This is a genomic window from Caballeronia sp. ATUFL_F1_KS39, from assembly GCF_023630985.1.
Taxonomy (GTDB): domain Bacteria; phylum Pseudomonadota; class Gammaproteobacteria; order Burkholderiales; family Burkholderiaceae; genus Caballeronia; species Caballeronia zhejiangensis.
Genome location: NZ_JALQDZ010000005.1, coordinates 57672 through 115342, shown reverse-complemented (window position 1 = coordinate 115342; position 57671 = coordinate 57672). Strand labels below are relative to the sequence as shown.

Genomic DNA, 57671 nt, shown 5'->3' with positions numbered 1-57671 from the left:
CGGCCGCGCGCCGTTGCATCTGACGTCGGTCGGAAAGCTGTTTCTCGCCGCCGACGAAGCCGCGCGCGTACGCGCGTATGCGATGCGAACCGGTCTCTCCGGCCACACGCAGAACAGCATCACCGATCTCTCGAAACTCGAGCGCGAACTGTCGCTGGTGCGCCAGCAGGCGTGCGCGCGCGACAACGAGGAACTCGAACTCGGCGTGCGCTGTATCGCGGCGGGCATTTACGACGATACGGGACGCCTCGTCGCCGGTTTGTCGCTGTCCGCGCCCGCCGATCGTCTGCAGGACGCCTGGCTGAAACAATTGAGCCACACGGCGCTCGAGATCTCGCAATCGCTGGGATATCACCCGGAAGAGGCAGCTTCCGACGCGCAACAACACGCGCATCGCTGATTTCTTCGCCGCATGTCAAAACGGGATTCGTCTTTCGACGAATCCCGTTTGCTTTTGCATCAGCGAAGATCAGGCGCTCAAGGATTTGCGCCGCTGCCCATGTCCGCGCTCATGATATGCGGCTCGCCGAGCGTGTCGAGATACGAACGCAGACGGCCCGCGTCGGCGAAGCGCGAATACTTGCCGTACGAATCGAGCAGCACGATGACGACCGGACGGCCGTTGACGGTTGCCTGCATCACGAGGCACTCGCCCGCTTCGTTGATGAAGCCCGTCTTCTGCAAGCCGATGTCCCACGACGCATTGCGGATCAGCGCGTTCGTGCTGTTGTAGGCGAGATTGCGCTTGCCGGTGAAGACGTCGTAGCTGCGGTCGGTCGAGAACTTGCGGATCAGCGGATATTGATACGCCGCGTTGACCATCTTCACGAGGTCGCGCGCGCTCGACACGTTCTGGCTCGTGAGTCCCGTGGAATTTTCGAAGTGCGTGTCGACCATGCCGAGCGACTTGGCCTTCGCGTTCATCGCGGCGATGAACGCCGGACGGCCGCCCGGGTAATAGCGCGAGAGTGCCGCCGCCGCGCGATTTTCCGACGCCATCAGCGCGATGTGCAGCATGTCTTCGCGATTCAGTTGCGATCCGACCGCGAGGCGCGAGCCCGTGAACTTCTCGTAGTCGCGGTCTTCGTCGGTGACGGTGATTTCATCGGTCAGCGGCATGTGCGAATCGAGCACGACCATCGCGGTCATCAGCTTCGTGATCGATGCGATCGGCACGACGGCGCGCGAGTTCTTGTCGAAGAGCGTCTCGGACGTGTTCTGGTCGACGACGTAAGCCACGCTCGAACGCAGCGCGAGGCTGTCGGGGGTATCGTGCAGCCCGAACGCCTGACCAACCGACGTCGCGCGCGGCTGGAACGCAACCGCGTGCACCGCGGCGCGTCGCGAATGCGCTTCCATGCGATACGACGCGCGACGCTTGCGCGATGCGCGCGGCGCGTCATCGTCGTCATCGGCCGCGGCGACTTTCGCCGCTTTCGCGGGCTTCGGCGCTTTCAGCGTGGTCTTGGCGACGCGCGCGGGCTTTTCAGCCTTGGCGGTGGATTTCTTTGCGGTTTTGGTTTGGGTGGCGGTCTTCGCGAGGGCTTCAGCCGGAGCCGCTGCGAAGGACGTCGCTACTGCGATGGAGACGGCGATGGACAATGCCGAGCGCACTGCCACGCCATGCACCACCTTCAACGACGAAAACATTTCGGTTTTCATTAGTGTTCTGTTGGGCGGCTGGAGGGTACCGCCAAGTGTAGTGAAGCTACGAAATTTAAGCAATATTAAGCACTTATCGGCACTCGTTAAACCGAGTTGTAAGCCGTGATTGCGTATTGCTGAACAAAAAACCGCCTCGATCGGAAAAAACGATCGGCCCGGCGAAATAGTGCTGCCCAAAATGCGCTTTGCTACACCGCAACAAACGCACTATCGGCAAAACTTTCCACGACTTTAGTGAAACGTGAGGATCGGATCAGACAAAACGCAGAGATACGAACGGGAGTCAGCACCAACGGAGGGCACAGACGATCACGAGACAGCTCGGACAGCCGAAATGTTAACGTTTCTTCAACAATTTGGTGTACGGCGACATCCTAAAAATAAGACGACCTTCAGAAATATCTCGCTTCCGCATCGCCGCAGAAGCCGCGCTGTCCGCGTCGCCGGAACATCAAAGTTTCATCGAGCCGTGCTTTGATCGTGTCGAACATGCGGCCCGATGCGTGTCGGAAGCCATGCCCAGCTTGAGTGCATAGGGTTTCCACGGACGCTTATTTCGACCACGCAATCGGCATGTAAGTTGTTGTTTAACATACGGTTTCTGCCTATTGTGCGGCGCACAAAAAGTGCTTGACATCCATCGGAATATCTCTAAAATGGGTCTCATGTTGCGACGCACCAATCGCAGTTGCACCTAGCCGGCAGGTATATCGCGCCGGATCTACCCAAACCACGACCCGCGTTGATGGGTCTGCCATCAGGAGCCTGAGATGACGCTGTTGACCCCCGAGCAAATCGCCGCTGCACAGAAAGCCAACTTCGACACGCTGTTCGGCCTCACGAACAAGGCGTTCGAAGGCGTTGAGAAGCTCGTCGAACTGAACCTGCAAGTTGTGAAGTCCACGCTGGCCGAAAGCCAGGAAAACGCACAGCGCGCGCTGTCGGTGAAGGACGCGCAGGAACTGCTCGCCCTGCAAGCCAGCCTGACCCAGCCGGTCGCGGAAAAGGTGCTGTCGTACGGCCGTCACCTGTATGAAATCGCGTCGGCCACGCAAGCCGAATTCGCCCGCGTCGCGGAAGCGCAGTACGAAGAGCAGAACCGCAAGGTCCAAACGCTCGTCGACAACGTCGCGAAGAACGCACCGGCCGGTTCGGAAACCGCCGTCGCCGTCATGAAGTCGGCCATCACCGCCGCCAACACGACGTACGAAACGGTTCACAAGGCAACGAAGCAAGCTGTCGAAATTGCTGAAAGCAACTTCAACGCTGCCGCTACGGCTGCGACGAAGGCCGCTACGCAAGCGACCGAGCAAGCTGCCCGCGCCACCAAGAAGTCGGTTGCGTAAGTTTGCCGCCGGGCCCCTGCCCGGCCGATGCAGCAAGAATCACGAGGAACCCGGCCATCGCGCCGGGTTTTTTGTCGTCTATTGCTCGTGAATCCCACAAACAAAAAGGCGCGCTCCGGTCAAGGAGCGCGCCTTTCTTCTGTAACCGCGGACGCTTACTTCTTGCGCTGCGGCGGCAAGTCCGTGCACACGCCTTCGTACAACTCGGCGGCCATGCCGACCGATTCGCCGAGCGTCGGGTGCGGGTGGATCGTCTTGCCGATGTCGGTCGCATCCGCGCCCATCTCGATCGCGAGACACACTTCGCTGATGAGATCGCCCGCATTCAGACCGACGATGCCGCCGCCGATCACCCGATGCGTCTCTTCATCGAAGATGAGCTTGGTGAAACCTTCGTCGCGGCCGTTGGCGATCGCGCGGCCCGACGCGGCCCACGGGAACACCGCCTTGCCGAACTTGATGCCTTCGGCCTTGCACTGCTCTTCCGTCTTGCCGGCCCACGCCACTTCCGGATCCGTATAAGCGACGGACGGAATCTGCAGCGCGTCGAAATACGCCTTCTCGCCGTGCGCCGCTTCCGCCGCGACGTGGCCTTCGTGCACGGCCTTGTGCGCGAGCATCGGCTGGCCGACGAGATCGCCGATCGCGAAGATGTGCGGCACGTTGGTACGCATCTGCTTGTCGACGTTGATGAAGCCGCGATCCGTCACCGCGACGCCCGCCTTGTCCGCGCCGATCTTGCCGCCGTTCGGGCTGCGGCCGACCGCGAGCAGCACGAGGTCGTAGCGCTGCGGCTCGGCCGGCGCCTTCTCGCCTTCGAACGTCACATAGATGCCGTCTTCCTTGGCTTCCGCCTTGGTCGTCTTGGTCTTGAGCATCACGTTCGTGAAGCGCTTGGAATTGAACTTCTCCCAGACTTTCACGAGATCGCGGTCCGCGCCGAGCATCAGGCCGTCGAGCATTTCGACGACGTCGATGTCCGCGCCGAGCGTCGAATACACCGTCGCCATTTCCAGCCCGATGATGCCGCCGCCCACCACCAGCATGCGCTTCGGAAGCTGGCGCAGTTCGAGCGCGCCGGTCGAATCGACGACACGCGGATCGTCCGGGAAGAACGGCAGCTTCACCGCCTGCGAACCCGCCGCGATGATCGCCTGCTTGAACTTGACGACCTTCTTGCCGTCCGCGCCGTTCACTTCCATGTGATTCGGATCGACGAACGCGCCGACGCCCGTCACGACCTGGACCTTGCGCGCCTTCGCCATGCCCGCGAGACCGCCGGTCAGCTTCTTGACGACGCCTTCCTTGAAGCCGCGAAGTTTGTCGAGATCGACCTTCGGCTCGCCGAAGCTGATGCCGTGCGCCGCGAGCTCGGCCGCTTCGTCGATGACGAGCGCCGTGTGCAGCAACGCCTTCGACGGAATGCAGCCGACGTTCAGACACACGCCGCCGAGCGTCGAATAACGCTCGACGAGCACGGTCTTCATGCCGAGATCGGCGGAACGGAATGCCGCCGAATAACCGCCGGGACCGGCGCCGAGCACGAGCATGTCGCATTCGACATCGGCCGCGCCGGCGTAGCTGCCTGCTTGCGGCGCGGGCGTCGGCGCGGCTGCCGGCGCCGCTTTCTGGGGCGCGGGAGCAGGCGCCGCAGCGGACGCGCCGCCTTCGAGCGTCAGAACCAGCGTGCCTTCCGACACGTTGTCGCCGACCTTCACCTTCACTTCCTTGACCGTGCCGGCGGCAGGCGACGGCACGTCCATCGTCGCCTTGTCGGATTCGAGCGTGATGAGCGACTGCTCCTTTTCGACTGTATCGCCCGGCTTCACATGCACATCGATGACGGGAATGTCCTTGAAGTCGCCGATATCCGGCACCTTCACGTCCTGCACGCCGCCGCCCGAAGCCGCAGCCGATGCGGGCGCAGCGGCGGGAGCCGGAGCCGGCGATGGCGCGGCCGCAGCGCCGGCGGTTTCGATCATCGCGATGACCGAGCCCTGGCTCACCTTGTCGCCCTGCTTGACCTTCACTTCCTTGATGGTCCCCGCGACATCCGCGGGCACTTCCATCGTGGCCTTGTCGGTTTCGAGCGTGATGACGCCCTGTTCCTTTTCGATGACGTCGCCGGCTTTGATATTGACTTCGATGACATCGACATCGGAGAAGTCGCCGATGTCGGGTACTTTTAGTTCGACGAGACTCATGTTGTCCCCTAAGAGATATGCGGATGGAACCTCGGACGAACGTCCGAGGTTCCGCCGTCGGCCAGATCAGCAGATCAGAGAATGACGCGACGGAAATCGCCCAGAATCGCCGACAGATAAGCGTTGAAGCGCGCCGCGGCCGCGCCGTCGATGACGCGATGGTCATACGACAGCGACATCGGCAGCGTGAGGCGCGGCACGAACTGCTTGCCGTCCCACACGGGCTTCTGATAGCCGCGCGACAGACCGAGGATCGCGACTTCGGGCGCGTTGATGATCGGCGTGAAGTGCGTCCCGCCGATGCCGCCCAGCGACGAGATCGAGAAGCAGCCGCCCTGCATCTGATCGGGCTTCAGCTTGCCGTCGCGCGCGAGCTTCGACAGTTCCGCCATTTCCTTGGCGATATCGACGAGGCCCTTCTTGTCCGCGTCGCGGATCACCGGAACGACGAGGCCGTTCGGCGTATCGGCCGCGAAACCGATGTGGTAGTACTGCTTGAAGACGAGGTTGTCGCCGTCGAGGCTCGCGTTGAAGTCCGGGAACTTCTTCAGCGCCGAGACCACGGCCTTGATGACGAACGCGAGCATCGTGAACTTCACGCCCGCTTTCTCGTGCTCCTTGTTGAGCTTCACGCGCAATTCTTCGAGCTCGGTGATGTCGGCTTCGTCGTTGTTCGTGACGTGCGGGATCATCACCCAGTTGCGATGCAGGTTCGCGCCCGAAATCTTCTTGATGCGCGAGAGCGGCTTCGGCTCGACCGGACCGAACTTCGTGAAGTCGATCTTCGGCCACGGCAAGAGGCCGAGTTCGCCGCCGCCACCGCCGGCCGGCGCCGCAGCCGCAGGCGCCGCGCCCTGTCCCGACATCACGCCCTTCACGAACGCGGTGATGTCCTGCTGCGTGATGCGGTTCTTCGGCCCGGTGCCGCGCACGCGCGACACATCGACGCCCAGTTCGCGCGCGAACTTGCGCACCGACGGCGACGCGTGGCTCGACGTGCGCGAGCCGTCGCCGGCAGGAATGACAGGCGCCTGCGCGAGCGCGGACGGCGCTTCCTTCGGCGCGGGCGCGGGCTTCGCGGGCGCATCCGAGGGCACTTCCTTCGGTGCCGCCGGCGCGGGCGTGGGCGCCGGTGCGGCCGCGCCGCCTGCGCCGCCTTCCAGCACGAGGATCAGCGTGCCTTCGGAGACCGTATCCCCGATCTTGACCTTCAGTTCCTTGACCGTGCCCGACGCCGGGCTCGGCACGTCCATCGTGGCCTTGTCGGATTCGAGCGTGACGAGCGACTGCTCCTTCTCGACCTTGTCGCCGACTTTCACCGCGATCTCGATGACCGGGATGTCCTTGAAGTCGCCGATGTCCGGCACTTTCACTTCGACGGAACCGCCGCCGCTTGCAGCGGGCGCGGCAGCCGGCGCGGGCGCGGGCGCCGCAGCCGGCGCCGGAGCCGGCGCAGCGGCCGCACCGCCGCCTTCCAGCACGACGATGAGCGAGCCTTCCGACACGTTATCGCCGACCTTGACCTTCACTTCCTTCACGACGCCCGCCGCCGAGCTCGGCACGTCCATCGTGGCCTTGTCGGATTCGAGCGTGACGAGCGACTGCTCGGGTTCGACCGTATCACCCACCTTGACCAGCACCTCGATCACGGGGATGTCCTTGAAATCGCCGATGTCCGGCACTTTGACTTCGATCGCTTGACTCATTATTAGTGTCTCCTGGGTCGCACGCGGGCCTCCTTCCGCTTCGGAAAGAGGCCGCGTCACAACGCACGGGGGCGATGCCTTTAGACGGTCATCGGGTTGGGTTTGGACGGGTCGAGGTTGTACTTCTTGATCGCCTCGGCGACGACCTTGCGCTCGATCGTGCCTTCGTCGGCCAGCGCGTTGAGCGCAGCCAGCGTCACCCAGTAGCGGTCGACTTCGAAGAAGTGGCGCAGCGCTTCGCGCGTATCCGAGCGGCCATAGCCGTCGGTGCCGAGCACCACGAACTTCTGCGGGACATAGCCGCGAATCTGGTCGACGAGCGCGCGGATGTAATCCGTCGATGCGATCACCGGGCCCTTCGCGTCCTTCAGCAGCGCCGTGACGTGCGGCAGCTTCTTCTCTTCGGTCGGATGCAGCAGATTCCAGCGCTCGCACGCCTGACCGTCGCGGGCCAGTTCGGTGAAGCTCGGCACGCTCCACAGATCGGCGCTGACGCCCCAGTCGTCCTTCAACAGTTGAGCCGCGGCGATGACTTCGTTGAAGATCGTGCCCGCGCCCATCAACTGAACGTGCGCCTTGGCCGGCGCATCGGCCTTCTTGAAGGCGTACATGCCCTTGATGATGTCCGAAGCCACGGCATCGCCTTGCGGGATCGCCGGATGCTCGTAGTTCTCGTTCATCACGGTGATGTAGTAGTACACGTCTTCCTGGTCCGCGACCATGCGGCGCAGGCCGTCCTGCATGATGACGGCGAGTTCGTAACCGAACGTCGGGTCATAGCTCACGCAGTTCGGAATCGATGCCGCCCACAGCAGCGAGTGGCCGTCTTCGTGCTGCAGCCCTTCGCCGTTCAGCGTCGTGCGGCCAGCGGTGCCGCCCAGCAGGAATCCGCGCGAACGCATGTCGCCCGCGGCCCACGCCAGATCGCCGATGCGCTGGAAGCCGAACATCGAGTAGAAGATGTAGAACGGGATCATGATCTCGCCGTGCGTCGAGTACGACGTCGCGGCCGCGATCCAGTCACACATGCCACCCGCTTCGTTGATGCCTTCCTGCAGGATCTGCCCCGTCTCCGATTCCTTGTAGAACATCAGCTGGTCGGAGTCTTCCGGGATGTACTTCTGGCCGTCCTGATTCCAGATGCCGATCTGGCGGAAGAGGCCTTCCATGCCGAACGTGCGCGACTCGTCCGGGACGATCGGCACGATGCGCTTGCCGAGCGCCTTGTCCTTCAGCAGGATGTTGAGGATCCGCACGAACGCCATCGTCGTGGAGATTTCACGGCCTTCGCCCGTGCCCTTCAAGAGCGGCTCGAACGCGGACAGCGCCGGCACCGGCAGCGATTCGGCCTTCTCGCGGCGCGTCGGCAGATAGCCGCCCAGGTCCATGCGCTTCTGGCGCATGTATTCGAGTTCCTTCGAGCCTTCCTCGAACGTGAGATACGGCACGTCGGCGATCTGCTCGTCGGTAAGCGGCAGACGGAATTGGTCGCGGAATTTCTTCAGCGTGTCGATCGGCAGCTTCTTCTGCTGGTGCGTGATGTTCATCGCCTGACCATGCTCGCCCATGCCATAGCCCTTGATGGTCTTGGCGAGGATGACGGTCGGCGCGCCCTTCGTCTTGGTCGCTGCGTCGAAGGCCGCGTAGATCTTGTGCGGATCGTGGCCGCCGCGGTTCAGGTTCCAGATGTCGTCATCGGACCAGTCGGCGACGAGCGCCTTAAGTTCCGGCGTGTTGAAGAAGTGCTCGCGCACGAACGCGCCCGACTCCGACTTGTACGTCTGATATTCGCCGTCGACGACTTCCATCATGCGGCGCATCAGCGCGCCGGTCTTGTCGCGTGCGAAGAGCGCGTCCCAGCGGCTGCCCCAGATGACCTTGATGACGTTCCAGCCGGCGCCGCGGAATTCGCTTTCGAGTTCCTGAATGATCTTGCCGTTGCCGCGCACCGGGCCGTCCAGTCGCTGCAGATTGCAGTTGATGACGAACACGAGGTTGTCCAGACGCTCGCGGCCGGCCATGCCGATCGCGCCGAGCGATTCCGGCTCGTCCGTTTCGCCGTCGCCGAGGAACGCCCAGACCTTGCGGCCTTCGGTCTTCGCCATGCCGCGCGCGGCCATGTACTTCATGAAGCGCGCCTGATAGATCGCCATGATCGGGCCGAGGCCCATCGACACGGTCGGGAATTGCCAGAAATCCGGCATCAGCCACGGATGCGGATACGACGAGATGCCCTCGCCGCCCACTTCCTGGCGGAAGTTGTTCAGTTGCTTTTCGGTCAGGCGGCCGAGCAGGAACGCGCGCGAATAGACGCCCGGCGACGAGTGGCCCTGCACGAAGACGAGGTCGCCGCCGTGATCTTTCGAAGGCGCGTGCCAGAAGTGATTGAAGCCGACGTCGTAGAGCGTCGCGGCCGATGCGAACGAAGCGATGTGACCGCCGACGTTCGTGTCCTTGCCCGCGCGCAGCACCATCGCGATGGCGTTCCAGCGGGTGTACGAGCGGATGCGGTGTTCGATGTCCTGATCGCCCGGAATCTTCGCCTGCGAAGCGACGGGGATCGTGTTGATGTACGGCGTGTTCGCCGAAAACGGCAGGTGCTCGCCATGCACGCGAGCGAATTCGATCTGTTTCTCGATCAGGTAGTGCGCGCGATCAGGACCGACCGCGGAAATCACGCCGTCGAGCGCATCGAGCCACTCGGCGGTTTCCTGAGGATCGTCGTCCTTGGCGTTGGCGACATATTTGAGAACTTCGTCGGGTACAGCGGACATGCTCGTCTCCTGATGTGAGGAACACTCGATGAGAACCGCCGGCGCACGCCCGCGAACACACGCGGAAAAGCGGGCACTGGCCGCGTGCCGGCAATTCTAAAGAGGGTCCAGACCATGACGCAAGGAATTTTTCAAATCATGAGAGCTAATCTCACCATGCGAAAAATTGCTGCAACGCACCGTCCGATAAGACTTTTTTGTTCAGATGTTTCTCCTCCTTTTCCTGCAACTGAGCACGCTTTACCGTCTTTTTACGCCATTTAACAATCAGGTGGTGCGTTACAATCGCTCCATGTTGACCGAACGGCTGATCAAACGCTCGGCGAGGTCCGCGCGCAAGCCGACCGACGCCTCGCCCTCCCGCTGGCACCACGGACCGTGGTGGTCGAACTCCTATTTACTCACGCCGCTCATTTCGATCCTGGTGTTTCTGATCGTGATGAGTCTGATTCTCTGGAGCCTGAACCGGCGCGAGCAACAGCAGCAGGAAGACACGCTTTATCGCAACGTCGCGTGGGCTCAGCAACAAATTCGCCTGTCGATGACCGGTGCGCAGGAGCAGATCCAGGCGCTCGCGCGCGACATCGCGACCGGGCACGGCGATCCGCAAACCTTCCAGACATCGTCCACCGACATCATGCAGGGGCATCCCGAGATCCTCTACATGAACTGGTACACGAGCGAGCATAAGCCGCGCTGGCCGAATACGCCGCTGCCCGTGCTCGGATCGCGCCTCGCCAAACCGAACGACACGCAGATGGACGAGGCCGTGCAGGCCGCCTTCGACGAAGCGCGCACCACCCGCCGCCAAGTCTACTCGCCGTTGCTGTACGACGATCTCGGCAACGGCTACATCACGCTGCAGACGCCGGTTTTCCGCGACCGCGAATTCCTCGGCTCGATCGCGGCCGTGTTTTCGATCGAAGGCATACTGAAGCACGACATTCCGAGCGAATTGTCGGCGAAATACAAGATTTCCATCACCGATCTGAACAACCGCGAGCTCGCGACCACATCGAGCCGCCCGCGCCTGCCGCGCGACATGTTCTACGACCTGCCGCTCGACCCGCCCGGACAAGGCCTGTCGGTGCGCGTGTACTCGTATCCGCAGCTCACGAACTTCACCAACAACACGCTCGTCTGGCTCGTCGCCGGTTTGTCGTGCTTCGTGCTGTGGAGTCTCTGGAGTCTGTGGAAGCACACGCGCCAGCGCTTCGAGGCGCAGCAGGCGCTCTACGCCGAGGCGTTCTTCCGTCGCGCGATGGAAAACTCCGTGCTGATCGGCATGCGCGTGCTCGACATGCACGGCCGCATCACGCACGTGAATCCGGCGTTCTGCCGGATGACGGGCTGGGACGAAAGCGATCTCGTCGGCAAGAACGCGCCGTTCCCGTACTGGCCGCGCGACGCGTATCCGGAGATGCAGCGCCAGCTCGACATGACGCTGCGCGGCAAAGCGCCCTCTTCCGGTTTCGAACTGCGTGTGCGCCGAAAAGACGGGTCATTTTTCCACGCGCGACTCTATGTCTCGCCGCTCATCGACAGTTCCGGCCGTCAGACGGGCTGGATGTCGTCGATGACGGACATCACCGAACCGAAACGCGCGCGTGAGGAACTCGCCGCCGCGCACGAGCGCTTCACCACCGTCCTCGAAAGTCTCGACGCCGCCGTCTCCGTGCTCGCCGCCGACGAAGCCGAACTGCTGTTCGCGAACCGCTATTACCGGCATCTGTTCGGCATTCGTCCGGACGGCCATCTGGAACTCGCGGGCGCGGCGTTCGACGGCGGTTCGCAGAGCTCGTCCGACACCATCGACATGGTCGACACCTACGCGGGCCTGCCCGCCACCGCCCTCACGGAAAGCTCGGCGGACGCGCAGGAGGTCTACGTCGAAGGCATTCAGAAGTGGTTCGAGGTGCGCCGCCAGTACATTCAGTGGGTCGACGGCCATCTCGCGCAGATGCAGATCGCCACCGACATCACGCAGAGGAAGCAGGCGCAGGAACTCGCGCATCAGCAGGAAGAAAAGCTCCAGTTCACGAGCCGCCTGATGACGATGGGCGAAATGGCGTCGTCGCTCGCGCACGAGCTGAATCAGCCGCTCGCCGCGATCAACAACTATTGCTCGGGCTGCGTCGCGCTCGTGAAATCCGGCCGGATGACGCAGGAAACGCTGCTTCCGGTGCTCGAAAAAACGGCGCAGCAGGCCGTGCGCGCGGGCATGATCATCAAGCGCATCCGCGAGTTCGTGAAGCGCAGCGAACCGAAGCGCCAGGCGGCGCGCGTCGCGGATATCGTCGCGGACGCGGTCGGTCTCGCCGAGATCGAGGCGCGCAAACGCAAGATCCGCATCGTCACCGAAATCCGTTCGCGGATGCCCGTCATTTACGTCGACCCGGTTTTGATCGAACAAGTGTTGGTCAACCTGTTGAAAAACGCGGCCGAGGCGATGCATGATGCGAAACCACACGCCGTCGATCCGGTGATACGCGTAGTCGTGCAGCGCATGGACGGCGGCTTCGTGTGCATCAGCGTGGTCGACCAGGGTCCGGGCGTGGACGAAGCAACCGCCGAGCGTCTCTTCGAGCCGTTCTACAGCACCAAGTCCGACGGCATGGGCATGGGGTTGAACATCTGCCGTTCGATCATCGAGTCGCATCGCGGGCGCCTTTGGGTGGTCAACAACGTCGAAGCGGACGGCCACGTGACCGGCGCGACTTTCCACTGCAGCCTGCCGATCGGCGAAGTGGAAGGCGGCTCGGGCACGGGCGGCACGGATGCGCAGGACGAACATACGAGACAACAAACAGTTACGGGAGAACTATGAGCACAGTCACCACTCAGGAAACCGTCTTCGTCGTCGACGATGACGAAGCCGTACGTGATTCCTTGCGCTGGCTGCTCGAAGCAAACGGCTATCGCGTTCAGTGTTTCTCCAGCGCGGAATCGTTCCTCGACGTCTACCTGCCGATCGCCCATTCCGGCGCGATTTCCTGCCTGATCCTCGACGTGCGCATGGCCGGCATGACGGGGCTCGAACTGCAGGAGAAGCTCATCGCCGAGAACTCGCTCTTGCCGATCATCTTCGTGACGGGGCACGGCGACGTCCCGATGGCCGTCTCGACCATGAAGAAAGGCGCGATGGACTTCATCGAGAAGCCGTTCGACGAAGCCGAACTGCGCAAGCTCGTCGAGCGCATGCTCGAAAAGGCGCGCAGCGAGAGCACCAGCGTGCAGCAGCAGCGCGCGGCCGCAGAGCGCTTGGGCAAGCTGACGGCGCGCGAGCATCAGGTGCTAGAACGCATCATCGCCGGGCGGCTGAACAAGCAGATCGCCGACGATCTCGGCATCAGCATCAAGACGGTCGAAGCGCATCGCGCGAACATCATGGAGAAGCTTTCCGTGAACACGGTGGCCGATCTGCTGCGTCTCGCGCTGTCGAACAAGCCGCAGCAATAAGCGCTTCGACTCCCCCCTTCGCGGCCGGCATCGTCATGCCGGCCGCGCGTTTATCGGCGCGCTCGCGAGCGAATGCGCCCGAATCTCCTTCCCGCCAAAGTTCGTTGAACGCCGAACTGAAAAGTGATATTGGCTGAATCACGCCGGATCACTACCCGATTTCCTCGCTTCAATCCCGGCTACGCGCAACGATCTCGCAACGTCTCGCACGGGGGGATTCGATGTCGAAACGAATGGGTGTCATTGGTTCGCAAATCGGCACGGCAAGAGCGATCGCGTTCGCCGTCACGCTCGCCGCGATGCCGCTTTTCGCCGCGCATCCGCTCGACGCGCAAGCGCAGAACGCCGCGCCGGCCGGCCAGAAACTCACGAACCAGCAACTCGACGCGCTGACCGCGCCGGTCGCGCTCTATCCGGATGCGCTGCTCGCGCAAGTGCTGATGGCGTCGACGTATCCGTCGCAGATTACCGAAGCGGCCGACTGGTCGAAGGCGAATCCGAACGTCAAGGGCGACGACGCCGTGAAAGCCGTGCAGACGCAGCCATGGGACCCGAGCGTGCAGTCGCTCGTCGCTTTCCCGCAGGCGCTCGCGACGATGGCCTCCAAGATCGACTGGGTGACGCAGCTCGGCAACGCGTTCATCGCGCAGCCGAGCGACGTGATGGACTCCGTTCAGCGTCTGCGGCGCGCGGCGCAAAGCGCGGGCAATCTGAAGACGAACGAGCAGCAGAAAGTCACGAGCGCGCCCGCGCCGGCGGGCAGTACGACCACCAGCACTACGGTGATCCAGATCGAGCCCGCCAATCCGCAAGTCGTCTACGTGCCGACCTACAACCCGACGGTCGTGTACGGGACGTGGCCATATCCCGCGTATCCGCCGGTCTATGTGCCGCCGCCTCCGGGATATGCGATCGGGTCGGCGTTCATGACCGGCATGGCGTTCGCAACAGGCGTCGCGGTCGTGAATTCGCTGTGGGGCAACTGCAACTGGGGTCACGGCGATGTCAACGTCAACGTGAATCGCTACAACAACATCAACACGGCCAATCGCATCAATGCGAACAGCAATAACGTGCGCTGGAACCGCAACGATCCGCAGTTCAACCGGACGAACGTCGCCGCGAACCGCCAGAACCTGAACAACGCCAATCTCGGCGCGAACGGCAACCAGTTCCGGGGCCGCGAGGATGCGCGCGCGCAAGCCGCGCAGACCTTGCAGCAGCGCACCGGCCAGAACCTCAACGAATCGGCGAGCCAGCGCGCGCAGAGCATCCGGGAGGGCGGCGGACCGAACGCGCGCACGACGAGCGATCTTCGTCAGCGCTCGCAGGACGTAAATCGCGACAACGCGCTGCGCGGCGCGGGCGACGGCAACGGCGCGCGCCAGGACATGCAGCGCGGACAGGCGAGCCGGCAGTCGTTCAATCAGTCGCATGAGCGCGCCGGCGCGGGTGGCGGCGGTGTTCAGCGTCAGGCGGGCGGCGGTGGCGGTGGCGGTGGTTTGGGCGCGGGCGGAGGCGGCGTGCAACGTGGCGGCGGCGGATTTCAAGGCGGCGGCGGTGGCGGATTCCACGGCGGTGGCGGAGGCGGCGGCGGGTTCCATCGAGGCGGCGGCGGAGGCTTCCGCCGTTGATGATCGATTCCATCGTCAAACGCCGCGAATGCGGCGAACGCCAGATCCAGGAGCCCGACATGAAACCATTCGCCTCATCGAAGAAGCTTGTCCTGCGCGCGTTCGCGGTCGCGTCGCTCGTGCTCGGCGCGTCGCTCGCGCACGCGCAGGCCGTTTATCCGACGCCGGAAGCGGCGGCGCAAGCGTTCACCGACGCCATCGCCACCAACGACGAAGCCGCGCTCGCCAAAGTGCTCGGCAAGGACCATCGCCGATATGTGCCCGAAGGCAGCATCGGCCGGGAGGATATCTACGCGTACCTCGGCGCGTGGGCGCAGCAGCATCGCATCGTCGAGGATGCGCAAAAGGTCGACGGACATCCTTCAGCGCGCATCGAAGCGGGCACGGACGGCTGGACGCTGCCGATTCCGCTCGTCAAGGTCGCGAACGGCTGGCGCTTCGACATGCGCGCCGCGCGCGACGAGCTGCTGACGAGGCGCATCGGGCGCAACGAGCGATCGGCGATGCAGGTCGCGCTCGCGGTCGTCGCCGCGCAGGACGACTATCGCAAGACGGCGGGGCGCTACGCCGACCGCTTCGTGAGCACGCCCGGCAAGCACGACGGCCTTTACTGGGACACGGCGCCGGGCGAGCCGGAAAGCCCGCTCGGTCCGCTCGCCGAGACGATGCCGAACAAGCCGACCGACAAGGACGGCTACTACGGCTATCACTACCGCATTCTGACGTCGCAAGGCTCGAACGCACCGGGCGGCGCGAAGAACTATCTTCAGGACGGACGGCTGACGCAGGGTTTCGGCGTCATCGCGACGCCCGCGCGCTACGGCCAGACGGGCGTGATGACGTTCATGGTCAATCAGGACGGACAGATCTACGAGAAGGATCTGGGCCCGGCTTCCGCAAGCAAGGCGGCGGCGATCAAGTCGTTCAACCCGGATTCGTCGTGGAAGGTGGTGACGCCCTGAGCGGGCGCGGGGTGGCGCGCGGCTCAGGGCGAGAGGACTATTGTTTCGTCAACTGGCCGTAGGCATAACGAAGTTCGTTCAGGTTATGCACGTTGTACAGAACCGTTCGGCGATAACCATTGCTGCCGGTGATCGGCACGAACAGAATGGCCGCGTTGCCGGTATAGGTCGTGCCGGCGGGCACCGAGCAGGAAGTGGCGGGCGCCACGCTCATCGTCACGGCGTACATGTTGCGATTGCTGCCGGGCGTCGCCAGCAACATTTTTCCGCTGACGTCGCAACCGCTTAGTTTGCCTGTGAAAGAGCCGTCGTCGGCGATCGTCAGCGACGTCGACGATTGCGTCCAGGTGCCCGCGACGCTCTGCTGCGTGACACTCAATGCGTTCGCTGCATCGTAGTTCGACGAGAACTCCGTGGTCGCTCCATTCGCGACGTAGCTCCCGCTGAAAGTGTTTCGCGGCGAGTAGGTTCCGCTTCCCGAGCTCGTCGGATACGCGAACAGCATGTTGTTGAAAGACAGACCGGACGTCAGCGTCCAGGCCTGCGGCGAGTATGAGATGACGCCATAGAGTGCGCTGGTCACGATCGACCCGATCGCATTGAGCGACGAGATATTGCCGTCCGGATCGACTAGCGCGATGGTGCGGTTCGTCAGCGAATTCGTCGTCCAGATTCCTTCGGCGTTCGTTCCTGTTTGCGCCGTCGATCCTGCTTGCGGATTCGCGAGGCTCGGCAGTGCTTCCCCCACCGTTGCCGGCGAAGACGCCGCAGCAGGCGCGCTGGCGCTGGTCGGCAAATCTGTCGAAGGGACCGTCGACGACGCCGCGCTGGCCGGTGCGGCCGCGGCGGGCGCGCTGGCGGGCTGACGGTTCTCATCCGCGCCGCCGGAGCCTCCGCCACCGCAGGCGGAAAGCAAAACGACACTGCTAAACGTCAATGATATGACTGCACATTTTCCGAAAGACATTCTTGATTTTCTCCTGCAAGCATCGGTAAATAACGCGGCAGGGAGTATCCCGGAAGAACGGTGGTTTACTGGTAAGCGGCAAGTAATTTGACAAGCGCTGGGCAAAGACTCGCCAGCACGCAGCGGATCCGAGCTTCTGGTTTCACGTCGGTGACCCGCCGAGACTCCCGAGCGCGCCCGGCGGTATAATTTCGCCCTTCCCAAGGGCGCATTTGCCGCACAGCGGCCAAGCAAGCGCCCAGCACCTTGCGCGAGCGCCGCGCACCGTCGCCGATCAGAGCGGCGGGCACGGCGTCGGCTTCACGCCCTCGCGCGCCCTCGCCCATCCTCGATCCGATTCGCCATGACCGCCCAACTCATCGACGGCAACGCCCTATCCAAGACCCTTCGCGCCGATGTCGCCCGGCGCGCCGCCGCCCTCTCCGCCCGTGGACACAAGCCGGGCCTGGCCGTCGTGCTCGTCGGCGACAATCCGGCGAGCGAAGTCTACGTGCGCAACAAGGTGAAGGCCTGCCAGGACAACGGCCTGCACTCGGTGATGGACCGTTTCCCCGCGACGCTCGCCGAAAACGAACTGCTCGCGCACATCGAAAAGCTCAACGCCGATGCGTCGATCCACGGCATCCTCGTGCAACTGCCGCTGCCCGCCCACATCGACAGCCACAAGGTCATCGAGGCGATCGCGCCGGAAAAGGACGTCGACGGTTTTCACGTCGCCAATGCCGGCGCGCTTCTGACCGGCAAGCCGCTCTTTCGCCCGTGCACGCCCTACGGCGTGATGAAGATGTTCGAAGCGCACGGCATCGACCTGAAAGGCGCGAACGCCGTCGTGATCGGGCGCTCGAACATCGTCGGCAAGCCGATGGCGCTGCTCCTGCTCGAAGCGGGCGCGACCGTCACGATCTGCCACAGCAAGACGCGCGACCTCGCCAAACATACGCGCGACGCCGATGTGATCGTCGCCGCGGTCGGCCGCCGCGACATCCTCACCGCCGACATGGTGAAGCCGGGCGCGACGGTCATCGACGTCGGCATGAACCGCAACGACGAAGGCAAGCTGTGCGGCGACGTCGATTTCGCGGGCGTGAAGGAAGTGGCGGGCTATATCACGCCGGTGCCCGGCGGCGTCGGCCCGATGACCATCACGATGCTGCTCGTCAACACGATCGAAGCGGCCGAGCGCGCGGCGCAGGCTTGAGCGGCGTGGGGCGGCCGCGGGTTGTAGGGGAATGCCGGGCATTGCCTTAATCGGCCCCTTAAAAACAAACGATTGGAATTTGCCGCGCCCGCCCCAATAATCTCCGAACGAGCCGGCGCGGGGCGCGACACCCGTGCGGCGTCATCCAACATCAGCACGGGAGAGCCATGAGCGATACCACGTCAGCCATCACGTCCGAAGCGGCAGCGGCCAATCCGCTGCTCGACTTCTCCGATCTTCCGCGTTTCGGCGAGATTCAGCCGGCGCACGTCACGCCCGCGCTCGATGTGCTCCTTGCCAATGCCAAGGCCGCCGTCGACCGTGCAAGCGCGCCCGAGACGCCTGCGACGTGGAAAGACGTCGTCGAGGCCGTCGAGCAGGAATCGGAAAAATTGTCGCGCGCGTGGGGCATCGTCGGCCATCTGAACGCCGTCGCCGACACGCCCGAACTGCGCGCCGCCCACGCTGAAAACCTGCCGCGCGTGACCGAATTCTCGGCGAGCGTCGGACAGAATCTCGCGCTCTACGAAAAGTACAAGGCGATCGCCGCCGGTACCGAATTCGCGGGCTTGTCGGCCGAGCGCAAAAAAATCCTCGAAAACTCGCTGCGCGATTTCCGTCTCTCGGGCGCCGAATTACCCGAAGACCGCAAGCCGCGTTTCGCGCAGTTGCAGGAAGAACAGGCGGCGCTGTCGAAGGCGTTTTCGGATCACGTCCTCGATTCGACCAACGCCTATGCGTACATCGTCACGCAGAAGAGCGATCTCGCCGGTCTGCCCGACGACGTGATCGAAGCCGCCCACGAAGCCGCGCAACGCGACGGCAAGGACGGCTGGAAGTTCACGCTGCATTTCCCGTCGTATTTCCCGGTGCTGCAGTATTCGGAGCATCGTCCGATGCGCGAGGCGATGTATCGCGCGTACGTCACGCGCGCGTCCGAACTCGGCGCGACCTATGGCAACGGCAAGGCCGAATGGGACAACACGGCGAACGTCGTCGAGCATCTGAAGCTGCGCGAGGAAGAAGCGAAGACGCTCGGTTATCAGAACTTCGCGGAAGTGTCGCTCGCGCCGAAGATGGCGGAATCGCCCGCGCAGGTCATCGCGTTCCTCGAAGACTTGGCGAAGCGCGCCCGCCCCTACGCCGAAAACGACTGGATGGAACTGCGCGCGTTCGCCGCGACCGAGCTCGGCATGCCCGAGTTGCAGCCGTGGGACATCGCGTACGCGGCGGAGAAGCTGCGTCAGAAGCGCTATTCGTTCTCGGAAAACGAAGTGAAGCAATACTTCCCGCAAGAAGCCGTGTTGAAGGGTCTCTTCAAGGTGACGGAGACGCTCTTCAACGTGTCGATCCGCCGCGACGAAGCCGCCGTGTGGAATCCGGACGTGCGCTTTTTCCGCGTCGAGAACAAGGACGGCACGCTCGTCGCGCAGTTCTATCTCGACCTCTACGCGCGCGAAGGCAAGCGCGGCGGCGCATGGATGGACGACGCGCGCTCGCGTCACAAGCGCGGCGAAGGCGGCGTGCAGACGCCGGTTGCTTATCTCACCTGCAACTTTTCGGCGCCGGTGGGCGGCAAACCCGCATGCTTCACGCACGATGAAGTCATCACGCTGTTCCACGAATTCGGGCATGGGCTGCATCACATGCTGACGCGCATCGACGAACTGGGCGTGTCGGGCATCAACGGCGTGGAGTGGGATGCGGTCGAACTGCCGTCGCAGTTCATGGAGAATTTCTGCTGGGAATGGGACGTGTTGACCGACATGTCCGCGCACGTCGAAACCGGCGCGCCGCTGCCGCGCGAACTGTTCGACAAGATGCTCGCCGCGAAGAACTTCCAGAGCGGTTTGGGCACGCTGCGCCAGATCGTCTTTTCGATGTTCGATATGGTGCTGCACACGTCCTACGATCCGGCCAACGCGACGCAGAACGTCAACGATCTCGCACGCGCGATCAACGAGAAGTTCCATGTGATCCCGCAGGCGCCCTTCTCGCGCTGGCCGAATACGTTCAGCCATATTTTCGCGGGCGGGTATGCGGCGGGGTATTACAGCTACAAGTGGGCGGAAGTTTTATCCGCCGATGCGTACGCCGCGTTCGAGGAAGCCGCGAAGGCCGGAAGCGGTTCGGTGCTCGATGCGACCACGGGTACGCGTTATCGTCGCGAGATTCTGGAAGTCGGCGGCAGTCGTCCGGCGATGGAATCGTTCAAGGCGTTCCGTGGGCGCGAGCCGGATATCGACGCGTTGTTGAGGCATAACGGGATGTCGGGCGCGACGGTGCATTGACGTCTCCTGCCGATTGATGCGAAAACCCGGTCCGCGAGGACCGGGTTTTTTTTATCGCCTCTCGATCCTGAAATCCACCTCCCCCGGCCTTCCTTCCAGCGCCAGCGTCGCGCGCACGGCCGGACTCCGGCTCACCACCTTTCCGCGCCTGACAACAACCGTTCGCGCCGCCCGCAGCCGAATAGCTTCGACAGGATCGCGCGCATCAAGCACCACGCAATCCGCGTTGCAGCCCACTTCGATGCCATACCCTTCGAGCCCGAGAATCCGCGCAGGATTTTTCGTGACCGCATCGAAGCACGCGCGCATCGCGTCGACGCCCGTCATCTGCGCGACGTGCAAGCCCATGTGCGCGACGTCGAGCATGTCGCCCGAACCCAGGCTGTACCACGGATCCATCACGCAGTCGTGCCCGAACGCGACCGTGATGCCCGCCGCCATCAGTTCCGGCACGCGCGTCATGCCGCGCCGCTTCGGGTAAGTATCGGAGCGCCCCTGCAACGTGATGTTGATGAGAGGATTCGCGATTGCATTCACGCCCGCCTCGCGCATCAGCGGAATGAGCTTGCTGACGTAGTAGTTGTCCATCGAATGCATCGACGTGAGATGCGAGCCGGTGACGCGTCCATGCAAGCCGAGCCGATGCGTCTCCGCAGCGAGCGTTTCGATGTGGCGCGACATCGGATCGTCGGACTCGTCGCAGTGCATGTCCACGCGCAAGCCCTGCTCCGCCGCGTATTCGCACAGCAGTTTCACCGATGCCGCGCCGTCCGCCATCGTGCGCTCGAAGTGCGGAATGCCGCCGACGACATCGACGCCCATCGCGATCGCGCGCTTCAGATTGTCGAACGCGCCCGGGCTGCGCAACACGCCGTCCTGCGGAAACGCGACAAGTTGCAGATCGAGATACGGCTTCACGCGCCGTTTCACTTCGACGAGCGCTTCGACGGCCAGAAGCCGCGGATCGCACACATCGACGTGAGAACGGATCGCGAGCAATCCGCGCGCGACGGCCCAGTCGCAGTACTGCAGCGCGCGCTCGACGAGCGCTTCCTGCGTGAGATCCGGCTTCAATTCACCCCATAGCGCGATGCCTTCGAGCAGCGTGCCGGACGCATTCACGCGCGGCAGGCCGTAGGAAAGCGTTGCGTCCATATGGAAGTGCGCGTCGACGAAAGGCGCGGTGACGAGCGAGCCGTTCGCATCGATTTCCTCGCGCGCGGTGGCCGCAAGATGCCGCTCGATCGCGGCGATGCGCCCCGCCTCCATGCCGATGTCGACGAGTTCGCGCGAGTGAGCGAGCGCCGCGCGGCGAATGATCAAATCCATGTGCGAAACCTCCGTGCCGGGCTGTTCGTCCGATTGTATCGGGACATAAAAGCCGTGCGGAGGCGCGATTCAACCCGTCAATCGATGACGGCCGACGATCGCGAAACTGAGCGGCAGCGAACCGCGCGGCATCGTGCGTTCCGTCGTGCGCTCCGTCTCGTGCGCAAGCGGATGCGCGTCGAATACGCCGAGGCGATTGCCGCTGTGCAAACCGCGTCGCGCGAGATGCGGCATGCGATGACGCACGCGCGCGCCGCCGGGAAAACATATCGCGTAGCTGTCGAAGCGCCCGCCGTCTTCGGTGCGCTCGATCCAGCCGACGCCCGCCGCGACGCCGCTTTCATCGACGGCGGCGGCGATCGCGTGAATCGACGGATCGTCGAACGGATCGGCGCGCGAATCGTCGATACCCGAAGGGGAAAACAGCGCGAGCCACACGCCTTGGCGCGCGGCATAGGCGAGCTTTGCGGCGATGAATCGACAGTCGAGCGCGGCATCGCCCTTCCGCGATTCGAGCGCGATGACGGCGACACGAAACGATGCGGCATCCAAGTGGAACTCCCGATGTGACGAGTGAGTATCCTCATTGAAGCGCTCGGCAATCGATAAGTAAAATGAATGTTTCGACGTGTTCGATCGCCAAATGGAATTAAAACTCCTGCGCTCCTTTCTCACCATCGCCGAATTGCGTCATTTCGGCCGTGCCGCCGAAGCGCTGCACTTGAGCCAGCCTGCGCTCAGCAAGCAGATTGCGTCGCTCGAAGAAAGCCTCGGCGCGCGCCTCTTCGAACGCGGACGCCACGGCGCGGATCTGACGACGTTCGGCGCGGGCTTCATCGGCGATGCGCAAGCGCTCGTGCGCGACGCCGACGCCGTGCTGGCCCGCGCACGCGAAGCCGCGAGCGGCGCGCGCGGATTTCTGCGCGTCGGCTTGTGCCTGTCGACGCTCACGCATGTGCCGAAGCTGATCGCCGAATTCGGCGCGCTGAATCCGGACGTGAGCATCACGCTGCACGATCTCTCGTCGCACGAACAGACGCGCCGCATCCTCGCGAACAAGCTCGATGTCGGATTCATGCGGATGCCCGCGAGCGCCGGGCTTTCCGGCTTCACCGTGCTCGATGAAACGCTCGCGCTCGCCGTGCCCGAGCACACGCGCTACAAGCGTCTGCCCGCGAATCTGAACGAACTGAACGAACCGGGATTCATCGCGCTGTCGCGTGGGCGCGGGCCGGGGCTTGCTGCGCAGATCGATCGCTGGTGCGCGAAGCACGATTTCGCGCCGCGCGTGATTCAGGAAGCGGACGATATCCAGTCCGTGCTCGCATCGGTGGCGGGCGGCGTGGGCGCGGCGTTCCTGCCATCGCGCGCGCAGTACTTGCTGCGCGATGCGCGCGTGCTGACATTGCGCGATCGAGCGGCGCGCTGGCGCGTCGGACTTGCATGGCAAGACGAACGCGACGACACCGTCACGCGCCGCTTCGTCGCGTTCATGAAGGCGCGCGTGAAAGCGCTGAAGGCGCGCGCTACGCTCGACGCGTGAGCTTAACGAGCAGCATCGCTTTGACGTCGGGCCATTCGTCGTCGATGATCGAAAAGCGCACCGAATTGCGCTTGCGGCCATCGGGCATGATGCGCTCGTGCCGCACGATGCCTTCCTGTTTCGCGCCGACGCCGAGTATCGCCGCGCGCGATTTCGCATTGAGCTCGTCGGTGGTGAACTGCACGCGCACGCAACGCATTGCTTCGAACGCGTGCGCGAGCAGCAGAAACTTCGCTTCCGTGTTGATGCCCGTGCGCTGCGTCGATGCCGCGAGCCACGTATGTCCGATTTCGAGCTTGCGGTTCACGCGGTCGATCTTCCAGTAACGCGTGCTGCCGACGACGCGCGCATCGCTGGCGCGCACGATCACGAACGGCATCACGGTGCCGGCATCGCGGCCCGCGAGCGCGGTGTCGATATAACGATCGATGGTGTCTTCGTTCGGCACGACCGTCACGCTCAGATTCCAGAGTTCGCCGTCGGCGGCTGCATCGAGCAAGGCGGCGCGATCCTCGCGTTGCAGCGGACGAAGCTGCACGCGCTCGCCGTTCAAAGTCGGTTGGCTCATCGTTGGTTTTCAGTTTGCTCGTGAGCCGACATCATAATTCGCCGCGTCAGACATCGTCCGTTCCCGGCGCGGCCGCCTTCGAGTCGACATCCTCGTCGGGCGGCAATTCTTCGGGCGGCGCATCGTTGGCCGGCAGCGTGAACCAGAATCGTGCGCCGAGAACGCGCCCGTTCGCGTCCGCGCGATTCTCGACGCCGATGTGCCCGCCATGCGCCTCGACGATCGCGCGGCAGATGGCGAGACCGAGCCCGATGCCCGGTTGCGCCGATTCCTTCTCGCCGCGCGTGAACTTGTCGAAGAGACGGTTCTGCATGCCGGCCGGCACGCCCGGCCCTTCATCGTCGATGCACACGCGCACGAAGCGCGCATCGCCGTCGTGCGCGAGCGCGGCGCCGATGCGGATCGGCGTCGCGGGCGGCGTGTATTTCGCGGCGTTTTCCAGCAGGTTGGCGAAGAGACGCTCCATCAGCACGGCGTCGAGTTGCAGCAACGGCAAGTTCGCCGGCACGCGCGTCTGTACGGGACGCCCGGCGAGCACGCGGCGCGAACTCGCGAGCGCGGCGCCCACGGTTTCTTCGAGCATCGACCATTGACGATTCAGCCGGATCGCGCCCGCCTGCAGACGCGCCATGTCGAGCAGATTGATCACGAGGCCGCTCATGCGCAGCGCTTCTTCGTGGATCGCGTGCACGAGTTCCTGCGATGCCTCGCTCTGGCCGCCTGCTTCCCGCGCCTCTTCCTCCAGCACCGAAGCGAAGCCGACGATCGACGTGAGCGGCGTGCGCAGATCGTGCGATATCGCGGATAAAAGCGAGTTGCGCAGGCGCTCCGATTCCATGTTGACGAGCGCGTCCTGCGCGATTTCGACGTAATGCACGCGTTCCAGCGCAAGCGCGATCTGCGACGCGAACGTTTCGATCATGCGGCGCTGCTCGGGCACCGCGAGTTCGGCTTCGCGCCCGGTCACGAGCGCGAGCACGCCGCGCGTGCGCATCGGCGCCTTGAGCGGGAGATAAAGCGCCTGGCTCGCGGGCAAGGTCTCGGTGCCGCGTCCCGCCGGTTTCTGCTGGTCATAGACCCATTGCGCGATGTCGAGATCGAGACGCGCGGCATCGAGCGTCACATCGGGATTCGGTTCGTCCACTTTCTGCCGCACTTTCTCGGCGGCGTCGGGCAGGAGCATCGCGACCTTCGCCTGAAACACTTCCGCGACGTGGCGCGTGCCGATCTCGATGATCTGCTCGGTCATCAACGCGGCGCCGAGTTCCTTGGTCATCGCGTACATCGCGCCCGTGCGCCGCTCGCGTTGCGATGCGATGCGCGCCTCGCGCCGCAGGCTCGACGTCAGATGACTGATCGTGAGCGAGGTCAGCAGCATGACGAGGAAGGTCAGGAGATACTGCGTGTCCGTCACGGAGAAGGACAGCTCGGGCGGCACGAAGAAGAAGTCGAACGCGGCGACCGACAGAAACGACAGCATCACGCCGGGACCGCGCCCGAGCCGCACGGCCGCGAAGATCACGCCGAGCAGATAGAGCATCACGAGATTCGTGATTGCGAACTGACGGGCGGCGAGCATGTCGGCGACGAGCGTGATGCCCCCGCCGATCGCGAGCGCATGAAGATAGGCGCGCGGTGGCGAGTGCGCGCCGTCGCGCCAAGTGCCGAACGCTTGCGTGATCGTGCGGCGTGGCTCGTCGCGTGTACCGGTCGACACGAGCGTCACGTCGATATCGGATCCTTGCCGGATGATGCGCTCGCTCACCGGCCGAGCGATGAGACGCCGCCATTCGCCGCTCGCCGACGCGCCCGCCACGAGCTTCGACACGTTGCGCATGTGCGCGTAGTCGATGAGCGTCGCGGCGGCATCGGCGCCATCGAGCGTGACGGTTTCCGCGCCGAGTTCGGAGGCGAGCTTGAGCGCGTCGAGCGTGCGGCGGCGCTGATCGTCGGAGAGGCGCTGCAGCTTCGGCGTCTCGACGTACACCGCGAGCCAGTCGGCCTTGAGCGCCGTGGCGAGCCGCGCGGCCGCGCGCACGAGCGTCGCGCTTTCCGGTCCCGGGCCGATGCACGCGATGAGCCGTTCGCGCGCGCGCCAGATGCGTTCGATCGACTGATCGGCGCGGTATTCGCGCATTTGCGCGTCGACGCGATCGGCCGTGCGGCGCAAGGCGAGTTCGCGCAGCGCGATCAGATTGCCCTTGCGAAAAAAGTTGCGCACGGCGTGCTCGGCCTGCGCCGGCAGGTAGACCTTGCCTTCGCGCAGACGGTCGAACAGTTCTTCGGGCGGCAGGTCGACGAGCGTGACTTCATCGGCGAGGTCGAAGATGCGATCGGGCACGGTCTCCCAGACGCGAATGCCGGTGATGCGCCCGACGATGTCGTTGAGGCTTTCGAGGTGCTGGACGTTGACGGTCGTATAGACGTCGATGCCCGCGTCGAGCAGTTCTTGCACGTCTTGCCAGCGCTTCATGTGGCGCGAGCCGTGCACGTTCGAGTGCGCGAGTTCGTCGACGAGGATGAGTTGCGGTTTTCGGGCGAGCGCGGCGTCGAGGTCGAATTCGGCGAGCAGACGGCCGCGGTGTTCGATGCGCGCGGGCGGGAGCGTTTCGAGGTCTTCGACCAGTGCGAGGGTTTCCTTGCGGCCATGCGTTTCGACCAGGCCGACGACTACTTCCACGCCTTCATCGCGGCGGCGGCGTGCGGCCTGCAACATCGCGAAGGTCTTGCCTACGCCCGCCGATGCGCCGAAGAAAATCTTCAGTCTGCCGCGCTCGCGTTTTTCTTCCTCGCGGTGGAGTTTGTCGAGGAGTTCTTCTGGGGTTGGGCGGGGCATGGTTTTTTTTGGGGTTCTTGCTGGCGCTTGTTGTGGTGGTTCGCTTGCGATTTCGCTGGATCCCGTTTTCGTGTCGGTCTGTTAGCACTGCCCCTGTGCGGGGCGGCAGTCACTTTCTTTGCTGCTGCAAAGAAAGTAACCAAAGAAAGCAGCTCCCGATACGCCCGCGGTCACACGCAATTTGGGTAGTCCTCTCGTCCATCGTGGGCTGCCTAAAGAGTGCCCTCAAACACCTAATCGGGCTTGGCTCGCGCACGGTCTGCCACATCGCACCACACACCAAACTGGTTCAGCACCAAACAGCTCCAGCCCGCTTCGCGGCCGACCAGTCAATCGGGTCTGCGCGTGCTTCTCTACTAACGTCTCCATCTCACCGCAAGTGCCGCACGTTGGTTTCCCTTGCATACCCGGCGGCAGCGCGTAGCGCTGTGCCGAAGCTCTTTCGTGCTGAACCAGTGTCCTTGGAAAACTAGCTCGTCAGACCGTGCGCGATCCAAGCCCCGTTAGTCCTTTGAGGGCACTCTTTAGGCGAGTGCCACCTTGGACGAGAGAACTACCCAAATTGCGTGTGACCGCGGGCGGTGACGAGCTGCTTTCTTTGGTTACTTTCTTTGCAGCAGCAAAGAAAGTGACTGCCGCCCCGCACAGGGGCAGTGCAAATAAACCGAGAGCAAAACGGGATCCGGCGAAACCAAGCCAAGCGCCCCCAACTACTCCCCATCCAACGCAAGATTCAATTTAAGCACATTCACCCGAGGCTCTCCGAGCACTCCAAACTGCCTCCCGCTAGTAGCTTGAGCGACAAGCGCTTCAACGCGAGCCACCGACATCCCCCGCGCCTTCGCGACCCGCGAAACCTGATACGCCGCAGCCGCCGGACTGATTTCCGGATCGAGCCCGCTCCCGGACGAAGTCACCAGATCGACGGGAACAGCCGCCTCATTCCCCGGATCGGCATCGTGCAAGGCGGCAATGCGCGCTTTGATCTCATCGGCGAGCGCCGGATTGGTCGGCCCGAAATTGGAGCCACTAGAACTCCCCGCGTTATAAGGATTCGGCGCAGTAGCCGACAAACGCCCCCAGAAATACCGAGGCGCATCGAACTGCTGCCCGATGATCTCCGAGCCCATGAGACGCCCATCGCGCTCGATCAAACTCCCATTCGCCTGATGCGAAAACGCCGCCTGTCCGATCGCGGTGACGACCGCCGGATACACCACGCCCGTCACGACAGTCAACGCGACGAACAACACCAGCATGGGACGCAACAGATTCTTCATGATGTTCAACTCCAGCCAAGAGCGGTAATGACCATATCGATGAGCTTGATGAACGGAAACGGCAACACGATGCCGCCCAGCCCGTAAATCAGCAGGTTCCGTCGCAACAACGACGCGGCGCCCAAAGCGCGATACTTCACGCCCTTCAACGCGAGCGGAATCAGAAACACGATGATGAGCGCATTGAAGATCACCGCCGACAGAATCGCCGACGATGGCGACGCCAGATGCATCACGTCCAGCACGCGCAACTGCGGATACGTCGTCGCAAACGCGGCCGGGATGATCGCGAAGTACTTGGCGACGTCGTTGGCGATGGAAAACGTCGTCAGCGAGCCGCGCGTCATCAGCATCTGCTTGCCAATCTCCACGATCTCGATGAGCTTCGTCGGGTTCGAATCGAGATCGACCATGTTGCCCGCTTCCTTCGCGGCCTGCGTGCCCGTGTTCATCGCCACCGCGACGTCGGCCTGCGCGAGCGCGGGCGCATCGTTGGTGCCGTCGCCCGTCATCGCGACGAGACGCCCCTCGGACTGATGCGCGCGGATCGTCGCCAGCTTCGCTTCCGGCGTCGCTTCGGCGAGAAAGTCGTCGACGCCCGCTTCCGCCGCGATGGCAGCAGCCGTCAGCCGGTTGTCGCCCGTCACCATCACCGTCTTGATGCCCATCTTGCGCAGCTCCGCGAAGCGCTCCTTGATGCCGCCCTTCACGATGTCCTTCAGCTCGATCACGCCCAGCGCGCGCGTCGTATCGTTCACGCGCTCGGCCACCACGAGCGGCGTGCTGCCGCGCCGCGCGACTTCATCGACGGCATGCTGCACTTCCTGCGGAAACCGTCCGCCGCGTTCTTCGACGTAACGCTTCAACGCATCGGCGGAACCCTTGCGGATCTCGCGATTCGGCAGATCCACGCCGCTCATGCGCGTCTGCGCGCTGAACGCGAGAAAGGTCGCGTGCAACGTCGCCATGTCGCGCTCGCGGATATTGAAGCGCTGCTTCGCCAGCACGACGATGCTGCGGCCTTCCGGCGTTTCATCGGCGAGCGATGCGAGTTGCGCCGCGTCCGCGAGATCGCGCTCGGCCACGCCGGGCGCCGCCACGAACGTCGACGCCTGGCGATTGCCGAGCGTGATCGTGCCGGTCTTGTCGAGCAGCAGCACGTCGACGTCGCCGGCCGCTTCGACCGCGCGGCCCGACGTCGCGATCACGTTCGCCTGCATCATGCGGCTCATGCCCGCGACGCCGATCGCGGACAGCAGCCCGCCGATCGTCGTCGGAATCAGGCACACGAGCAGCGCGACGAGCGCGGTGATCGTGACGACGTGGCCCTGCTTCGCCGCCTCGACGGAGAACATCGAGAACGGCAGCAGCGTCGCGGTCGCGAAGAGCAGCACGAGCGTCAGCGCGACGAGCAAAATCGTCAGCGCAATTTCGTTCGGCGTCTTCTGACGCTTCGCGCCTTCGACCATCGCGATCATGCGGTCGAGAAACGCCTCGCCCGGATTCACCGATACGCGCACGACGATCCAGTCGGAGAGCACGCGCGTGCCGCCCGTCACCGACGAGAAATCGCCGCCCGACTCGCGGATCACCGGCGCGGATTCGCCCGTGATCGCGGATTCGTCGACCGACGCGACGCCTTCGATCACGTCGCCGTCGGCGGGAATCACGTCGCCCCCTTCGACGAGCACGACATCGTCGCGGCGCAATTCCGTGGACGTCGTGATGCGGATCGGCGATTTCGGATGCGGCTCGTTGAGCTTCTTCGCCATCACGTTGTGCTTCGCCTGGCGCAGCGATGCCGCCTGCGCCTTCGAGCGCCCTTCCGCGAGCGCTTCGGCGAAGTTCGCGAAGAGCACCGTGAACCACAGCCACAGCGCGATCGCGAGGATGAAGCCCGCGGGCGCTTCCGCCTGGCCGGCGAGCGCGGCGAGCCAGAGCACCGTCGTCAGAATGCTGCCGACGTAGACGCAGAACATCACCGGATTGCGCAACTGCGTGCGCGGCGCGAGCTTCCTGAACGAATCGACGATCGCCGGCTTCACGAGCGCCGGATCGAACATCGAACGTGCCGCTGTGCGCGCCTGCCCGAGATTCTCCGGGCGATGCAGCGGCGTTTGATTCTCTTGATTCATGCTGTCCTCGGAAATCAATGGCTTGCGATCATCGTGACGTGCTCGACGATGGGCCCGAGCGCGAGCGCCGGCACATACGTGAGCGCGCCGACCAGAAGGAGCGTGCCGAGCAGGAGCACGACGAAGAGCGGTCCGTGGGTCGGCAAGGTGCCCGCTGTCACGGCGAGACGCTTCTTCGCGGCGAGCGAGCCAGCGATGGCGAGGATCGGAATGAGCGAACCGAAGCGGCCGAACCACATCGCGATGGCGAGCATCGAGTTATAGAACGGCGTGTTCACCGAAAGGCCCGCGAACGCGCTGCCGTTGTTGTTGGCGGCGGAGCTGAACGCGTAAAGCACTTCGGAGAAGCCGTGCGCGCCCGGATTCGCGATGCCCGCCGTGCCCGCCGCGCTCAGCACGGCGATCGACGTGCCGAGAAGCACCAGCAGCGGCGTAAGCAGAATGACGATGGAGACCATCTTCATCTCGAACGACTCGATCTTCTTGCCGACATACTCGGGCGTGCGGCCGATCATCAGACCCGCGACGAACACCGCGAGCAACGCGAACGCGAGCATGCCGTAGAGACCGGAACCGACGCCGCCGAAGATCACTTCGCCGAGCTGGATCAGCAGCATCGGCACGAGGCCGCCGAGCGGCGTCAGCGAATCGTGCATGCTGGAGACCGCGCCGCACGATGCGGCGGTCGTCGCGACCGTGAAGATGCCCGATTGCGCGATGCCAAGGCGCGTTTCCTTGCCTTCCATGTTGCCGCCGGCCTGTAGCGTGGACGCTTGCGTATCGACCTTGAGCGACGCGTAAAGCGGATTGCCGGCCTGCTCCGATGCAATCTCGCCCCAGCACGCGACGGCGAACGCGATGGTCATCGCCGCGAGCACGGCATAGCCCTGACGCCTGTCGCCGACCGTGCGCCCGAACACGACGCACAGCGCAGCCGGGATGATCAGCATCGCGAGCATCTGCATGAAGTTCGAGAACGGCGTCGGGTTCTCGTACGGATGCGCGGAGTTCGCGTTGAAGAAACCGCCGCCATTCGTGCCGAGCATCTTGATCGCTTCCTGCGAGGCGACCGGCCCCATCGGCAGCGTCTGTTTCTCGGCCTTGAGCGTCTGCGTGACGGGCTTGCCTTGTGCGTCGGTGGATTGCGTCTGATATGTGGTGACCTGCAGCGTCGATACGTCCTGATACGCCTTGAAATTCTGGATCGCGCCCTGGCTCACGAAGACGAGCGCGAACACGACGGCAAGCGGCGCAAGGATGTAGAGCGTCGTGCGCGTGAGGTCGACCCAGAAGTTGCCGATGGTCTGAGCGCTATGCCGCTTGAAGCCGCGAATCAGCGCGATGACGACCGCGATGCCCGTCGCCGCCGAGAGAAAGTTCTGCACGGTCAGGCCGAGCATCTGCGCGAGATAGCCGAGCGTGCTTTCGCCGCCGTAGTCCTGCCAGTTCGTGTTGGTCACGAAGCTGATGGCGGTGTTGAATGCGGCATCGGGCGTCATGCCGGCCATGCCTTGCGGATTGGCGGGCAGCGTGCCCTGCAGGCGCAGCAGCGCATACAGCACGAGCGCGCCGAGCACGTTGAAGAGCATCACGGCGAGCGCGTAATGCTTCCATGACATCTCGGATTCGGGATCGACGCCGGCGATGCGATAGAGCATCGATTCGATCGGGCGTCCGATCTTGCGCACGATAACGGACGATCCGTCGAGCACGTTCGAGATATAGCGGCCGAGCGGAATGGCCAGCGCAATCAGCACGACGATGAAGAGCGCCGTCTGCATGAAGGTGTTGGCGTTCATTCGAGATCCTCCGCACGCAGAAGCGCGTACACGAGATACACGAAGAGCAGCAGCGTGGAAGCCGCCGCGAGCCACAGCATCCAGGCGCTCATGGACGCCCTCCCGTCGCGCGGCGGCCGAGTCGCTCGCAGCCGCGCGTGAGCGCCACGCAAAGTCCCCAGAACAGGACGATGCCGGCGAGGTAAATCAGGTCCATTTTGGTGTTCTCCACTTGTGCGGTTCAGGACAAGGTGGAGATTAAGAAAATGGACGTAAAGGGCGGGAAAAGAGTGGGAGGCGGGGTGTAAAAATGGTGTAAAAAAACGCCCGCCTTGGATAGGCGGGCGCTAATGCTTCGTGCCTTGCGTGAGTGAGCCCGAGTCGATCTGATCAACCGGGCGTCACATCACACGAAAGTTCCGCATAAAGACCACATAGAGCACAGGCAACAATGGAATGGCGAGGATCATCAGCGCGCCATCTGCCGCCACGGTCAAGGGCGTCGCCAGCAGGATGACTTTCTTCGCATTGGAGTAATGCTGCTCCCTGACGGAGACTTCATAAGACTGGTTCAGCAGCATGGGATTGACCTTCGACCGGTCGAAACCTTTCGCGTCATATCGCCGCCCGCTAAGCCTGAACGAGAGAGACCGGCGTTGCGGATCGATTCCAAGATTTCCCAGTTCCTCCTTCTGCTCTTCGCTGAAGCTCGCCGCCTTGTCGAGATTCAAGACGAAGGAACCGCTGACATTGCTGTCTCCGTCTACGTAGAACTGATTGACATCTGCGGTCATTCCGGCGTGAAAGGGTGACTGAAGGACATCCACGAAGTGATCCGGCGCATCGAAAATATAGTGATAATTCTTACCAAGAAACACTAGCGTCTTCTGGTCTGCCGAGATAAGCACACTGCTTATCGTTTCCGCGTACCTGTAGTAATCGGGCGACTTTGCTTCCTCGTTCAATCCGGATGTCAGGCACCCGCTGAGAGCGAAAGGCATCGATACCGTGAGGGCAATAAACTTTCTTCTTTTCATTTGACGTCCTTTGACCGCATCGCCGCCTGTCGTTGGTTCAAACAATCAGCGCGATCAATCGGCGTTCGTCGCGACCAACCTCTTGCAATCCATCCACTGCACACCCGATGCCGTCAACCGGTCATGCAACCAGGGCACCGCAACCTGCGCCTTCGGATGAATATCGTGGAAGAGAATGATCCCGCGTCGCCACAGCAGCATGAGCGTGAGCACGCGCTGTTTGACTTCATCCGCGCTCACCTTCTCGTTCCAGTCTTGCGAATCGATATTCCAGAGCGCCACACGCAGGCCTTGCGATGCGAAGAAGTCGCCGCTGTCCGCTCGGCGTTGACCATAGGGCGGCCTGAAGAGCGGAACGAAACTGTCCGGCAGATTCGCCTGCGCCAGCCCGATGCTCCGCGCCACCGACTCTTCCCACGACGGCCAGGTTGCGTGCGAACGATGCTCCCAGCCATGCGCGCCGACGCACATGCCGCGATAGGCATACGCCATCGACGACGCACCCGCCTGCTGCAAGCGCGCTTGCAACCGCGTCCCGAGCGTGAAGAACACGCCATTCAAGCGAGCGTCTCGCAACGTCCGCAGCAACGCGTCGGTTGTGCCGCCGGCGGTGGTCGGGCCATCGTCGAAGGTGAGCAGGAAGGTGCGGTCGGCGAACTCGTTGCCGTCGATCTCGCGCGACGAATACGTGTCGATCTCACTGCTGACCTTCCGAAAGAGCGCGGCCAGTCTCAGCAGTTCGTCGAGATACGTGTTGTGAAACGTCCGCGCCTGCGATGACCACGCGCGATACGGACTATCCGCCGGGACTGCGAAGGCTTTGGCCGCGTTCACGAAGTCAGCCTCGCCATGCACCTTTACGCAAAACGGAGCACTCGGCGTGCAATTCGCCGAAGCGTTCAGATAGTTTCCGGTCAGACGCTTCCAATAACGGCCCCGAATACGATCGACCGATGCCCGATCGAACGATTTCACCTTCAGCCGGCTCTGCAACTCGGCGTCTGACAGTCGTTCGCTATCGGCCAGCGCTTTGCCGAATGCGAGAAGTTCGGCACGCGAAGCGAGATCGAAGTTCTCCGTACTATCGATGGATATCGGCCACGTCCCGCGATCGCCGATGGCGACCGAAACCGGACCTGCCGCGTGCGACGACATCGCGGCGAATGCCATGAGCATCGCCGCGAGAGTTTTCTTGTACATGTGATGAGCGATGCGGGCCCCGGCGCGATGCCGGGGCCTGGATTGAACGGATTTAGCGATTGCTGACGCGGGTAATGGCGGCGTCGTAGACCGGATTCGACTTTTCGCGTCGCGCTGCGCGGTAGTTGCTCGATGCGTCGGTGAACTGGCCGGCGTCCTCATAGATGCGGCCGATGTTGTAGTACGAACTGGCGCGGACCGTCGCGGCCGTCGCTCCATTCGCGAGCGCGATCGCCTTGCGATTGGCCCAGATGGCTTCGGCAGCACGTCCGGCCTTCTGGAAGGCGAGCCCGAGATTGCTGTACGCCTGGCCGAATTCCGGATTGAAGCTGATCGCCTCGCGGTCCAGCCAGATAGCGTCGTCGAAGTTGCCTGCGTGATAGGCACGCTCGCCGTCCTTGTTGATCAGGCTCGCGCGGGCCGCGTCGACATAGTCCTGATTGGCCGGCACGATTCTCAACTGCTCGTCGTTGTAGTTGTCGATGGTGCCGAGCACCTCGCTCGCTCTGACCGTCACGCCACGCATGGTGTTGATGTCCTGAATCTCGCCCTCGCCGTTGACGCGGAACACGGTCCACAGCTTGCCCGCCTGACGCGGCACGCTGAACGTTCGAACCAGCGACTGGCCGACATACACGAACACCCTTGCCTCGCTGTTCGCAAGCTCCGACGACGCGGGGTTGCTCTCGTTGCTGAAATCGTGCACGGCGAAGACGTAGGTCTGGCCGGAACGCTTGTGATCGAGCGTAATGGTTTCCGGACCGTAGCGATCCGTGTGGTCGACATCCAGATTGGCGTCGTCCCCGGCTTGGTGTTGAAAGTAGACGTGATTCTGCGGATAGGACACGTGAAGATCGAGATCGCGCGGGCGCTGTCCCCATGTAAGCACGACGCGCATGCCATCCAGATTCTTCATCACCGGACTCAGCGCATAAGACAGTCCAGCGCATGGGCACTTGGCGACCAGGTCGGAATAACCAGCCTTCTTGATGATCAGAAGCACCTTACTGTCACTCGCCATATCGGCTGGAATCTGGGCAGCGCCTTGTGCATCACTCTGGATACGAACCGACTGGGCGCCGTCCTTTTGAAGAATGACAGTCGCGCCGGATATCTTTTAGGAGTAGACGGTTGATTGATGTTGGACATTGCTTTTGCTTCATTACGATGGATGAAGCGATTCATCGCATCGTTACTTATTCGGATACCGAATCATGAAAGCATAGCAATCGCCGATTCGCTCGATCTAGCAGCCGATGCGCAATTTCTTCAAATTTCCGCAAAAGCCAGACGGCACCGTGGACAACAGCGCAGCATGCTGCAATGCTCGCGACCGGACATACGAAAGGACCGCACACTCGAGGCAAGCATCATGGAACCAACCGAACATCAACTAGACGTGCCTCAAATCAACACCGACATACAGTCGCCCACGCTCGAACTGGACGTCGCTCTCTTCGTCGGAAAGAACGCGAAGTACTACGCGTACAAATGGTCCTTTCTGAACAAACGCGGGCAGCCAAGGTGTACATGGAAGGCCGCGTTCGTGATCGGTCCAATTTGGCTCGTCTATCGAAAGATGTACTGGCAAGCTGGAGCGTTGTTCGCGGCTGCTGTCCTGCTTCGGTTCGCCGTCGGTTCGCTGGGAGATGGGGCTGGCGGCTTTGTGTCGTACGCGATTTCGTTCGCGCTGGGACTCTCCGGCAATCTTCTCTACCGGGAACATGTGCTAAGGAGCATCGGCAAACTTCGCAACCAGGGTTCATCCGGCAGCGCGCTGGAATACGAGCTGTGCCGCAAAGGCGGCACGAACGCCGCGGCGGCATGGATGCTCGCGCTTCTGATGATCGTGGTTCTGGGCATTGCCCTCTTCGGCTGATCGCGCGGCAAGGCTCGAGCGGAGTCTTGCTTCACTCGGTCAACGCCACTCTCAAAGGACGCGCATCGCTGCGCCCTTGATCGTCGACCACACGCACCGTATATTCGCCTGCCACGGACGGTTGCCAGAAGAGTGTCTCGCGCGCCGCAGCGCTACCGATGAACGCATCGTCCACGAACCAGTACAAGGTGTGCACGCTGGCGGCCGCCGTTGCGGTGAAGGCGATGCGCCCCGATTCCCCATGATGGAGTCGAAGCGCATACGTGGTAGCGCGCGACGGCGACAGCATTTTCGGCGCATCGTCCAGCATCAGGCCGCTGTCGCGGCATGCCGGATTCGAAGGGACGCTGCGTCGCGGCATCCCTGCGCTAGCAAACACCTTCTGCAAGTCGGAGGGCCAGAACTCGTACACTTCCGTGTGCGTGCGCTTGTCTGCGTACGGCGGGCAGGCAGGTTGTCCAGTTGCATCATCTATCACGATGCGACGATGAACGGTGCTTACACGGATCGGCGATTTGCCCGGGATAAACCAGGTCCATCCCTGCTGCGGGCACCACTCGTTCGGAAGGTCACCGCTCGCAAGACAGACGCGCACGCGTTTGAGATTCGCGGGTGCTCGCCGCTCGGCCTTCGCAATGGGAAACTCCGCCTGCATTGCATCGACGACCTGAAAGAAAAGCGGCGCCGCTGCGTCGACGCCAATGAAAGCGGCATTGCTCGAATTGTCGAAATTGCCGACCCACACGACGAGTACATACGGTCCGAAGATGCCTGCGGTCCAGGCATCGCGAAATGACCAGGACGTGCCTGTTTTCCAGTACACCGGCACCCCCGACGACGCGGCCCCACTCGTGTCGTCGGGTCGCGGATGTTGCCGAAGAATATCCATGGTCATGAAGCTGGCTTGCTCGCTCAAAAGGCGCTTGGGCATCGCGCGGGGCCGAGTTGTGCGCAGGCGCAGCGGTTCATGGAGTCCGCCATTTGCGAGCGCCGCATAGAGACTTGCCAGATCCTGCATCGTCACTTCCCCCCCTCCCAGCACGAGCGACAGGCCATAGTGCTGAGCGCTCGCCATGCGTCGCACGCCTGCCGACTGCAGGAACTCGTACAGATCAGGATCTTTCAACTGCGCTGCGATCCACACGGCAGGCACGTTGCGGCTGCGATTCAGTGCATCGCTTGCCGTAATCGGCCCGAGGAAACCGCCATCGAAATTCTCCGGCGCATAGGGACCGAACGAAGTCGGCACATCGCGCAATACGGTCTGCGGGTGCAGAACGCCCTGATCGAAACCGAGCGCGTAGATGAACGGCTTGAGCGTCGACCCCGGCGAGCGTAGAGCCGACGTACCGTTCACTTGACCGTGGATCGATCGATCCGCGAAATTCGCCGAGCCGGCCAAGGCCTTCACGCTCATGTCGCGTGTATCGACGAGGATTGCGGCGGCATTGCGCACGCCGTGCGAACCGAAGCGCAGAACGTATCGGCCGATCTGTCGTTCCACCGTGTGTTGCATGTCGAGATCGACGGTCGTGTCGAGTCTCGCTGCGTCGCCGTCGTCGCCAATGCTCCACGCACTGCGCTCGGCGAGCGCCTGATCGACAGCATGCGGCGCTTCGAAAGGCAAGCTCGACAGCGGACGCAGCGAAAGCGGCAGCGCAAACAGCGCCCGCTGCGCGGCGTCCCCAGGATGGCGTGAAAGCCAGCGCTCGTACAACCGATTGCGTGCCGACATCAACGGCGGTGCGATCTGCGTATGCCCCGCGCGCACGCGCCGCGCCGGGTCCTGCGGAATCACCGCCAGCGTCAACGCTTCGGGCAGCGTCAGACGCTCGGCTGTCTTGTCGAAATAAATCAGGCTCGCGGCCGCGGCGCCTTCCACGTTGCGTCCGTAAGGAACGTCGTTCAGATAGGCTTCGAGGATTTGCCGTTTCGAATAGCAAAGCTCGAGTTGCAATGCGCGCGCGACTTGCCGAACCTTGCCCCACGGAGTGCGCGTATTGATCCGCCACAGCGAGCGCGCGAGCTGCATCGTGATGGTCGATCCTCCCTGGGGATGGCCGCCACCTACGTAAGTGACCCACGCGCCGCGCAGAAGTCCGTACGGGCTGAAACCGGGATGCCAGCGAAACCAACGGTCTTCATGCAGCAGGACGGCATCGACCAACTGGGGCGACACGCGCTCCAGCGGCGTCCACAGGCGATAACGGTCGTCCTTCGCGAGCGTGAGCCGCAAAAGCCGGCCGTGATCGTCATACACGGCTGTGGACGTCGGCTTCCAGTCGGCAAGCGCCGGATGCGGCCACAGTCGGATGCCTGCGAGCATGGCGACCGCGAAAAGCACACCCGCGAGCCAGTGATGCCAGCGACGTTTTTCGAACATAGGCGGCTATCCACACGCGCTTATCTTGCGCGCGCTACGTCGAGCGTCGCGCCGCCGGCCGATTGCGCCTGAATGCGACGGTCGTATAGCGATTCAGCGAACGCCGGCGGCACGGCGAAACGGCCTGAGTTGGTCGCACGAATGCGGTAGACGAACTCCTTGACGTTGCTGCTCGCCGTGCCGTACAGGACAACGCGATCTTCACGCACCTCCGCATGCACAGGCTGGAACGTCGAACCCGGCTGACCGATGCGCGGACGCCATTGTTCATCGCCGCCGAAGCTGCTGCCGGCGCGATCATCATCACTCGCATCGGCATCGATCACGGGTGGCGTTTCCACCGGATCGAATCCGCCCGGCAAGAGATCGACGATTGCGATATTGCTCACGTCGTCCGCATCTATCGCACGCAACTTGAGATGGACGTCGATTTCATCGCCCACGGTAATCGTGTCAAGGGGTCGGCCATTCGTGGCGGTGTATTCACGAGCGATTTCAATGCCTTTACTCACCGCTTTTCCAGTCGCGTTGCGGTCGTACCCGGACTGCACGGTCGTCCACCAGGCGGGCAATGCGCTTCCATTGACGATCTCAATGCGCGTGACTGCGCTGTCCCACTTAGCCACACGACGACTATCTCCCCCAACCGTTGAAATGTCCTTCGGCATCGCGTTCGCACGCCATGCGATGATCGCCAGCTTGTCGAGTCCGCTTACCCCTGCCTGCGCGTAGGCATCGAGCGCGAGAATGGTCATCGCGGCTGACAGCGTGTCGTATCGCCCCAGTTCGAGCGGTGCGGACAGATTTTCAATTACGCGCGGAAGCAGTTTGCGTGCGCGCTCCGGGAAATGCTTCGCCAGGAGATAGAGCACGCTGGCATCGCGAGTAAGGGGATCCATGAAATACCCCTCACTGTATGCTTCATTGCGCGACGGCTTGCGCTCCAACGTGGCCTGCGGCGCAGAGATCAGTTGCGCGGCGTCCTTGTCCTGCCGCATCAATTGATACGACGCCGCCAGCCACGCCGCTGCGAGATCGTCCTTCCACTCTTTCGGATAGGCCTCCTGCAGCCGCTTTTGCACGCCGGCAAGATGGTTGGTCGTCACATTGCCCTGTCGGGTGAGCAGATACACCGCATAGGCGCGCTGGCGCAAGAGATCGAGCGAACCGAGCCGCTCGTTCGACGCGAGTTGCTGCAAGTAGCGGTTGCCCGCTTCCATCATGTCGAGCGGCACGATTACGCCGCGTTCGCGTGCATCGATCAGTACGTGCATCGCATAGGCGGAAACGAAAGGCTCCGCGTCGGGCGTCGCCGTCCACAGGCCGAAACCACCTTGCGCATTCTGACGCGCTCGCAGGCGATCGAAGAACTGGGCGTTCACGTCTGCTTTCGCGACGGGCGTCCGCGCGGCATCGGGCGCCGCGCTCGCAAGCAGGTCGTTCGCCAATATTCGCGGCACCAGCGCGCTCAGCATCTGCTCGCTGGAGTCGTGATCGGCGTACTCGAGATACGTCCCAAGTCCCGCCGCGAACACGCGCGGCGCGGTCGAGACGCTAGCCTCGCGGGTCGCGTGAGCATCGTACATTTGACGCAGGTCTCGCACGCTGGCCTTTGCGCCTGCATCGACGCGCCCGGCGTTCAACTGCGTGCGGTACGCCGCCGCAGGACGCACCGTGACCTCGACACGCTTGCGCGCCGATTTCCCGCCGTGACGTATGTCGAAGTTCAATTCGCCCGGCCCGGGCGTCTGCGTGGCCTTGATGCGAAACGTCACCACGCTTTCATGCATCGGCGCGAGCATGATGTTTTGCGTCACCGCGCCGACCACCTGCAATTGCGGGCCGCTCCTGACGCTCACCGACACGGGCATCGGCTTGTCGCCCATTCCGATCAGATTATTTGCGACGCCCACGCTGATGTCGGCTTCGTCGCCGGGCGCAAGCGTAGCGGGCGTGTTCGGCGAAAGCACGAAATCGCCGCGCACCGTCACCGCGCCTTCGAACGCGCCCACACGCCCGGGCGATACCGCCACCGCCATCACGCGCAGCTTGCCGTTGAACGAATCGGGCACGGTGTAGGAGAGGCGCGCGTGGCCGTTCACATCGGCGATGCCGGACCAGTACGCCACCGGCTTCTCGTGCTTGCGGCTGAACGGATTGAGTTGCCGTCCGATAGCATCGTCGGCATCGCCGCCGGGCGCGGCCATCGACATGATCTTTTCGAAGTCCGGCAGGATTAGATCGAGGATCTGCGAAGTGTCGACTTCAAGCATCCGCTTGCGGAAGAAGAACTGCAGCGGATCGGCGAGCTTGTAACGCGCGACCTGCAGGATCCCTTCATCCACGGCGAAGACGACGACTTTCGCGGGCTCGCTCGTCGTGATGTTGAAGTCGATCTTCTCGCCCGGCTTGACGAGAGCGGGCGCGTCAACGTTAATCTTGGAACGGCGCGCATCGAGGTTCACCGAGAACGGCGCCACGCCATAGCTCAGTGGACTGGTGAAGATTTCATCGGAAGACGGATCGCGAATGTACTGCACGTTGATGTAGCCGTTGCCCTCGAAGCCTGCGGGCACCTTGATGTGCTGAACCGAGCTCGTAGTGTTCGCATGGAACCAGACGTGTGCATAGACCTTGTCGCGCTCGATCGTGATGAGACCGCTTCCCGCGTATGGCGCGCGAATCGCGATCTCGATGTTTTCGCCCGGCTTGAAATCGTGCTTGCTCAAGTTCACTTGCAACTCGGCATTTCGGTCCAGCGAGCGCGTGATGTTCGCGTCTCCCGCGACCGAGTACTGCACACGATTGACTTCCCTGCCGTCGGCGCGACGGATCAGCAACGCGTAGTTGCCTGGCTGATCGGTGCGTAGCGGATAGTCGAGCCCTGCCACGGGCAGCGCGAGCTTGCGTTCCTCGACGGGCACTTCCTTCAGACGCGATTCGTACTTGTAAGCCCCGGAGTCCTGCTTCGTCAGTATGGAGACGTAACGCAGCTCGACCAGTTGCGCACGCAAATCATTCAGCGCGATAGCTTTCGTATTCGGGTCGATGACGATGAGCCGCACAGCGCGAGGACTGCCGCGCTGCACGTAATCGAGATTGTCGACGGACTTGTAACCCACGAGCCAGTCGTTGCTGGACACCATCATGCGCGCGCCTGCTGTTACGCCGCGGCCGCCGTCCTGTTCGTACGCCTTGGCCTCGAAATACAGTTGATACGTCGCATCGGCGTACTTCTTCAGATCGAGGTCGAATTCCGCGTGTCCACTGTCATCGGTCATGCCGTCCTCGAGCGCTACCGAGTAGCCCTCTTGCGCACGACGCGGATCGACGAAGCGGTAATCCTGCCAGCCACGAAATGCAAGCCATGCCGGGCGCAATACGAGCGACGCGCTCACGCGCCGGCCGGCGGCGGGCGTACCGAACAAATTCTGCGCCTTCACGACGCCCTTGACACCGTCCGGCTTGACCCAGCCTTCCGCTGCCTGCTGCGAGAAGCCCGCATCGACCCTCATGCGGTCCGGCATGAATTCCTTGACCTGCACGCTCGCGCTGCCGATCGGTTCGTCGGCCGGCTTGCCGTCCTTGACGATATAGAGATTGACGCCCCACACACCCGTTGGCGCCGATTCCGCGGGCGTGTAGCTCAGCTCCGTGAAGCCGGAGGCGTCGACGGACACCGGTTGACGTTTCACCGTCATGCCGCGTGGATCGACGATCTCCGCCTGCAAGGGCATGCCCGCCGGGCTGCGCGACCAGTTCGCGGCACGCACGATAATTCCCATTTGAATCGACTCGCCGGGACGATACAAGCCGCGATTGGAAAACAGATGCGCGGACAGTTGTCCCTGATTGGGCGCGTTGCGCTCGCCGCCGACATCGAAGCGCGAATAATCGAGGCGTCGGTCGCTCGCGGACACGGGCAGGAACGAAGTGTCGTCGCCGCTTTGCACGAGATACAACTGCGGACGCTTTTCGCGCGCGAGGCCCTTGAAGGTCGGAAAATGCGCGATGCCGTCGGCAGTGGTCGTCTGCGTGAACAGCGTCTGGCCGTTAATCGCAAGCACGGATACCGTCGCGCCCGCCACCGGGCGGCCGGTGCGAATTGACTGCACGAACACGTCCTGACTGCCGTCGAGCGCGCGCTTGACCAGCATGCCGAGATCTGTGACCACGATCAGGCGCGTGTCCTGCGGGCCTTCGCCGCCGTCGTCACCGTCGCTGCTTGCTTCGTCGAGCGAGTCCGCGTTCTGCGTGTCGTCGGCAGCGTCGGTGTCGGCCTGCTTTGTTTTGAGATCGGGATCGAAACCGGACAGGTGCAGTAGAAATATCCCCCGCTTGCCGCTCTTCATATACTGGCTCAAATCGACGCCTTCGTAGTGCGCCTTGCCCGGATCGCCGGCCGGAAAAGACCGCTTCATTTCGAAGCGCTCGACAATGTGATCCTCGTCGAAATCCCAACGCAGTCGAGGTTGCGAATACGAGCCTTCATTGAAGCTCACCAGACTCTGAACCTGCTCTGGTACAACGCGGCCGATCTCCAGCTTCATGCCACGCACATTTCGCGACACGATCGAGATGCGCTTGCTGCCGCTCATCGAAAGCAAGGATCCATCGGCCATGATGCGAAGGAGTTTGGGATACTCAGGAACAGTCAGCACCGTCTTCATGGGTTCGCCAAGGACATAACCGCCCGACGATTTCATGCCCGCATCGATGTGCACGTATATCCGAGCGCCCGCCTCCGCGCGGTACCTGAAGCTTTGCATCGACGCGTACTCTTCCGCGGTCGGCACGGATTCGAGGGCGAGCGGCTGCGCTTTCCTGAGAATCCCATCGTCGACTTCGCCAACCTGCCATTCGTAGGGCGGATCTTCGTCGGACAGTCCGGATCCGGGCTTGTGCCTGGGGAGCATCCATGCCTTCGTGTGCGCGGCCAGGTCTTGCGTGCGGACATCGCCGCTGGTTCGCATGACCAGTACCTGCTCCGGTTCGAAGCGGTCGTTGTCCACCAGCGTGGGAGAGATGCCAACGACGCCAAGACTGTAAAGACCCGGCACACCGACTGACGCTCTTAACGCATCCTTGGTTTGATTGCCGCCGCGCGTGCTCACCAGGCCGCTGTCGACTTCAAGCTGGACCGTCAGAGGGTCCCGAGGGATCTCGAGCGGCTCCGAATGTATCCACGCGTTGAGCTTGACTTCGTCATAGGTGACCGAATAGCGCAAGCTCTTCACCGTCTTGCCGCTACGGTCCCGAAGCGCGAGCACGATGCGCTTCTCGAGCGCGACGGGATCGACCGGATAGTTGAAGCGAAGCTGAATTCGCGCCTGCTTCGAAGCAGGGTCGAGGAGGTTCTGTTCGAACGCGGACGAGACGACCTGCGCCATGAATGAAGCGGTGTCGAACTCGAAGCGGTCATCTTTGAGCATGACGTGCGGAGCGAAAAGCCTGGCCACATCGAAGTCGGCCTGAACGTGCGCTCCCACCGGCCAATCCATTGCCGGCGTGAAGCGGAGCGTGTGATCGTCGGCCCATTGCCATTCGCCTTTGAGCGAAGGTTCCATCTTCACGCCACCGGCAACGGTTTTGCCGACGAGGTCGAGCGCCGCGGCAGAGCGCGAGAATTTCAACTCCAGCGGCTGAATATCCACCTTCGAGCGTCCGTCGGAATCGGCATAGGAAGTCACTGCTGGCGCCCGGACTTCGAAGGTCACACGTTCGGGTTCGACGGGCTTCGGCCGGTGCTGATGCCAATGCCAGCCGTACCATCCGACGAGCGCGAGGACGAGCACGCCCGCCACCCGCAACGGGCAGCGGCGCACCGTGCGGGCCACGGCACGAGGCCACGCCGGTGCGCTCCACGACACGTCGCCGACGATGACGCGGACGATGCGCCGTCCCAGTCGCATCATGAACAGCAAGACGAAGACGATCAGACGGATCGGCGAGAAAACCAGCGTGCGCAGAAACTTCATCGATTTCTCAATGCGATTATTTTTAGAGTCATTGATAAAACTTTTGACCTACGTTCAAAAGCCAACATCATCCGACCAGCTTCGAAGGATCTTGAGCGGATACATCAAAGAGCGCCCTCACGCCCCCTCCATCACCACCACCGCCACACCCACGCACACCCACTGCACGACCGCAACCATCACGCTCGCCCTGAGCAGTCGAGTCACGCCGCGCACCCGTGCATCGAGCGGCCGGCCGGCACGCGATGCAGCGGTCCATCCGAGCTCGATCAGCACGCGGTCGAGATCATCGAGCGTCGAAGATTCCATTGCGGCAAGCGTGGCGAACAACTGTCGGTCGATGACGATTCGCACCATTAGCCACGAAGCGCCTATGCCCGAACATGTGCTGATGAGCGCGATCAGCGTTCGCACGTAATGCAAATGCTCGCAACGAATGGCGACACCCCACCCCACGCCTGCCGCTGCCAAGGCGACCGCGCACGCACAGCAGCCAGCATCGAGCGCACCACGCGCCGCCGCGATGAAATAGGCGTTCATCCTTGTCTTCCATGAACCGTGCAATGGTCGATCCAGTCCTGCAGCAACGCGACGGTGTCCTTCGACCAGACCGCGCGACGCTGCGCCGACCGCACAGCCAGAAGTGCCGCGCGTGCATCGTGCAAACCTTGCGTCTTCGCGATCCATGCCGCTGCGCACAGCACGCTGCGCCCATAACCGAGCGCACAGCAAACCAGCACATCGCGCCCGTCGCGATGCAGCTCACCGAGCGCCTCGACAGCCGCGTTCAGACGCAGCAGAGTCGGCGGCACGAGATCCAGATGCGGCACGCATAGGTACACATGCGATTGATCGAGCGCGATCCAGCGCGGCATCTCGGCCGTCAGATCGAGCAATGCATCGAAACCATGCTGCCGCCATTCGCGAGGCGTCGGCGTGCGACCGATGGAAACGCCGGTCGCAACGCGAACAGGCGATGACCTCTTGCGCGTCCATAACCGTGAGTTGATGAATGCGCCAGCGATAGCCGGAGCGAGCAGCAGACGGACGGCCAACGGAATGCGGCCCCGCTCGTCCTTCTGAAACGCGGCAGGCGAGCCTTGCCAATAAATCCACGCAACGCAAGCGAATGCCAGCGAAACCCATCCCGTGACAAGCGCGGCACCAACGGCATGCCTCACAAGGATCAACGTGAACGCGGTCAGCGCGACCGCGACGGTCGCATAGACGCCAGCTATCCGCCGGCTTCGCGCGCAAGGGAGCGCGGCGCCGGTCACATCGTCTGCGAGAGGAAAGAGAAATAGCGCAAAGGCACCCACCGCCGCGCCGGTCGGCACGTCGATCACATGGTGCTGCCATGTGGTCAGAACGGAAACACCGATCGCCATGAACCAGAGATGCAAGACCGCACGAGCAGCTTTGTTCCGCAGAACGCCCGCGTAGAACGTCCAAAGCACGATCAGCAATCCGATGTGCAGCGATGGAGCCTGGTTATACGGCTTATCGATGCCCGTCAGGAGGTCGAATAGCACGCCGGTCACACCGCTCGAGACTGGCCGCTCGGCGCCGAAGCTCAACGGCCACGCGATGAAACATGCCACGGAGATCATTTGCACCGTGAAAAGCCTGCGGACGTGCGCGTGGAGCGCCGCGCGCCTGACGCACAACAGGAACGAGAGCGCGTAGAACACATCGATGGACCAATACGGCACGATGCTCCACGGCATGAACGGAATGGCCCGTTCCCATGCGAATGCGAAGGTGGGCACCGAGGCGCGCGTCGACGCCAGCCAGTTCGCGAAGGCGTATGTCGAAAAGAACAACGCGCCCATGATCGCGAGCCATCCGGATCGCAACATCAAGGAGGCGTCCCGTTCGCTTCGCGCACCGGCGACGGACAAGGCAGCGCTAGTCATCAGGACGCGACGCGCTCGGCAAGCGTCACCGTGAAGATCCCCTTTTCATCGATGCGCTGCGTGATCTTGCGAAAGCCGGCGCGCGCGACGAGTTCGTCCATTTCCGCCTGCGAACGGCGACGCATGACCCACGCTGTCTCGCCACGATGATTCCCAAGCACGCGCGCAATGAATTCGAGCTGCGGATGCCACGGCTGTCCGGTATAGACGAGGTAGCCGCCAGGTTGCACGGCGCGCGCGAGGCCACGGAGCGACTGTTCTATCGAAGCGTTGTCGCCAAAAAGCTCATACAGCCCTGACACGATCGCAAGCGTCGGACGGGGATCGAGCGCGGCGAGCGAGGCCTCGTCGAAGGCATCGCCTTGCTCGAAACGCGCAACGCTTTCGAGACCACGTTGCGCAATCAGAGCGCGTCCAGCATCGACGTTCGGCGCGCTGTAATCGCGCAACAGAATGTGCTCGGGCGACACGCCATCGCGACGGGTCACCGCGGCGATGGCGTCAAGGACATAACGGCCATGTCCCGCCGCGATATCGACGATCCGGACCGTCTCGCCCGAGCGCGTGATTCGCGTCATCGCCTCGGCGATCAACGCCTCGATATTGATCTTGCGCTGACGGATGCCCACCCAGCCAGGAGAGTCGAGGTAGTTGCGATCGATGTGGCGCCCCACACATCCGCGTCCCCTCGCTTCGTTGCGGTACACGTAGTCGAGCGTCGAGCCGGAATCGAACCCGAGCCGATGCCCAAGTGCAATGCCTTCCGAGAATGCGCCGCCCACCCGCAACCCCGCGCGCGCAGCCATCCAGTACAAACGCGCGAGCGGACTGGCGGGAGCTTGTTTCAACGCTTCGTATTCCGCATGAAAAGGTCCGCGCGTGTCGGCATCCACGAGCGAGACTCGCGCGCAAGGCGCCTCGAACTCACGCAGCAGAAACGCCCGCAGCGGCGCGAGCGCCTGCGCGCGGTCGCGTTCACCGAGCGTATCGTGATAGAAACCGGGCAGCACGATGCGCTCCTTGCGCGCCGACCCGAGCCGCTCGAAGAAGCGTTCCTGCGGTCCGCGATGCACGACCCAATCCGCACCCGAGATCAGCAGTTGCGTCGGCACGGTGATGGCGGCCGCATCGTCGACGATGCGCCTCGCCGTGTCGTGCAGGTCCAGCAGCATATTGACCGCGATCGGCCGCGTGATCAGCGGATCCGCGGCATAGCTCGCGATGCGCTCCGGATCGTGCGTCAAAAATTTTGGCTTCACATAGCTGTTCACATAGAACAGACCGCGAAGCTTGTGCATCAGACGCAAACCCGGACGTGCAAATGGCACGTACAGCTTGATATGAAACGCCGGCGATGCGAGCGCGAGACAGCGCACGGGCGGCGCATAATCGTGCACCCAGGCCGCGGCCAGCACGGCGCCGACGCTCTGACCGACGACCGCCATGTCTTCGATGGCGACGCCATGAACGTCGCGGATGTGTTCGACGAAGCACTGGAGGTCGCGCACGCAAGCCGCTGCGTTCGGACTGTATCCGCGCGCGCCGGGCGAACGTCCGTGCCCACGCGCGTCCCACGCAAAGAAATCGTAGCCAGGCATGTCGAGTTCATCGACCAGATGCGCGACACGCGCCGAATGCTCGTGCCCCCGATGCAGCAGCACCACAGCGCCGCTGCGTGTCGCGCCCGCCGCGGGCCAGTGCCGATAGAAAAGCGCTTCACCGTCGTGAGTCGTGAAGCGCGCCTCTTGTGCGCGTCGAATAGTCGCTTGAGTCATGTGATTTTTGCCTTCGTTGTTTCGATGTTGCAGGTAACGCTTAACGGCCCGTTTCACGCGATAAGCGAACGCCCATCGCGACGCGTCTGATCGCAGTCAATACCGCGAGTGCGATCAGTGCACGCCACAGCCAGACGAACGTCGAACCGACCGGCAGCCCCATTCCGAACCAGAGCGCAAATGCCCCGAGCGCCAGCGCGCGGTCGCTCTTGCCGAATGGCCCGTCGTAGCGACGATCCGCGCCGGCCAGTGGTCCGATCAGTCCCGCGCACTCGACTACGCACGCCGTCCAGGCGAAAAGCCACACGTCCGATGGCGCGAAAGCCGGCACGGCCAGAAACGGCAGCACGAGCGCCGTGTCCGAGATCACATCGCCTAGTTCGTTCAGGTAAGCGCCCAATGCGCTCTTATGGCCGTGTTCGCGCGCAAGCATGCCGTCGATGGCATTCAGCGCCATGCGGATGAAAAGCCACAGCGGAATGAGCAGAAACAGACCGCGCTCGGGATAACCGAGCCACGCCGATGCACCGACTGCCATCGATCCAAGCATCGCGGCTAGCGTGACCTGGTTTGCGGTCACGCCTCGCCGCGCGAGCCAATTTGTGAATGGACGAAGCAGAATTTGGAAGCGCGGCTTGAGTGCGTAGAGGCTCATTGCGATGTTTTCGCCGGTTCGTCGACCATGCCTGACGTCCCGATGGATCGAAAAAGCCGCTACTATCAGGTCACTTTCGCATCCCGTCAACCGTTAGGATTGCAGAGCCTCTTTGTTATGCAGTTTTGTTATCACTTGCTAAACATCTGACACATCTTGTCAAGACCACTTGCTCCGTCGATGCGCATGTGAACGGAATATAAATAAGCAATCCACACCACTACCGACTCATGAAACGGATATATGCCTGGCAACGCGATTTACTGTTATCTCTCGTTCGGTTGGTCGCTGGAGCCTACCCAGTCTGTCATGTCTCTCGTGCAGGCGAAACTCAACAGATCTACTTCTCGAATCACACGAGCCATATCGACACACTCGCTATCCTCGCTGCGTTGCCGCGCAGTTTGCGCGATTCCGTGCGGCCCGTTGCTGCGCGCGACTACTGGAACGCCAACGCGCTCAAGCGACATATCGCGCAGAAACTGCTGAACGTCGTGCTGATCGATCGTCGACGCGAAGGAGATGGCGATCCGCTCGATCCGGTTCGCGATGCGCTCACGAAGGGGCATTCGGTGATTATCTTTCCCGAAGGCACACGTGGCACGGATGCTTTGCCGCAAGGCTTCAAGAGCGGACTCTTTCATCTGGCAAGCGAGTTTCCCGGCATCGCCCTCACGCCGGTCTATCTCGAGAATCTTCAGCGGATCATGCCCAAGGGCGCGATCTGGCCGATTCCGTTGATCTGCAAAGTCCATTTCGGCGCGGGCGAAGCGCTTCGGGCGACCGACGACAAATCTGCTTTTCTCACACGCATGCGCGATGCGATCGTCGCGCTGGCGCCATCGGCTTGCTCAGACTGAGCTTGCTGCAACAACATCTCCGATTCTCGAACATGCCAGAACTGTTTTGGAAATTGATCGCGGGCGTGGCGGGCTTTCTCGCCGTCGCGACCGTGACAGGCGCCATCCTCGCCGCCCGGCCGAATGGCAAGAGCGCGACCATCGTCAACCTCAATGAACGCATCCGCGCGTGGTGGGGCATGGTCGCCGTCATGGCGATCGCCATTGGACTCGGCGAGACTGCAACTTATGTGGTCTTCGCGCTACTGTCATTCCTCACGTTGCGCGAGTTCATAACACTCACGCCGACCACGCCGAGCGATCACTCGACGCTGTTCCTCGCGTTCTTTGTCGCGGTTCCCGTTCAGTACATTCTGCTTGGCATCAACTGGTACGGCATGTATTCCATCTTCGTACCGGTGCATCTCTTCTTCGCGATGTCACTGGTATCGGCGCTGACGCAGGATACGCGCGACTTTCTGAGTCGCAATGCACGCATTAACTGGGCGCTGATGGTCTGCGTCTACGGCCTGAGCCACGCCGCCGCGCTCCTGACGCTCGACATTCCCGGCTATCGCGGGCAGAACGCGTTATTGCTCTTCTACTTCCTGCTCGTCGTGCAGATCAGCGATGTCTTGCAGTACGTCGTGGGGAAACTGTTCGGCAAGCGCAAGATCGCACCCGTGCTTTCGCCTTCTAAAACGGTCGAAGGCTTCGTCGGCGGTGGCGCGCTGGCGACCCTTTGCGGCGCGGCGCTTTACCGGATCACGCCATTCGGCTTCGGCGCGGCGCTCGGCATGTCGTTCGCCATCGTTCTGGCGGGGTTCATCGGCGGGCTGGTTCTTTCAGCGGTGAAGCGTTCGCTCGGCGCGAAGGACTGGGGCTCGATGCTCGCCGGACACGGCGGCATGCTCGATCGTGTCGATTCGATCTGCTTCGCCGCGCCTGTGTTTTTTCATCTGGTCAGATTCGTTTATGTGTGACGTCTGCGAGCCCGCCCCGCCCCACCGCTCCGCTAGAATCGAGCCTTCAGCGCAACGGCCGCGCTCTACGAAGAAAACGGGCACTCATGAAAATCGCCACCTGGAACGTCAATTCCCTCAAAGTCCGCCAGCAGCATGTCATCGACTGGCTCGCGCTCTCGGGCGTCGACGTGCTGTGCCTTCAGGAACTGAAGCTCCCCGACGAGAAATTTCCCCGCGCCGAACTCGAAGCCGCCGGCTACAAAAGCTGGTTCGCCGGGCAGAAGACGTACAACGGCGTCGGCATTCTGGTGCGCGCCGATGCGGGCTTCGAAGTCGATGAAATCAGCGTCGTGCGCAACATTCCCGGATTCGAAGATCTGCAGCAACGCGTGATCGCCGCGACGATCGACGGCGTGCGCATCATCTCCGCGTATTTCCCGAACGGACAGGCGCCCGGCTCCGAGAAATTCGCCTACAAGATGCGCTGGCTGGACGCACTGCGCGAATGGTTGCGCGAAGACATGGCGCGTCATCCGCAGCTCGCGTTGCTGGGCGATTACAACATCGCGCCGGAAGACCGCGACGTGCACGATCCGAAAGCATGGGAAGGCCAGAACCTCGTGTCGCCCGAAGAGCGCGCGCACTTCGCGCAACTCGTCGGGCTCGGCCTGACCGATGCCTTCCGCAAGTTCGAGCAGGCCGAGAAGCTCTTTACGTGGTGGGATTACCGGATGATGGCGTTTCGCCGCAACGCGGGGCTGCGCATCGACCACATCCTGCTGTCGGCGGAACTGGCCGCGCGCTGCACGTCATGCGAAGTCGACAAGGTGCCGCGCAAGTGGGACCAGCCGTCGGACCACGCGCCCGTGATCGCGACGATCGGCTGATCCCGTCGTAACGACGTTCACGCGTCGAGATGCAACTCCTGAATCTTGCGCGTGATCGTATTGCGGCCGATGCCCAGACGCTCCGCCGCCTCCACCTTGCGCCCGCGCGTGAAGTCGAGCGCCTCGCGAATCACCGCCGCTTCGAAACGGCGCGCGAGTTCGTCCATGACATCGGCGGAATTCTCGCGCAACAGTCGCGCGACTTCCGTGCGCAAGCCGTTCTCCCACACGCTCGCCGCGACGCCCGCCGGCGCCGCCGCGATCGGCGCGGATCCGGCGCCGTTCACGGCATTGGGAACCGGCGCGACCGCGCCATCCGTCGATACGGCGAGACTCTCGGCGCTCACCTCCTGACGCGACGTGAGATCGGGCGGCAGATCCTTCTGCTCGATCACCTGCGCGGGCGCCATCACCGTGAGCCAGTTGCACAGGTTCTCCAGTTGACGCACGTTGCCGGGAAACGGCAGCGACGCGAGATACGCGAGTGCATCGTCCGACACGCGCTTGGGCTCGACACCCAGATCGCGCGCGCTCTTCTGCAGGAAGTGTCGCGTGAGCAGCGGGATATCCTCGCTGCGTTCGCGCAACGCCGGCAGACGCAGCCGAATCACATTCAATCGGTGATACAAGTCCTCGCGAAACAAGCCCTGCCGCACGCGCGATTCGAGATTCTGATGCGTCGCCGCGATCACGCGCACGTTCGCCTTCAGCGGATTGTGCCCGCCCACGCGATAGAACTGCCCGTCCGACAGCACGCGCAGCAGGCGCGTCTGGAGGTCGAACGGCATGTCGCCGATTTCATCGAGAAAGAGCGTGCCGTTCTCGGCTTGTTCGAAGCGGCCCTGACGCATCGCCTGCGCGCCGGTGAACGCGCCGCGCTCGTGCCCGAACAGTTCGGACTCCAGCAGATCCTTCGGAATCGCCGCCGTGTTCAGCGCGATGAACGGTCCGTTTGCGCGTGGGCTATGTCGGTGCAAGGCGCGCGCGACAAGCTCCTTTCCGGTGCCTGATTCGCCCGTGATGAGCACGGTCGCCGCCGAATGCGACAGACGGCCGATCGCGCGGAACATGTCCTGCATCGCGGGCGCCTGACCGAGCATCTCGGGCGTCTCGGTTACGCGCTCGTCGACCGACGCTTCGCCGCGCATGCTTTCATCCACGGCGCGGCGGATCAGCTCGACGGCCTTGTCGACATCGAATGGCTTGGCGAGATATTCGAAGGCGCCGCCCTGAAACGCGGCCACTGCGCTGTCGAGATCCGAGAACGCCGTCATGATGATGACAGGCAAGCCCGGCAAGCGGTCGCGCACGGTCTGCAGCAGTTCCAGCCCGGACCCGCCCGGCATGCGGATGTCCGAGACGAGCACTTGCGGGCTTTCTCCTTCGAGCGCGGCAAGCGCGTCGCGCACGCCGGAGAAGCTGCGCGTCGTGAAGTTTTCTCGTGCGAGCGCCTTTTCCAGCACCCAGCGGATGGATTGGTCGTCGTCTACTATCCAGATCGGCTTCATATCGTTCGGCGAGAAGTCTTCGTGTGGTTCGGTGTGAGCCCGTCGAAACGGTCAGGCGTCAAAGCATGCGGCACTACGTTCCTTGGCGTGAAGTCGCTGGTCAATTCTCGAACGGCAACAGGATGGCGAACTCGGTACAGCCCGGCCGGCTTTCCACTTCGATCAGCCCATCGTGCTGATGCACGAACGACTGCGCGAGCGTGAGGCCGAGACCGCTGCCGTCTTCCCTGCCCGATACGAGCGGAAAGAAGATCCGGTCGCGGATTTCGCTGGGGATGCCGGGACCGTTGTCAGTGATATGCAAGTCCAGTGCCAGTTTGTGCAGCTTCTTGCCGATGGTCACCTTGCGCGCGATGCGCGTGCGCAGCTCGATCTTCGCATCGCCTTGTGAGATGCGTTCCTTCAGCGCTTCGGCCGCGTTGCGCACGATGTTCAGCAGCGCCTGAATCAACTGTTCCTTGTCGCCGCGCAGATCGGGCACGCTCACGTCGTAGTCGCGCTCGATCGTGAGGCCGCGCGGAAACTCCGCGAGGATCACCGCGCGCACCCGCTCGCAGACTTCGTGGATGTTCACGTCGCCCACGATATGCGGATGCCGGTGCGGCTCCAGCAAGCGATCGACGAGCGTCTGCAGCCGATCCGATTCCTTGATGATGACCTGCGTGTATTCGCGCAGTTCGTCGCGTTCGCGCGCGCCGAGTTCGAATTCGAGCAACTGCGCCGCACCGCGAATGCCGCCGAGCGGATTCTTGATCTCATGCGCGAGATTGCGGATGAGCTGCTTGTTGACCGCGGTGAGATCGTGGATACGCTCTTCGCGGTCCGTGCGCAGATGTCGCTCGTTCTCGAAGAGTTCGAGCAGCACGTATTCCGGCGCGGCTTCGAGATAGCCGACGATCGCATGCACATGCACCGGCTCGCGATTCTGCCTCTCGAGCACCGCGTCGAGCCGCGTCGCATTGAAGCGGTTCTCGGCGATCGACGCGATCGTGGTCGCGAGCTCGTCCGCGTTCGCGAAGAGGTCGGGCCAGTTCGTCTGCGTCAACTGCTTGCGCGACATTTCCAGCATCGCTTCGGCCGATGGATTCGCATACGCGATCCGCAGATTGCGCACGTCCAGAACGAGCACGTTCGTGGGCAGCGCCTCGAAGCCGGGCAGCAGTCCGCTTGCCGCGAGCTGCGTATTGTCGGAGAGCGCATCGGCGTGGCCTTTGCGCGCCTTGATCAGATTCTTGAGCACCATCGTGCAGTCGATGAGGTCGTTCGTGACACCGATCTTCTTATCGTTTCATGACACTGAGCAGCGATTAAAAAAGGGACGGCGCGCCGTCCCTTTGGATCACTGTTCAGCACACGTCGCGCGCCTCATCGGACTGCTCACGACAAAACGCGCTTCGATCATGCTGCTTTACAGCGAGTAGTACATCTCGAACTCGATCGGATGCACCGCCTGACGATAACGCTGCAGCTCGTTCGTCTTCAGTTCGATGTATGCGTCGAGCATCGAATCCGTGAACACGCCGCCGCGCGTCAGGAACTCGCGGTCCGCGTCGAGTGCGTCGAGCGCCTGGTCGAGGCCCGCGCAAACGGTCGGGATCTTCTTGTCTTCTTCCGGCGGCAGGTCGTACAGATTCTTGTCCGCGGCTTCGCCCGGGTGAATCTTGTTCTGCACGCCGTCGAGACCCGCCATCATCAGCGCGGAGAAGCACAGGTACGGGTTCGCGAGCGGATCCGGGAAGCGCGTTTCGATACGGCGGCCCTTCGGATTCGAGACGTGCGGAATACGGATCGATGCCGAACGGTTGCGAGCCGAGTAAGCCAGCTTCACCGGCGCCTCGAAGTGCGGCACGAGGCGCTTGTACGAGTTCGTGCCCGGGTTCGTGATCGCGTTCAGCGCGCGCGCATGCTTGATGATGCCGCCGATGTAGAACAGCGCGAATTCCGACAGACCCGCGTAGCCGTTGCCCGCGAACAGGTTCTGACCGTCCTTCCAGATCGACTGGTGAACGTGCATGCCCGAACCGTTGTCGCCGACGACCGGCTTCGGCATGAACGTCGCCGTCTTGCCGTACGTGTGCGCCACGTTATGGATGATGTACTTCATCTGCTGCAGCCAGTCCGCGCGCTGAACCAGCGTCGAGAACTTGGTGCCGATTTCGTTTTGGCCCTGGCCCGCCACTTCGTGGTGATGCACTTCGACCGGAATGCCGATCTGCTCGAGCAGCAGACACATTTCCGAGCGGATGTCCTGGAACGTGTCGACGGGAGCGACCGGGAAGTAGCCGCCCTTCGTGCCCGGACGGTGGCCGGTGTTGCCGCCTTCGAATTCCTTCGCCGACGACCACGGTGCTTCTTCCGAGCCGATCTTCACGAACGTGCCCGACTGGTCCGTGTTCCACTGCACCGAGTCGAAAATGAAGAATTCCGGCTCCGGACCGAAGTAGGCGGTGTCGCCGAGGCCCGAGCTCTTGAGATAGGCTTCCGCGCGCTTCGCGAGGGAACGCGGGTCGCGCTCGTAGCCCTTGCCGTCGGCCGGCTCGACCACGTCGCAGGACAGAACCAGCGTCGATTCTTCGAAGAACGGGTCGATGAAGGCGGTGTTCGCGTCCGGCACGAGCAGCATGTCCGACGCTTCGATGCCCTTCCAGCCTGCGATGGACGAACCGTCGAAAGCGTGGCCGCTTTCAAATTTGTCTTCGTCGAATGCCGAGACCGGCACGGAAACGTGTTGTTCTTTGCCGCGCGTGTCGGTGAAGCGGAAGTCGACGAACTTGACGTCCTCGTCCTTGACGAGTTGCATGACGTCGGCCACGGATTTACTCATTACCTATCTCCTGATTAACAAAAGTCGGCGAATCGCTTCGCCGCCCCGACCAATCCTGTACATCGATTCAATCGAGGATGGAAAAGCAGCTTCCGTGCCAAGCGCACCATCTTCGCGCTAAGCGCTTGAAGCAGCGCGCGTTTTGGGTGAAACCACTTCGCTTTCGATGGCGGCGTTCGTGTCGCCGCCTCCGCGTCGAGCACCAAATCAGTGCAGCACGGTTTGTCTGATATTTCTTCAGCACTTTTATAGTGCATCCGAGTCTTCTTGCACCAATTTCGCGCGCGGCGTCGAAACTGCGCGCCACGCTAGAATGATTCTTTGCGCCTACGGAGACCCATACGTCATGAGCACGCTCGAACAGCTGTATGCCCAGGCCGGCAAACGCGCCGCCGAAAACAATCTGACCTACGCGGGCGCGTTCTCACCCGCCGAAGCATTTGAATTACTGCAACTCGACCCGCGCGTACGCCTCGTCGACGTTCGCACCCGCGCCGAACTCGATTGGGTCGGCCGCCCGGCCATCGATGGCGCTCAGTACGCGCACATCGAATGGATTCGCTACCCCGGTTCCGTGCCAAACGCCGAGTTTATCGAACAATTGCGACAGGTCGCCACCCCGGATACGCCTGTCGTGTTTTTGTGTCGCAGCGCCGCGCGCTCGAAGCTCGCTGCGGTCGCGGCGCAGAAGGAAGGCTACGCCCAGGCGTACGACCTGCTCGAAGGCTTCGAAGGCGATAAGGACGGACAGGGGCATCGGAAAACGGTATCGGGATGGTGTTTCCGCAAGCTGCCCTGGATCGGGGCTTGAAGGTTTTGCTCAAGCACGCGCGTCGAGCAAGGTGCGCACGCGCCTGACCCTCGCTTCATCGACGGGCGCCAGAGACTTCCCATCGACGCGCACGCCCGAGCCAAAGTGCACCGCTTTCACGCGCGTCGATGCGACGAACGGCGCGACCGCATCGACGGTCAATCCGGCGCCCGCCAGAATCGCGCAGCGCGTTCCCACCGCGTTTTCGACGAGCTTGGAAATCGTTTCCTGAGCGTCCAGCACGGAAGGCTTGCCGCCCGACGTCAGCACATTCGTGACGGCACCGAACTGCAGCAGCGTATCGAACGCAGCGAGCAGATCGCGTGTTTCGTCGAATGCGCGGTGAAACGTGAGCTGCAGGCCATCCGCTGCTTCGATCACGCGCGCGAGGCCGTCGGTGTCGACGGAGCCATCGGCGCGCAGCATCCCCACGACGATCGCGTTCGCGCACGTCTTCGCGATCGCGCGAACATCGCGCAGCATGACCGCGTAGTCGTCGGCATCGTAGACGAACGAGCGGCTGTGCGGCCGCACGATCACGTTCACCGGAATCCCGACCGCCTCGATCACCGATTCGATCAGGCCGATGCTCGGCGTCAGTCCGCCCTCGCCCATCGCGGTGATGAGTTCGAGACGGTCCGCACCGCCGCGCTCGGCTGCCCGCGCGTCGGCGACGGTCGTGGCGATCACTTCCAGCAGCGTCACTTCGCTTCCTCCGGCGGCACTTCCACGACTTCACCGCCGAGCGCGATCACGCCCTCGCGCAGCACGTCGAACGCCGCGTTCGCCTGCTCGGGATCGCCCTTCACGCCCAGATCGATATGCGCGCGCTCGTAAAGCGCCCCGCGCGTAGCATCGCCGACGCTCGGCAGGCTGAACGCACGCACGCCCTCGAAGTCGCGCTCGATCGAAACCATCAGCGGCGTGATGCGCGACTCGGGCAGGCCGAAGACGAGGAGCGACCGCTCGACATGCGGCGTCGCGTGATGCAGATGCGCGTACTTCGTGTCGAGCACCCATTCGATCATCGGCCAGGCCATGACCGGAAAGCCCGGCACGAAATGATGATCGCCGACCGAAAAGCCCGGAATCTTGTTGTAGCTGTTCGGGATGATCTCTGCGCCGCGCGGAAACGTGCCCATGTTCAGCCGATGCAAGTTCTCCGGCGACTCCAGCTCGACCGGCTTGCCTGCCTGCGCCGCCGTATCGCGGATGCGCGCGCGGATCAGTTCCGCCGCTTCGGGATGCAGCTCCAGCGGCACGCCGAGCGCCTTGGCGGCGCACTGGCGCGTGTGGTCGTCGGGCGTCGCGCCGATGCCGCCCGTCGAAAACACGATAT

The 57671-nt window shown here is 62.9% G+C and carries 43 protein-coding genes (2 of these 43 cut by a window edge); 15 read left to right on the top strand and 28 right to left on the bottom strand.

Annotation, left to right across the window (positions count from 1 at the left end):
• Positions 1-400: the final stretch of an IclR family transcriptional regulator gene (locus NCR93_RS05205; protein ID WP_008350464.1), read on the top strand. Its footprint begins 410 nt before the window's first position; 400 of the gene's 810 nt are visible here — the last part of the coding sequence; its start codon lies off the left edge, out of view; the stop codon is at positions 398-400.
• 77 nt (positions 401-477) lie between these two features.
• Here NCR93_RS05205 and pbpG read toward each other — a convergent pair whose 3' ends face one another.
• On the bottom strand, positions 478-1662 hold the full coding sequence (gene pbpG, locus NCR93_RS05200; protein WP_033537204.1) for a D-alanyl-D-alanine endopeptidase: 1185 nt from the start codon (positions 1660-1662) through the stop codon (positions 478-480).
• A gap of 773 nt (positions 1663-2435) precedes the next feature.
• Between pbpG and NCR93_RS05195 the strand changes: the two genes are divergently transcribed.
• Positions 2436-3011, top strand: a complete 576-nt coding sequence (locus NCR93_RS05195; RefSeq protein WP_008350468.1) for a phasin family protein — start codon at positions 2436-2438, stop codon at positions 3009-3011.
• A 155-nt stretch (positions 3012-3166) separates the two neighbouring features.
• Here the strand turns inward: NCR93_RS05195 and lpdA are convergent, their stop codons facing one another.
• From lpdA to aceE, 3 genes are all read right to left on the bottom strand, one after another.
• A complete protein-coding gene (gene lpdA, locus NCR93_RS05190; RefSeq protein ID WP_175979925.1) occupies positions 3167-5215 on the bottom strand; it encodes a dihydrolipoyl dehydrogenase in 2049 nt (682 codons plus the stop codon).
• 74 nt (positions 5216-5289) lie between these two features.
• Positions 5290-6921: a dihydrolipoyllysine-residue acetyltransferase gene (aceF, locus tag NCR93_RS05185; protein ID WP_175979924.1), complete on the bottom strand. Its 1632-nt coding sequence runs from the start codon at positions 6919-6921 to the stop codon at positions 5290-5292.
• Positions 6922-7001: 80 nt separating this feature from the next.
• Positions 7002-9695, bottom strand: a complete 2694-nt coding sequence (gene aceE, locus NCR93_RS05180) for a pyruvate dehydrogenase (acetyl-transferring), homodimeric type (protein ID WP_034472145.1) — start codon at positions 9693-9695, stop codon at positions 7002-7004.
• A 292-nt stretch (positions 9696-9987) separates the two neighbouring features.
• On the opposite strand from aceE, the gene fixL reads away from it, so the two are divergent.
• From fixL to NCR93_RS05160, 4 genes are all read left to right on the top strand, one after another.
• Positions 9988-12522 carry an oxygen sensor histidine kinase FixL gene (fixL, locus tag NCR93_RS05175; RefSeq protein ID WP_034472179.1) on the top strand — a complete coding sequence of 845 codons (2535 nt, stop codon included), beginning with the start codon at positions 9988-9990 and terminating at the stop codon, positions 12520-12522.
• Positions 12519-13154, top strand: a complete 636-nt coding sequence (gene fixJ / locus NCR93_RS05170) for an oxygen response regulator transcription factor FixJ (protein ID WP_008350478.1) — start codon at positions 12519-12521, stop codon at positions 13152-13154. Before fixL ends, fixJ begins: the two co-directional genes overlap by 4 nt.
• Before the next feature lie 233 nt (positions 13155-13387).
• Positions 13388-14788 (top strand): DUF3300 domain-containing protein, encoded by a 1401-nt coding sequence (locus NCR93_RS05165; RefSeq protein WP_175979923.1) that lies wholly within the window; start codon positions 13388-13390, stop codon positions 14786-14788.
• A 59-nt stretch (positions 14789-14847) separates the two neighbouring features.
• On the top strand, positions 14848-15750 hold the full coding sequence (locus NCR93_RS05160; RefSeq protein ID WP_235366347.1) for a DUF2950 domain-containing protein: 903 nt from the start codon (positions 14848-14850) through the stop codon (positions 15748-15750).
• Positions 15751-15787: 37 nt separating this feature from the next.
• Here NCR93_RS05160 and NCR93_RS05155 read toward each other — a convergent pair whose 3' ends face one another.
• Positions 15788-16333 carry a hypothetical protein gene (locus tag NCR93_RS05155; RefSeq protein ID WP_239294958.1) on the bottom strand — a complete coding sequence of 182 codons (546 nt, stop codon included), beginning with the start codon at positions 16331-16333 and terminating at the stop codon, positions 15788-15790.
• Between the two features lie 55 nt (positions 16334-16388).
• Here NCR93_RS05155 and NCR93_RS05150 point away from each other — a divergent pair, with 55 nt between their 5' ends.
• The 3 genes from NCR93_RS05150 to NCR93_RS05140 all read left to right on the top strand — a co-directional run bounded on the left by NCR93_RS05150 (position 16389) and on the right by NCR93_RS05140 (position 20206).
• Positions 16389-16616 carry a hypothetical protein gene (locus tag NCR93_RS05150; RefSeq protein WP_235366345.1) on the top strand — a complete coding sequence of 76 codons (228 nt, stop codon included), beginning with the start codon at positions 16389-16391 and terminating at the stop codon, positions 16614-16616.
• Positions 16617-17060: 444 nt separating this feature from the next.
• On the top strand, positions 17061-17915 hold the full coding sequence (gene folD, locus NCR93_RS05145) for a bifunctional methylenetetrahydrofolate dehydrogenase/methenyltetrahydrofolate cyclohydrolase FolD (RefSeq protein ID WP_008350485.1): 855 nt from the start codon (positions 17061-17063) through the stop codon (positions 17913-17915).
• A gap of 167 nt (positions 17916-18082) precedes the next feature.
• Positions 18083-20206, top strand: a complete 2124-nt coding sequence (locus NCR93_RS05140) for a M3 family metallopeptidase (RefSeq protein WP_008350487.1) — start codon at positions 18083-18085, stop codon at positions 20204-20206.
• A 51-nt stretch (positions 20207-20257) separates the two neighbouring features.
• On the opposite strand, the gene NCR93_RS05135 is transcribed toward NCR93_RS05140, so the two are convergent.
• On the bottom strand, positions 20258-21535 hold the full coding sequence (locus NCR93_RS05135; protein ID WP_008350489.1) for an amidohydrolase family protein: 1278 nt from the start codon (positions 21533-21535) through the stop codon (positions 20258-20260).
• A 69-nt stretch (positions 21536-21604) separates the two neighbouring features.
• Complete coding sequence (locus NCR93_RS05130; RefSeq protein WP_175979922.1) at positions 21605-22087, bottom strand: carbon-nitrogen hydrolase family protein; 483 nt, start codon at positions 22085-22087, stop codon at positions 21605-21607.
• Between the two features lie 91 nt (positions 22088-22178).
• On the opposite strand from NCR93_RS05130, the gene NCR93_RS05125 reads away from it, so the two are divergent.
• Positions 22179-23078, top strand: coding sequence for a LysR family transcriptional regulator (locus NCR93_RS05125; RefSeq protein WP_175979921.1), 900 nt, complete (start codon positions 22179-22181; stop codon positions 23076-23078).
• On the opposite strand, the gene NCR93_RS05120 is transcribed toward NCR93_RS05125, so the two are convergent.
• The 10 genes from NCR93_RS05120 to NCR93_RS05075 form a co-directional block, all read right to left on the bottom strand.
• Entirely contained in the window at positions 23062-23646 is a 585-nt protein-coding gene (locus NCR93_RS05120) for a GNAT family N-acetyltransferase (protein WP_175979920.1), read from the bottom strand. The two genes, NCR93_RS05125 and NCR93_RS05120, sit on opposite strands and share 17 nt — an antisense overlap.
• A 46-nt stretch (positions 23647-23692) precedes the next feature.
• Positions 23693-26482, bottom strand: coding sequence for a DUF4118 domain-containing protein (locus NCR93_RS05115; protein ID WP_175979919.1), 2790 nt, complete (start codon positions 26480-26482; stop codon positions 23693-23695).
• A 710-nt stretch (positions 26483-27192) separates the two neighbouring features.
• Entirely contained in the window at positions 27193-27762 is a 570-nt protein-coding gene (kdpC, locus tag NCR93_RS05110) for a potassium-transporting ATPase subunit KdpC (RefSeq protein WP_008350499.1), read from the bottom strand.
• Positions 27763-27767: 5 nt separating this feature from the next.
• On the bottom strand, positions 27768-29897 hold the full coding sequence (kdpB, locus tag NCR93_RS05105; protein WP_175979918.1) for a potassium-transporting ATPase subunit KdpB: 2130 nt from the start codon (positions 29895-29897) through the stop codon (positions 27768-27770).
• Between the two features lie 14 nt (positions 29898-29911).
• Entirely contained in the window at positions 29912-31696 is a 1785-nt protein-coding gene (kdpA, locus tag NCR93_RS05100) for a potassium-transporting ATPase subunit KdpA (RefSeq protein WP_175979917.1), read from the bottom strand.
• On the bottom strand, positions 31693-31788 hold the full coding sequence (gene kdpF, locus NCR93_RS05095) for a K(+)-transporting ATPase subunit F (RefSeq protein ID WP_008350504.1): 96 nt from the start codon (positions 31786-31788) through the stop codon (positions 31693-31695). The genes kdpA and kdpF overlap by 4 nt, the downstream gene beginning before the upstream one ends.
• Entirely contained in the window at positions 31785-31892 is a 108-nt protein-coding gene (locus NCR93_RS05090; protein WP_193788594.1) for a potassium ABC transporter ATPase, read from the bottom strand. Before NCR93_RS05090 ends, kdpF begins: the two co-directional genes overlap by 4 nt.
• 184 nt (positions 31893-32076) lie before the next feature.
• Positions 32077-32712, bottom strand: a complete 636-nt coding sequence (locus NCR93_RS05085) for a YidX family protein (protein WP_175979916.1) — start codon at positions 32710-32712, stop codon at positions 32077-32079.
• A 54-nt stretch (positions 32713-32766) separates the two neighbouring features.
• Positions 32767-33912 (bottom strand): polysaccharide deacetylase family protein, encoded by a 1146-nt coding sequence (locus NCR93_RS05080; protein WP_175979915.1) that lies wholly within the window; start codon positions 33910-33912, stop codon positions 32767-32769.
• 52 nt (positions 33913-33964) lie between these two features.
• Positions 33965-34828, bottom strand: coding sequence for a YfaP family protein (locus tag NCR93_RS05075; protein ID WP_239294962.1), 864 nt, complete (start codon positions 34826-34828; stop codon positions 33965-33967).
• Positions 34829-35284: 456 nt separating this feature from the next.
• Here NCR93_RS05075 and NCR93_RS05070 point away from each other — a divergent pair, with 456 nt between their 5' ends.
• Complete coding sequence (locus tag NCR93_RS05070; protein ID WP_175979913.1) at positions 35285-35791, top strand: DUF2628 domain-containing protein; 507 nt, start codon at positions 35285-35287, stop codon at positions 35789-35791.
• A 31-nt stretch (positions 35792-35822) separates the two neighbouring features.
• On the opposite strand, the gene pbpC is transcribed toward NCR93_RS05070, so the two are convergent.
• The 6 genes from pbpC to NCR93_RS05040 form a co-directional block, all read right to left on the bottom strand.
• Entirely contained in the window at positions 35823-38174 is a 2352-nt protein-coding gene (gene pbpC, locus NCR93_RS05065; RefSeq protein WP_175979912.1) for a penicillin-binding protein 1C, read from the bottom strand.
• Positions 38175-38194: 20 nt separating this feature from the next.
• Entirely contained in the window at positions 38195-44152 is a 5958-nt protein-coding gene (locus NCR93_RS05060) for an alpha-2-macroglobulin family protein (protein ID WP_175979911.1), read from the bottom strand.
• Between the two features lie 117 nt (positions 44153-44269).
• The gene (locus NCR93_RS05055; RefSeq protein WP_250532181.1) at positions 44270-44692 is read right to left on the bottom strand and encodes a hypothetical protein; all 423 of its coding nucleotides are present in this window, start codon (positions 44690-44692) and stop codon (positions 44270-44272) included.
• Positions 44689-46011, bottom strand: coding sequence for a phosphatase PAP2/dual specificity phosphatase family protein (locus NCR93_RS05050; RefSeq protein WP_372492621.1), 1323 nt, complete (start codon positions 46009-46011; stop codon positions 44689-44691). The genes NCR93_RS05055 and NCR93_RS05050 overlap by 4 nt, the downstream gene beginning before the upstream one ends.
• Before the next feature lie 56 nt (positions 46012-46067).
• Positions 46068-47843, bottom strand: a complete 1776-nt coding sequence (locus tag NCR93_RS05045) for a bifunctional alpha/beta hydrolase/class I SAM-dependent methyltransferase (RefSeq protein ID WP_250532180.1) — start codon at positions 47841-47843, stop codon at positions 46068-46070.
• Positions 47844-47883: 40 nt separating this feature from the next.
• Complete coding sequence (locus NCR93_RS05040; RefSeq protein ID WP_175979907.1) at positions 47884-48498, bottom strand: CDP-alcohol phosphatidyltransferase family protein; 615 nt, start codon at positions 48496-48498, stop codon at positions 47884-47886.
• 230 nt (positions 48499-48728) lie between these two features.
• Here NCR93_RS05040 and NCR93_RS05035 point away from each other — a divergent pair, with 230 nt between their 5' ends.
• The 3 genes from NCR93_RS05035 to xth all read left to right on the top strand — a co-directional run bounded on the left by NCR93_RS05035 (position 48729) and on the right by xth (position 51189).
• Positions 48729-49358, top strand: a complete 630-nt coding sequence (locus NCR93_RS05035) for a lysophospholipid acyltransferase family protein (RefSeq protein ID WP_175979906.1) — start codon at positions 48729-48731, stop codon at positions 49356-49358.
• A 32-nt stretch (positions 49359-49390) separates the two neighbouring features.
• Complete coding sequence (locus NCR93_RS05030; RefSeq protein WP_034474132.1) at positions 49391-50320, top strand: phosphatidate cytidylyltransferase; 930 nt, start codon at positions 49391-49393, stop codon at positions 50318-50320.
• Positions 50321-50406: 86 nt separating this feature from the next.
• On the top strand, positions 50407-51189 hold the full coding sequence (xth, locus tag NCR93_RS05025) for an exodeoxyribonuclease III (RefSeq protein ID WP_008350523.1): 783 nt from the start codon (positions 50407-50409) through the stop codon (positions 51187-51189).
• Positions 51190-51206: 17 nt separating this feature from the next.
• Here xth and ntrC read toward each other — a convergent pair whose 3' ends face one another.
• From ntrC to glnA, 3 genes are all read right to left on the bottom strand, one after another.
• Positions 51207-52697, bottom strand: coding sequence for a nitrogen regulation protein NR(I) (gene ntrC, locus NCR93_RS05020; RefSeq protein ID WP_008350524.1), 1491 nt, complete (start codon positions 52695-52697; stop codon positions 51207-51209).
• 100 nt (positions 52698-52797) lie between these two features.
• The gene (gene glnL / locus NCR93_RS05015) at positions 52798-53940 is read right to left on the bottom strand and encodes a nitrogen regulation protein NR(II) (RefSeq protein ID WP_008350525.1); all 1143 of its coding nucleotides are present in this window, start codon (positions 53938-53940) and stop codon (positions 52798-52800) included.
• Positions 53941-54105: 165 nt separating this feature from the next.
• Positions 54106-55521, bottom strand: a complete 1416-nt coding sequence (gene glnA / locus NCR93_RS05010; protein WP_008350526.1) for a type I glutamate--ammonia ligase — start codon at positions 55519-55521, stop codon at positions 54106-54108.
• Positions 55522-55867: 346 nt separating this feature from the next.
• Here glnA and NCR93_RS05005 point away from each other — a divergent pair, with 346 nt between their 5' ends.
• Complete coding sequence (locus tag NCR93_RS05005; RefSeq protein WP_008350527.1) at positions 55868-56332, top strand: rhodanese-like domain-containing protein; 465 nt, start codon at positions 55868-55870, stop codon at positions 56330-56332.
• Between the two features lie 9 nt (positions 56333-56341).
• Here the strand turns inward: NCR93_RS05005 and NCR93_RS05000 are convergent, their stop codons facing one another.
• Complete coding sequence (locus tag NCR93_RS05000) at positions 56342-57037, bottom strand: copper homeostasis protein CutC (protein WP_175979905.1); 696 nt, start codon at positions 57035-57037, stop codon at positions 56342-56344.
• Positions 57034-57671, bottom strand: partial view of a competence/damage-inducible protein A gene (locus NCR93_RS04995; RefSeq protein WP_008350529.1) — the 3' portion only. The gene runs 181 nt beyond the window's last position; the window shows 638 of its 819 coding nt (coding positions 182-819); its start codon lies off the right edge, out of view; the stop codon is at positions 57034-57036. The genes NCR93_RS05000 and NCR93_RS04995 overlap by 4 nt, the downstream gene beginning before the upstream one ends.

Coding starts and splice junctions, on each gene's coding strand:
- NCR93_RS05080 (WP_175979915.1), bottom strand. CDS start 33,912: ATGTACAAGAAAACTCTCGCGGCGATGCTCATGGCATTCGCCGCGATG.
- glnL (WP_008350525.1), bottom strand. CDS start 53,940: ATGGTGCTCAAGAATCTGATCAAGGCGCGCAAAGGCCACGCCGATGCG.
- lpdA (WP_175979925.1), bottom strand. CDS start 5,215: ATGAGTCTCGTCGAACTAAAAGTACCCGACATCGGCGACTTCTCCGAT.
- fixJ (WP_008350478.1), top strand. CDS start 12,519: ATGAGCACAGTCACCACTCAGGAAACCGTCTTCGTCGTCGACGATGAC.
- NCR93_RS05030 (WP_034474132.1), top strand. CDS start 49,391: ATGCCAGAACTGTTTTGGAAATTGATCGCGGGCGTGGCGGGCTTTCTC.
- NCR93_RS05060 (WP_175979911.1), bottom strand. CDS start 44,152: ATGAAGTTTCTGCGCACGCTGGTTTTCTCGCCGATCCGTCTGATCGTC.
- NCR93_RS05135 (WP_008350489.1), bottom strand. CDS start 21,535: ATGGATTTGATCATTCGCCGCGCGGCGCTCGCTCACTCGCGCGAACTC.
- NCR93_RS05070 (WP_175979913.1), top strand. CDS start 35,285: ATGGAACCAACCGAACATCAACTAGACGTGCCTCAAATCAACACCGAC.
- pbpC (WP_175979912.1), bottom strand. CDS start 38,174: ATGTTCGAAAAACGTCGCTGGCATCACTGGCTCGCGGGTGTGCTTTTC.
- pbpG (WP_033537204.1), bottom strand. CDS start 1,662: ATGAAAACCGAAATGTTTTCGTCGTTGAAGGTGGTGCATGGCGTGGCA.
- NCR93_RS05115 (WP_175979919.1), bottom strand. CDS start 26,482: ATGCCCCGCCCAACCCCAGAAGAACTCCTCGACAAACTCCACCGCGAG.
- NCR93_RS05055 (WP_250532181.1), bottom strand. CDS start 44,692: ATGAACGCCTATTTCATCGCGGCGGCGCGTGGTGCGCTCGATGCTGGC.
- kdpA (WP_175979917.1), bottom strand. CDS start 31,696: ATGAACGCCAACACCTTCATGCAGACGGCGCTCTTCATCGTCGTGCTG.
- NCR93_RS05150 (WP_235366345.1), top strand. CDS start 16,389: ATGGTGCGGTTCGTCAGCGAATTCGTCGTCCAGATTCCTTCGGCGTTC.
- NCR93_RS05045 (WP_250532180.1), bottom strand. CDS start 47,843: ATGACTCAAGCGACTATTCGACGCGCACAAGAGGCGCGCTTCACGACT.
- NCR93_RS05085 (WP_175979916.1), bottom strand. CDS start 32,712: ATGAAAAGAAGAAAGTTTATTGCCCTCACGGTATCGATGCCTTTCGCT.
- xth (WP_008350523.1), top strand. CDS start 50,407: ATGAAAATCGCCACCTGGAACGTCAATTCCCTCAAAGTCCGCCAGCAG.
- glnA (WP_008350526.1), bottom strand. CDS start 55,521: ATGAGTAAATCCGTGGCCGACGTCATGCAACTCGTCAAGGACGAGGAC.
- NCR93_RS05140 (WP_008350487.1), top strand. CDS start 18,083: ATGAGCGATACCACGTCAGCCATCACGTCCGAAGCGGCAGCGGCCAAT.
- NCR93_RS05160 (WP_235366347.1), top strand. CDS start 14,848: ATGAAACCATTCGCCTCATCGAAGAAGCTTGTCCTGCGCGCGTTCGCG.
- aceE (WP_034472145.1), bottom strand. CDS start 9,695: ATGTCCGCTGTACCCGACGAAGTTCTCAAATATGTCGCCAACGCCAAG.
- NCR93_RS05090 (WP_193788594.1), bottom strand. CDS start 31,892: ATGGACCTGATTTACCTCGCCGGCATCGTCCTGTTCTGGGGACTTTGC.
- NCR93_RS05195 (WP_008350468.1), top strand. CDS start 2,436: ATGACGCTGTTGACCCCCGAGCAAATCGCCGCTGCACAGAAAGCCAAC.
- kdpF (WP_008350504.1), bottom strand. CDS start 31,788: ATGAGCGCCTGGATGCTGTGGCTCGCGGCGGCTTCCACGCTGCTGCTC.
- folD (WP_008350485.1), top strand. CDS start 17,061: ATGACCGCCCAACTCATCGACGGCAACGCCCTATCCAAGACCCTTCGC.
- kdpC (WP_008350499.1), bottom strand. CDS start 27,762: ATGAAGAATCTGTTGCGTCCCATGCTGGTGTTGTTCGTCGCGTTGACT.
- ntrC (WP_008350524.1), bottom strand. CDS start 52,697: ATGAAGCCGATCTGGATAGTAGACGACGACCAATCCATCCGCTGGGTG.
- NCR93_RS05125 (WP_175979921.1), top strand. CDS start 22,179: ATGGAATTAAAACTCCTGCGCTCCTTTCTCACCATCGCCGAATTGCGT.
- fixL (WP_034472179.1), top strand. CDS start 9,988: ATGTTGACCGAACGGCTGATCAAACGCTCGGCGAGGTCCGCGCGCAAG.
- NCR93_RS05035 (WP_175979906.1), top strand. CDS start 48,729: ATGAAACGGATATATGCCTGGCAACGCGATTTACTGTTATCTCTCGTT.
- NCR93_RS05165 (WP_175979923.1), top strand. CDS start 13,388: ATGGGTGTCATTGGTTCGCAAATCGGCACGGCAAGAGCGATCGCGTTC.
- aceF (WP_175979924.1), bottom strand. CDS start 6,921: ATGAGTCAAGCGATCGAAGTCAAAGTGCCGGACATCGGCGATTTCAAG.
- NCR93_RS05075 (WP_239294962.1), bottom strand. CDS start 34,828: ATGAAGAATCTGGATGGCATGCGCGTCGTGCTTACATGGGGACAGCGC.
- NCR93_RS05040 (WP_175979907.1), bottom strand. CDS start 48,498: ATGAGCCTCTACGCACTCAAGCCGCGCTTCCAAATTCTGCTTCGTCCA.
- NCR93_RS05050 (WP_372492621.1), bottom strand. CDS start 46,011: ATGTTGCGATCCGGATGGCTCGCGATCATGGGCGCGTTGTTCTTTTCG.
- NCR93_RS05005 (WP_008350527.1), top strand. CDS start 55,868: ATGAGCACGCTCGAACAGCTGTATGCCCAGGCCGGCAAACGCGCCGCC.
- kdpB (WP_175979918.1), bottom strand. CDS start 29,897: ATGAATCAAGAGAATCAAACGCCGCTGCATCGCCCGGAGAATCTCGGG.
- NCR93_RS05120 (WP_175979920.1), bottom strand. CDS start 23,646: ATGAGCCAACCGACTTTGAACGGCGAGCGCGTGCAGCTTCGTCCGCTG.